Source organism: Kordiimonas aquimaris, assembly GCF_025574485.1.
Lineage (GTDB): Bacteria > Pseudomonadota > Alphaproteobacteria > Sphingomonadales > Kordiimonadaceae > Kordiimonas > Kordiimonas aquimaris.
On record NZ_JAOBPO010000005.1, the window covers coordinates 1 to 57,505 of the forward strand.

Annotated in this window: 53 protein-coding genes and 1 pseudogene (1 of these 54 cut by a window edge); 29 read left to right on the top strand and 25 right to left on the bottom strand. The window is 50.8% G+C overall.

The features are described from left to right. Window positions 1–18: 18 nt before the first annotated feature. The 7 genes from OEU88_RS14755 to OEU88_RS14785 all read right to left on the bottom strand — a co-directional run bounded on the left by OEU88_RS14755 (window position 19) and on the right by OEU88_RS14785 (window position 5,392). A protein-coding gene (locus OEU88_RS14755) for an IS3 family transposase (protein WP_262694959.1) occupies window positions 19–1,172 on the bottom strand; the annotation gives its coding sequence in 2 pieces (ribosomal slippage) (window positions 19–932 and window positions 932–1,172; 1,155 coding nt in all). Window positions 1,173–1,223: 51 nt separating this feature from the next. Then, window positions 1,224–2,009, bottom strand: coding sequence for a nucleoside triphosphate pyrophosphohydrolase family protein (locus OEU88_RS14760; RefSeq protein WP_262695976.1), 786 nt, complete (start codon window positions 2,007–2,009; stop codon window positions 1,224–1,226). Then, window positions 1,999–3,036, bottom strand: a complete 1,038-nt coding sequence (locus OEU88_RS14765; protein ID WP_262695977.1) for a nucleotide kinase domain-containing protein — start codon at window positions 3,034–3,036, stop codon at window positions 1,999–2,001. Before OEU88_RS14765 ends, OEU88_RS14760 begins: the two co-directional genes overlap by 11 nt. After that, window positions 3,026–3,835, bottom strand: a complete 810-nt coding sequence (locus OEU88_RS14770) for a thymidylate synthase family protein (protein ID WP_262695978.1) — start codon at window positions 3,833–3,835, stop codon at window positions 3,026–3,028. Before OEU88_RS14770 ends, OEU88_RS14765 begins: the two co-directional genes overlap by 11 nt. Then, window positions 3,825–4,733, bottom strand: coding sequence for an ImmA/IrrE family metallo-endopeptidase (locus OEU88_RS14775; RefSeq protein WP_262695979.1), 909 nt, complete (start codon window positions 4,731–4,733; stop codon window positions 3,825–3,827). Before OEU88_RS14775 ends, OEU88_RS14770 begins: the two co-directional genes overlap by 11 nt. Window positions 4,734–4,745: 12 nt before the next feature. After that, window positions 4,746–5,081, bottom strand: a complete 336-nt coding sequence (locus tag OEU88_RS14780; RefSeq protein ID WP_262695980.1) for a helix-turn-helix domain-containing protein — start codon at window positions 5,079–5,081, stop codon at window positions 4,746–4,748. Next, window positions 5,078–5,392 (bottom strand): hypothetical protein, encoded by a 315-nt coding sequence (locus OEU88_RS14785; protein ID WP_262695981.1) that lies wholly within the window; start codon window positions 5,390–5,392, stop codon window positions 5,078–5,080. Before OEU88_RS14785 ends, OEU88_RS14780 begins: the two co-directional genes overlap by 4 nt. A 423-nt stretch (window positions 5,393–5,815) precedes the next feature. Here OEU88_RS14785 and OEU88_RS14790 point away from each other — a divergent pair, with 423 nt between their 5' ends. Continuing rightward, on the top strand, window positions 5,816–6,181 hold the full coding sequence (locus OEU88_RS14790; RefSeq protein ID WP_262695982.1) for a hypothetical protein: 366 nt from the start codon (window positions 5,816–5,818) through the stop codon (window positions 6,179–6,181). On the opposite strand, the gene OEU88_RS14795 is transcribed toward OEU88_RS14790, so the two are convergent. Further along, window positions 6,162–6,419 (bottom strand): helix-turn-helix domain-containing protein, encoded by a 258-nt coding sequence (locus OEU88_RS14795; protein WP_262695983.1) that lies wholly within the window; start codon window positions 6,417–6,419, stop codon window positions 6,162–6,164. The two genes, OEU88_RS14790 and OEU88_RS14795, sit on opposite strands and share 20 nt — an antisense overlap. Before the next feature lie 601 nt (window positions 6,420–7,020). Between OEU88_RS14795 and OEU88_RS14800 the strand changes: the two genes are divergently transcribed. From OEU88_RS14800 to OEU88_RS14850, 11 genes are read left to right on the top strand one after another with little or no spacing between them, the layout of a single operon-like run. Beyond that, window positions 7,021–7,845 carry a DsbC family protein gene (locus tag OEU88_RS14800; protein ID WP_262695984.1) on the top strand — a complete coding sequence of 275 codons (825 nt, stop codon included), beginning with the start codon at window positions 7,021–7,023 and terminating at the stop codon, window positions 7,843–7,845. Further along, window positions 7,842–8,204 carry a hypothetical protein gene (locus OEU88_RS14805; protein ID WP_262695985.1) on the top strand — a complete coding sequence of 121 codons (363 nt, stop codon included), beginning with the start codon at window positions 7,842–7,844 and terminating at the stop codon, window positions 8,202–8,204. Before OEU88_RS14800 ends, OEU88_RS14805 begins: the two co-directional genes overlap by 4 nt. A gap of 26 nt (window positions 8,205–8,230) precedes the next feature. Then, the gene (gene traL, locus OEU88_RS14810; protein ID WP_262695986.1) at window positions 8,231–8,494 is read left to right on the top strand and encodes a type IV conjugative transfer system protein TraL; all 264 of its coding nucleotides are present in this window, start codon (window positions 8,231–8,233) and stop codon (window positions 8,492–8,494) included. Next, on the top strand, window positions 8,466–9,146 hold the full coding sequence (locus OEU88_RS14815) for a type IV conjugative transfer system protein TraE (RefSeq protein ID WP_262695987.1): 681 nt from the start codon (window positions 8,466–8,468) through the stop codon (window positions 9,144–9,146). The genes traL and OEU88_RS14815 overlap by 29 nt, the downstream gene beginning before the upstream one ends. Beyond that, window positions 9,127–9,927: a type-F conjugative transfer system secretin TraK gene (locus OEU88_RS14820; RefSeq protein ID WP_262695988.1), complete on the top strand. Its 801-nt coding sequence runs from the start codon at window positions 9,127–9,129 to the stop codon at window positions 9,925–9,927. Before OEU88_RS14815 ends, OEU88_RS14820 begins: the two co-directional genes overlap by 20 nt. Next, entirely contained in the window at window positions 9,924–11,123 is a 1,200-nt protein-coding gene (locus tag OEU88_RS14825) for a TraB/VirB10 family protein (protein WP_262695989.1), read from the top strand. The genes OEU88_RS14820 and OEU88_RS14825 overlap by 4 nt, the downstream gene beginning before the upstream one ends. Further along, entirely contained in the window at window positions 11,107–11,667 is a 561-nt protein-coding gene (locus OEU88_RS14830) for a TraV family lipoprotein (protein ID WP_262695990.1), read from the top strand. Before OEU88_RS14825 ends, OEU88_RS14830 begins: the two co-directional genes overlap by 17 nt. Before the next feature lie 4 nt (window positions 11,668–11,671). Continuing rightward, the gene (locus OEU88_RS14835; RefSeq protein ID WP_262695991.1) at window positions 11,672–14,230 is read left to right on the top strand and encodes a TraC family protein; all 2,559 of its coding nucleotides are present in this window, start codon (window positions 11,672–11,674) and stop codon (window positions 14,228–14,230) included. Continuing rightward, the gene (locus tag OEU88_RS14840; RefSeq protein WP_262695992.1) at window positions 14,227–14,892 is read left to right on the top strand and encodes a hypothetical protein; all 666 of its coding nucleotides are present in this window, start codon (window positions 14,227–14,229) and stop codon (window positions 14,890–14,892) included. Before OEU88_RS14835 ends, OEU88_RS14840 begins: the two co-directional genes overlap by 4 nt. Continuing rightward, window positions 14,885–15,862, top strand: a complete 978-nt coding sequence (locus OEU88_RS14845; protein ID WP_262695993.1) for a TraU family protein — start codon at window positions 14,885–14,887, stop codon at window positions 15,860–15,862. Before OEU88_RS14840 ends, OEU88_RS14845 begins: the two co-directional genes overlap by 8 nt. After that, complete coding sequence (locus OEU88_RS14850) at window positions 15,849–17,861, top strand: hypothetical protein (protein ID WP_262695994.1); 2,013 nt, start codon at window positions 15,849–15,851, stop codon at window positions 17,859–17,861. The genes OEU88_RS14845 and OEU88_RS14850 overlap by 14 nt, the downstream gene beginning before the upstream one ends. An 8-nt stretch (window positions 17,862–17,869) precedes the next feature. Here the strand turns inward: OEU88_RS14850 and OEU88_RS17735 are convergent, their stop codons facing one another. Beyond that, window positions 17,870–18,760 carry a hypothetical protein gene (locus tag OEU88_RS17735; protein ID WP_262695995.1) on the bottom strand — a complete coding sequence of 297 codons (891 nt, stop codon included), beginning with the start codon at window positions 18,758–18,760 and terminating at the stop codon, window positions 17,870–17,872. 420 nt (window positions 18,761–19,180) lie between these two features. Here OEU88_RS17735 and traN point away from each other — a divergent pair, with 420 nt between their 5' ends. From traN to OEU88_RS14885, 6 genes are read left to right on the top strand one after another with little or no spacing between them, the layout of a single operon-like run. Beyond that, window positions 19,181–19,915 carry a conjugal transfer protein TraN gene (traN, locus tag OEU88_RS14860; protein ID WP_394805280.1) on the top strand — a complete coding sequence of 245 codons (735 nt, stop codon included), beginning with the start codon at window positions 19,181–19,183 and terminating at the stop codon, window positions 19,913–19,915. Next, window positions 19,912–20,685: a type-F conjugative transfer system pilin assembly protein TrbC gene (locus tag OEU88_RS14865; RefSeq protein WP_262695996.1), complete on the top strand. Its 774-nt coding sequence runs from the start codon at window positions 19,912–19,914 to the stop codon at window positions 20,683–20,685. Before traN ends, OEU88_RS14865 begins: the two co-directional genes overlap by 4 nt. Further along, window positions 20,682–21,185, top strand: coding sequence for a S26 family signal peptidase (locus OEU88_RS14870; RefSeq protein WP_262695997.1), 504 nt, complete (start codon window positions 20,682–20,684; stop codon window positions 21,183–21,185). The genes OEU88_RS14865 and OEU88_RS14870 overlap by 4 nt, the downstream gene beginning before the upstream one ends. Beyond that, window positions 21,182–22,039 (top strand): conjugal transfer protein TraF, encoded by an 858-nt coding sequence (traF, locus tag OEU88_RS14875; protein WP_262695998.1) that lies wholly within the window; start codon window positions 21,182–21,184, stop codon window positions 22,037–22,039. Before OEU88_RS14870 ends, traF begins: the two co-directional genes overlap by 4 nt. 14 nt (window positions 22,040–22,053) lie before the next feature. Beyond that, window positions 22,054–23,466, top strand: coding sequence for a conjugal transfer protein TraH (locus OEU88_RS14880; protein WP_262695999.1), 1,413 nt, complete (start codon window positions 22,054–22,056; stop codon window positions 23,464–23,466). Continuing rightward, window positions 23,459–26,803, top strand: coding sequence for a conjugal transfer protein TraG N-terminal domain-containing protein (locus OEU88_RS14885; RefSeq protein ID WP_262696000.1), 3,345 nt, complete (start codon window positions 23,459–23,461; stop codon window positions 26,801–26,803). Before OEU88_RS14880 ends, OEU88_RS14885 begins: the two co-directional genes overlap by 8 nt. A 3-nt stretch (window positions 26,804–26,806) precedes the next feature. Here the strand turns inward: OEU88_RS14885 and OEU88_RS14890 are convergent, their stop codons facing one another. Beyond that, a complete protein-coding gene (locus tag OEU88_RS14890; protein ID WP_262696001.1) occupies window positions 26,807–27,106 on the bottom strand; it encodes a hypothetical protein in 300 nt (99 codons plus the stop codon). A gap of 558 nt (window positions 27,107–27,664) precedes the next feature. Between OEU88_RS14890 and OEU88_RS14895 the strand changes: the two genes are divergently transcribed. The 5 genes from OEU88_RS14895 to tnpC all read left to right on the top strand — a co-directional run bounded on the left by OEU88_RS14895 (window position 27,665) and on the right by tnpC (window position 32,753). Next, window positions 27,665–28,552: a DNA/RNA non-specific endonuclease gene (locus tag OEU88_RS14895; protein ID WP_262696002.1), complete on the top strand. Its 888-nt coding sequence runs from the start codon at window positions 27,665–27,667 to the stop codon at window positions 28,550–28,552. A gap of 24 nt (window positions 28,553–28,576) precedes the next feature. Next, a complete protein-coding gene (locus OEU88_RS14900; protein ID WP_262696003.1) occupies window positions 28,577–29,746 on the top strand; it encodes a DUF2235 domain-containing protein in 1,170 nt (389 codons plus the stop codon). A gap of 655 nt (window positions 29,747–30,401) precedes the next feature. After that, window positions 30,402–30,785 carry a transposase gene (locus OEU88_RS14905; protein WP_262696004.1) on the top strand — a complete coding sequence of 128 codons (384 nt, stop codon included), beginning with the start codon at window positions 30,402–30,404 and terminating at the stop codon, window positions 30,783–30,785. Then, window positions 30,782–31,129 carry an IS66 family insertion sequence element accessory protein TnpB gene (gene tnpB, locus OEU88_RS14910; RefSeq protein ID WP_262696005.1) on the top strand — a complete coding sequence of 116 codons (348 nt, stop codon included), beginning with the start codon at window positions 30,782–30,784 and terminating at the stop codon, window positions 31,127–31,129. The genes OEU88_RS14905 and tnpB overlap by 4 nt, the downstream gene beginning before the upstream one ends. 79 nt (window positions 31,130–31,208) lie before the next feature. Next, complete coding sequence (gene tnpC / locus OEU88_RS14915; protein WP_262696006.1) at window positions 31,209–32,753, top strand: IS66 family transposase; 1,545 nt, start codon at window positions 31,209–31,211, stop codon at window positions 32,751–32,753. A gap of 70 nt (window positions 32,754–32,823) precedes the next feature. Here the strand turns inward: tnpC and OEU88_RS14920 are convergent, their stop codons facing one another. Continuing rightward, entirely contained in the window at window positions 32,824–35,925 is a 3,102-nt protein-coding gene (locus OEU88_RS14920; protein ID WP_262696007.1) for an efflux RND transporter permease subunit, read from the bottom strand. Beyond that, complete coding sequence (locus OEU88_RS14925) at window positions 35,925–36,785, bottom strand: efflux RND transporter periplasmic adaptor subunit (RefSeq protein WP_262696008.1); 861 nt, start codon at window positions 36,783–36,785, stop codon at window positions 35,925–35,927. Before OEU88_RS14925 ends, OEU88_RS14920 begins: the two co-directional genes overlap by 1 nt. 89 nt (window positions 36,786–36,874) lie before the next feature. On the opposite strand from OEU88_RS14925, the gene OEU88_RS14930 reads away from it, so the two are divergent. Continuing rightward, a complete protein-coding gene (locus OEU88_RS14930) occupies window positions 36,875–37,315 on the top strand; it encodes a MarR family winged helix-turn-helix transcriptional regulator (protein WP_262696009.1) in 441 nt (146 codons plus the stop codon). An 18-nt stretch (window positions 37,316–37,333) separates the two neighbouring features. Here the strand turns inward: OEU88_RS14930 and OEU88_RS14935 are convergent, their stop codons facing one another. Then, window positions 37,334–38,221 (bottom strand): PaaI family thioesterase, encoded by an 888-nt coding sequence (locus OEU88_RS14935; protein ID WP_262696010.1) that lies wholly within the window; start codon window positions 38,219–38,221, stop codon window positions 37,334–37,336. Window positions 38,222–38,631: 410 nt separating this feature from the next. Between OEU88_RS14935 and OEU88_RS14940 the strand changes: the two are divergent. Then, window positions 38,632–38,820, top strand: a pseudogene (locus tag OEU88_RS14940) (transposase domain-containing protein); the annotation flags it as partial. On the opposite strand, the gene OEU88_RS14945 reads toward OEU88_RS14940, so the two are convergent. After that, window positions 38,756–41,866 (bottom strand): DEAD/DEAH box helicase, encoded by a 3,111-nt coding sequence (locus OEU88_RS14945; protein ID WP_262696011.1) that lies wholly within the window; start codon window positions 41,864–41,866, stop codon window positions 38,756–38,758. The pseudogene OEU88_RS14940 and the gene OEU88_RS14945 sit on opposite strands and share 65 nt — an antisense overlap. 281 nt (window positions 41,867–42,147) lie before the next feature. Here OEU88_RS14945 and OEU88_RS14950 point away from each other — a divergent pair, with 281 nt between their 5' ends. Beyond that, window positions 42,148–45,540 carry a TM0106 family RecB-like putative nuclease gene (locus OEU88_RS14950; RefSeq protein ID WP_262696012.1) on the top strand — a complete coding sequence of 1,131 codons (3,393 nt, stop codon included), beginning with the start codon at window positions 42,148–42,150 and terminating at the stop codon, window positions 45,538–45,540. Between the two features lie 251 nt (window positions 45,541–45,791). On the opposite strand, the gene OEU88_RS14955 is transcribed toward OEU88_RS14950, so the two are convergent. Beyond that, window positions 45,792–46,220, bottom strand: coding sequence for a helix-turn-helix domain-containing protein (locus OEU88_RS14955; protein WP_262696013.1), 429 nt, complete (start codon window positions 46,218–46,220; stop codon window positions 45,792–45,794). A 130-nt stretch (window positions 46,221–46,350) separates the two neighbouring features. On the opposite strand from OEU88_RS14955, the gene OEU88_RS14960 reads away from it, so the two are divergent. Beyond that, window positions 46,351–46,683, top strand: coding sequence for a helix-turn-helix domain-containing protein (locus OEU88_RS14960; protein ID WP_262696014.1), 333 nt, complete (start codon window positions 46,351–46,353; stop codon window positions 46,681–46,683). 8 nt (window positions 46,684–46,691) lie between these two features. Here OEU88_RS14960 and OEU88_RS14965 read toward each other — a convergent pair whose 3' ends face one another. From OEU88_RS14965 to OEU88_RS14990, 7 genes are read right to left on the bottom strand one after another with little or no spacing between them, the layout of a single operon-like run. Continuing rightward, on the bottom strand, window positions 46,692–47,393 hold the full coding sequence (locus OEU88_RS14965) for a SprT family zinc-dependent metalloprotease (protein WP_262696015.1): 702 nt from the start codon (window positions 47,391–47,393) through the stop codon (window positions 46,692–46,694). After that, a complete protein-coding gene (locus OEU88_RS14970; protein WP_262696016.1) occupies window positions 47,386–48,288 on the bottom strand; it encodes a hypothetical protein in 903 nt (300 codons plus the stop codon). Before OEU88_RS14970 ends, OEU88_RS14965 begins: the two co-directional genes overlap by 8 nt. A gap of 10 nt (window positions 48,289–48,298) precedes the next feature. After that, window positions 48,299–48,865 carry a CRISPR-associated protein Cas4 gene (locus tag OEU88_RS14975; protein ID WP_262696017.1) on the bottom strand — a complete coding sequence of 189 codons (567 nt, stop codon included), beginning with the start codon at window positions 48,863–48,865 and terminating at the stop codon, window positions 48,299–48,301. Further along, entirely contained in the window at window positions 48,855–49,292 is a 438-nt protein-coding gene (locus OEU88_RS17705) for a CFI-box-CTERM domain-containing protein (RefSeq protein WP_394805278.1), read from the bottom strand. Before OEU88_RS17705 ends, OEU88_RS14975 begins: the two co-directional genes overlap by 11 nt. Beyond that, window positions 49,289–52,186, bottom strand: a complete 2,898-nt coding sequence (mobF, locus tag OEU88_RS14980; RefSeq protein ID WP_262696018.1) for a MobF family relaxase — start codon at window positions 52,184–52,186, stop codon at window positions 49,289–49,291. Before mobF ends, OEU88_RS17705 begins: the two co-directional genes overlap by 4 nt. A gap of 12 nt (window positions 52,187–52,198) precedes the next feature. Next, a complete protein-coding gene (locus OEU88_RS14985; RefSeq protein ID WP_262696019.1) occupies window positions 52,199–54,316 on the bottom strand; it encodes a type IV secretion system DNA-binding domain-containing protein in 2,118 nt (705 codons plus the stop codon). Further along, window positions 54,316–54,636 carry a hypothetical protein gene (locus OEU88_RS14990; protein WP_262696020.1) on the bottom strand — a complete coding sequence of 107 codons (321 nt, stop codon included), beginning with the start codon at window positions 54,634–54,636 and terminating at the stop codon, window positions 54,316–54,318. Before OEU88_RS14990 ends, OEU88_RS14985 begins: the two co-directional genes overlap by 1 nt. 366 nt (window positions 54,637–55,002) lie before the next feature. Between OEU88_RS14990 and OEU88_RS14995 the strand changes: the two genes are divergently transcribed. Both OEU88_RS14995 and OEU88_RS15000 read left to right on the top strand, forming a co-directional pair. Beyond that, window positions 55,003–55,221: a hypothetical protein gene (locus OEU88_RS14995; RefSeq protein WP_262696021.1), complete on the top strand. Its 219-nt coding sequence runs from the start codon at window positions 55,003–55,005 to the stop codon at window positions 55,219–55,221. A gap of 7 nt (window positions 55,222–55,228) precedes the next feature. Beyond that, window positions 55,229–55,867, top strand: coding sequence for a GntR family transcriptional regulator (locus OEU88_RS15000; protein ID WP_262696022.1), 639 nt, complete (start codon window positions 55,229–55,231; stop codon window positions 55,865–55,867). Window positions 55,868–55,869: 2 nt separating this feature from the next. Here OEU88_RS15000 and OEU88_RS15005 read toward each other — a convergent pair whose 3' ends face one another. The 3 genes from OEU88_RS15005 to OEU88_RS15015 all read right to left on the bottom strand — a co-directional run. Beyond that, the gene (locus tag OEU88_RS15005) at window positions 55,870–56,271 is read right to left on the bottom strand and encodes a hypothetical protein (RefSeq protein WP_262696023.1); all 402 of its coding nucleotides are present in this window, start codon (window positions 56,269–56,271) and stop codon (window positions 55,870–55,872) included. 102 nt (window positions 56,272–56,373) lie between these two features. Then, a complete protein-coding gene (locus OEU88_RS15010; RefSeq protein WP_262696024.1) occupies window positions 56,374–56,694 on the bottom strand; it encodes a DUF736 domain-containing protein in 321 nt (106 codons plus the stop codon). 570 nt (window positions 56,695–57,264) lie between these two features. Further along, window positions 57,265–57,505: the 3' portion of a helix-turn-helix domain-containing protein gene (locus OEU88_RS15015; protein WP_262696025.1), read on the bottom strand. 26 nt of this gene lie beyond the right edge of the window; the window shows 241 of its 267 coding nt (coding positions 27–267); its start codon lies beyond the right edge, outside the window; its stop codon occupies window positions 57,265–57,267.

Consider the following 57,505-nt stretch of genomic DNA (forward strand, 5'->3'; position numbering starts at 1 on the left):
TGAGATGCCCCTAGTTTGTTAGACACCTTGCGATTTCATTTTAGTTTGTTGTTCAAAATCGACGGGAGACAACAACCCGTTGTTACCATGCTTTCTTTTTGGATTGTAAAACATTTCGATGTAATCGAAGACGTCTTGGCGAGCATCCTTGCGGGTTGCGTAGGTTTTGCGCCTGACGCGTTCGCGCTTTAACAGGTGGAAAAAGCTCTCAGCAACAGCATTATCATGGCAGTTGCCGCGCCTGCTCATGCTGGCTTCCAAATTGTGAGCGCCGAGGAACTTCTGCCACTCATGGCCTGTAAACTGGCTGCCCTGATCAGAATGAATGATCACCTTTTGCTTTGGTTTGCGACGCCAGACAGCCATCAGCAAGGCACTCAACACCAAATCCATCTGCATACGGGGTTGCATAGACCAACCCACCACGCGGCGGGAATAAAGATCAATGACAACGGCCAGATATAGCCACCCCTGATGCGTGCGAATATACGTAATGTCCGTGACCCAGGCATGATCTGGCAGGGCCACTTTGAAGTCTTGCTGTAATCTGTTGGCTGCAACAATCGCAGGTTTGCCACCGTAAAAACCAGCTTTGCGCCGGTAGCCTATTTGTGCTTTGACGCCCGCAATGCTTGCCAGTCGTGCCACACGGTTCGGGCAGCAGGTCTCACCGAGCGACCGCAGGTCGTCATGAAGTTTGCGGTATCCATAAACACAACCACTCTCAAGCCAGGCTTGTTTGATGAGCCCGATAAGCCGGTTGTCATCTCTGGCCCGCTTACTGAGAGGCTTCTTGACCCAGCCATAGAAACCACTGTGATGAACCTTCAGGACGCGGCACATCACCCGCACACGAAACACAGTTTGGTGCGCCTGAATGAAGGCGTACTTCACTACGCATCCCTTGCGAAGTACGCCGTTGCCTTTTTTAGGATATCTCTTTCTTCGGTGACTCGAAGCAACTCAGCTTTTAACCGCCTGATCTCAGCGCTGTCAGCAGCTTCCTGCTTGCGTTCCTTGCTTGGCTTTGAAAAAAGCTTCTTCCAATCATAAAGGGACTTTGTACAAACACCAAGCCGTTCAGCCACCTCTTTGACGCTGTACCCTCGGTCTGTGATCTGAGCGACCGCATCGCGCTTGAATTCTTCTGTATAACGAACACCTATCGGCATAATCTATAAACTCCTTGCTTCCATTTTATAATGAACAAGGTGTCTACAAATCTAGGGGCATCTCATTTCTTTAATCATTCTTAACAACGAATAGTCGATTGTATCAATTCCAACGAGGAAGTTACGCTGCGATGCGTAGGTGAAAATTAGAGCTACTAGGCCTTCATCGATTACCTTTGCGCGGCCGCCATCTTCTACTTCATCGATACGAGCTTCGCGAGCAGACTTGATTACCTTTGCTTCTTTGAGCAGTTTTCTCATTACCGGAGACCACCCTAGGACCGCTACAAATGCCAGATGCATTGCATCATGAAACTTGTAACCATCATCACTGTATGCATTGTCAGTGAGTGCAGCTCCAACATTTGTCTCTGGAGGTAACTCGTTTCCATTGATACGCATCTGAATTTTTTTATGGCCGTCAAGTTCGATTTCGCGAAATTCTATTTCAAAAGATTGAGGAAAGCGCCGGTCTTCGATTAGGTCGACGTCAAGTGCATCGATTGAGCAGGTATCGTTAAACCTTTCAAACGTCTTGTGAAGATTGTAATGGATAATTTCGCTTAATTTTAGATCAAACCTATCTGCGAAATTTGACACATACCAAATAATATCTCCAAGTTCTTCCTTAACTCGATCTCTGAACACCACGTATGCATCACCGTCTCTTAACCTTTTCTTGTATTCCGTAAGAAGGTCGCCCGCTTCACCAGCAAGGCCAAGTAGCGGAATAATGTCTTCCGTTAGCCCCTCAGCACTTTCTTTGCTGTAGGGAATTCTATTCGTGTCCCGGGCTTTTTGTTGATATTCATCGAACTCTAGTGTTTTACGATCCATGGTGAGCTCCCGTTGCTCTGACGTTTTCGTTGATTCCCCATTTTGGTGGAAACCAAAACGAGACCAAGCTTTCATGCGGTGCAAACTTTTGTTTGATGCGCGTTCTATTAGATTTTCCCACAATGTGCGGGTGCGATACGCGCGAGTATTTACTTATTTCACAAAACAGATTTTGGCAGTCGATGTATTGTAATTTACGACCCCAAAGGTTTTTAAAGTCTATTCCAAGCCTCGCAAATTCATCGTCTTGAATATCACACATGAACTTGATTAATTCTGCCTCATTTAGACCGCCGAGATCATAGAAACACTTGCTAATGCCGTCTAAAGCGCCAGGACCAGGGACAACAAATTCGGTTTCAGAAAAATCAACCACTTCACTGTAGTTAATGTCAGTAATATACTGATACGCTAAGAAATCCCCAATTAATGGATACCCAAACAGAACATCAAAGCCTTCCTGCATCGAATTACACGACTTCAGTTTTTGAACGATGCCGCTGGAGAACATTTTCTCCATAAGCATCAAGTGATTTTGGTGTTTTCGCTTGTTGCCAAACACATTACTGCCCGGATGCATAATGTAGGCTGCAGAATATATTTTCTGGCCCGCATCCATTGCGTGAGAAAGAACTTTATCATAGGCAGAGAAAGAGAAATTCGAGAGCGTAAGTTTTCCAAGTTGGTGTTCTAGATATTCCCATGTTTCAATTTTATTAAACAGTTTGAACAACAATATTCTAAAAACAATTTCATCATCCTCACTTGGTAAGTCTTCGCGGTAAATAACATTGCTGATTAGAAATTGACTTGCTCTATCTGCGGCTCGGTATGTGTTAGTAAACTTATACTCTTGGAGAATTGGATCATCAGTCCAGCGGTAATTGGAGCGCTGTAGACGACGGAAAAGTATGTTCTGCCGTTCGGCAGCAAAATACCAATATGTGTCCAAAAGAGGGGTGGCTATAAGTGGTTTTAAATGTTCAAGCTTTTCGCTTGAATCGTGCAGTTTGAAGTTAAGTTCCATTAGGGACTTTCGATTTGATTAAATTTACAATGTCTCTGAGAGAGGACTTCGGAAACCGAGAATCTCCAATTTTTTCCACACCAACCATAATATTCAATTGCGCGAGCTGAAGACCCATCTCATCGGCCATAAATTTAGCCAGATGAGCAAGCCCAAGAAAGTTTCCATAAGCTTTTCTTACAACCTGTTGTGTCGCGTAATTGGCATTTACGACTAAGCCTTTATCAGTTGGACAAAAACTGATTTGTTGCATACATGGAAAACTGGGAACTTGATCGTGAGTATGATCAATTCTTGGATTATGAATAGATGCCATCAGGTGAATTCGTGGTGGCCCTGCTTTGCCTCCGTTGGCTTTCTTATCGTTGTATCTATTTATGATGTATTCTAGCTGATTGGGAGAATTTTTATCATCGGCATCAAACATGACAAGGCGCTGAAAATATAGACCTTTTCGGTTCAATCTATTTTTTCGAAAACTCACGAAGGAATATTTATACAGGTCATAAAATAGCTGCCGATCGCCCTGTGCTATTTTCCAAATACGTTGAGGGAAAATTGTAAAAGCGACAATGCCAATAGAAGTTTGTTCTTTTGCTTCTAGAAGTGCATCTATAGCTGATCGTATTTCTGGGTCTTCTTCAACACAATTATTGTCGTCAAAGCCGTCAATGCAAACTGTCACAGGACCTCTTTCTCCCCCTGAGGCAGCATACATTGCGCATAGCAAGTCGCCCCAAGCGTAAGAGAGGTTTTGACGATGTATTGACGGTAAGGGTTCAGTGAGTTTAGCCATCATTTACCTCGCTAAGATGCCTGTATTTTGCGAGCCCTACATAGCCATTACGCCTTGATTTTCTTGATATTCTCGCAAAAAATGCCTGACCAAGCGTGCCTCCTTCAACGCGCGCTATGCCTTGATTGAGCGCCTGATACGCAAAGCCGCCCGGAACTTTTAACTCATCTGAAAACAGCGAGTCTGAAAAAATTAGGTTGTCCCGACTTACAATCCAGTCCCCGGTTTCCAAATCCAGTGTCTTGGCACAGCTATTTTGATCAACAAAAATGGCTGGGTCGGTTGAAGTAAATCCAAGCGCAATGTTTCTCAGCAATTGAGGTGTGGATTTTTTTAGGCTCTCGAACTGATTCTTCGAAATGACGGATAAACCAAAAAAGAGGTGATACAATACCGTCGTGTATCCGACCTTAAAATCACTTGAGATCGCCCAAATATCCTGCGGAGTTAATGCGGGACTATTTTGCGTTCTAATGTTGAGAGCTTTCCGCATCCCCAGCGTTGGCATCAACAAATGCGATGCAAAACGATCGGCAAGAAACTCTTTTGGGTCATGAGAGCTTTTGATCTCAGAAGTTGACTCGATCTCATGAATTGTCGAACCGTGTTCAAAAACATGATGCCCCAATTCATGCGCACAGGTCATATTTCTGCGCACCAACGGCCTGAGGTTTGAGATTAAAATTTTTGGCTTTGCCGCCCGGTTGTACATCCCATCCATATTAATATCTACGAATCTAACGCTCACGCCATGTTTATCACAAGCATCATAGATACAAAGTGGTTCGATTTGGTCATAGCCAAGGTCAACGCGAGCTTTACTAGCTGCCCGCAAAGCAATATTGGCTAAAAGCCGAGTATCAAACGGTGGTTTCTGATATTTTTTCATCAATGCCGTCATTCATACAATTTCCTATGTATCCCTCATAGAGGATATGAGGCGCAACAACTTTTCCAAATCATCTGGTTTAATTTTGGCAAGCTCCCTTGCAGCAAGTTGTATACGTGGGTCATTTGTTTCGAGTGTTTCGTTAATCTCACCCAGAAGCCATGCGCCACTTACCTCGTAGGCCTCTGCAAATGAATTGATCTCGTCAGCAGAAACTCGTCGTCTGCCAGATTCAATCTCACTAACGGTAGGCCGGTGTAGGCCAAGGATTTTGGCCACTTGACCTTGTGAAAGACCAGCAAGTTTTCGGGCTTCCTTTAGTCTAGCCGAGATATCCGATTTCTGGTCTTTCAGTGTCATGTCGTAAGGCCGTTAGTTTTAGAGTCATTATCATTTTCAACAACTACAGCCATAATTCTTTGAACGCACTCGTCCAGTGTGAGCTCTTCGTGTGTTTTCTCGTTATAAAATATATTCTCTTCGGCAGGAATCTGTTTACCTATGTATGCACTTATCATCGCCGAAGCTGTGGGCCATATCTCACTAGTGAAATTCTGAATATCCTTACCCGGCTTTGTATCGCCTTTGATTTCTGGGCAGTCGTATCCACTTATCGCCTGAATTTCTGCGATTACATTCTTTACTGCAACGCTTAGGGCCTGTGGTTTCATAGCAAATCCTTCCTCTTACATTACGTAAGATATTCTTACATTTGTAATTTGTCAAGAGATGCATTTTTGTTCTGTAAAGGGGAGAGGAATGTCTGCTTTTGGCCGAAGGTTGCCCTCTCTATCCGGTCGGGCTGAATGACCGCAATGGGTCAGGAGAAGACGGTTCGACGGAACATCTGAAGGTCTGCTTTGCTGTGGGAAAGCTGTCCTTCACCTTTGGTGGTACTGCGGTGATTCAACTTGCATTGATAACAGAGACAGTATGATACTTTATTGTATTGATTAGAGCGAAAGCAGGTTAGCTGCGCTCTAATAGTATGACACTTTAACTGCCAACAATAATAACCAGCTTAGCACTACTGCGATTTACAGTCCGGCTTAGTATGAAACTTTATTGTGTGACTACAATTAGACGGAGGGGCTATGGGTAATTCCAAGCACCATACTGAAACCGGCAATGCGGACGCACCGCGCCGGCAAAGAATGGCGGATAACCATTATTTGAGGCTTCAGTGCGCCCAAAAAGGATGGGTACTCAAAGGTGCAATTAAATCTCTTGGTCTACGCGTATCGGACATTGCGAAAGAGATTGATGTGTCGCAGGGTCATCTTTCAAAAATTCTCGATACCTACTGTGAGCTGGATATAACAACTTGTGAAATGTATTTGAAGAAAGTAGAAAGCGCCCTGGCGCTTCGCGGTGTGCGCATGACCGATAGTGACGACCAGATTATCGTCGTTTATGAACGATCAGATTGGTCAATAGATTTCAAGATACCAACCGATTAGACTTGGAAGTGCTTCCTGTGTTTTCGCGCATCAATTCGCCCCAAAATATTGCCATTGACGGCGGATCGGTGCCCATGGCACGGGCAATTTCGGCAAGCTCGCCATCTGTTGGCGGCTTGCCGTTTTCGATTTGGTTGTAGCGCACGGGCCCAAGACCAGAGGTCCAGCCCACGTATTTTTGTAGCAAGCCTTTACGCTCACGCATGGTTTTGATAGCGATACAAAAAGAAGGTTCCATGTCCCGTCCCCCACCTTAGTCGTGCGAAAGACCTATTGCATTGCCTCGCTTCGACACTGGCAGAATTAGTTCCTATTAGTCAGGTGAAAAACCGACAAGCATCTTTTGTCTATCTTTACCCGAGCCCCCTTAAGTTTCGTTTATTATACCCTGAGTTGTATTAAATTCAACCATATTTTACATAGGAATGAATGGCGTAATTATGAAGTTTTGTTACGGCACTCAACATATCTCAAAAATCAGCTGATTCATGTGACCAGTTTTATGCGAGTTAAAAAAATATACATAATTGATGCATAAACAGAAATAATTTTGCCATGAATCCAATGTGAAGCAGCCGTAGAAAAATAGTGTCAATTCAATATTATAGGATTGGCGATACAAAAAATTAAGAGGGTGGCATGCCACCCTCGTAATCGTTTTTCCTTTGAAATTTCGACATTCGGCGGAACCCTAATGGTGCGACCTGACGGGGGAAGCGGTCATGTGGTTTTGTCCTCGCTTCAAAAGCCACCGGCTTAAAAGTTTTTCTCCCAAACGGTGTTCATTGCCGCCGTGCGGCGTTTGATCGTTGTGTGCGATCGCCATTGGAGAATGACCTATGATTATCCACCGAATAGTAAAATCGGGCACCGTAGCAACCGCGTTGATGCTGAGCGCTTACGGCCTCCCATTGTGGGCTGAAGACGAAAACACTGCCCAAAGTACCGCCCAGAAGACCGAGCAGAAGATCAATCCTGGCATGGACCATATACAAGCCCAGGCCGAGCAGTTGCTCAAGTCGAGCTTCTCAAACTTTCAGTTCTATTCGATCAAACCGTCAGCTGTTGCCGGCCTCTATGAAATCGATACTGGCGGCAACATCGTCTATTATTCGCCGGACGCCAGCGTTTTGATCTTCGGCGAAATGTATAATGATCGCGGCGAGAATCTGTCACAAGTCGCCGTCGCTGCCGCAGCCGCTGAACGGCTCAAGGATTTGGATTTGAGCGTCGCGCTCGAGTTCGGCCCAAAGGGCGCACCGCTGCTCACCGAATATTCCAATCCTCTCTGTGGTTGGTGCCAGCGCTTGCACGGCTGGTTCGACAATGAAGGGCGCGAGCTTGCTGTGCGCCGCCAGATCATTTTTGCCGTGGGGCATTCGCGCCAATCACAGGATCTGGCCGAGCATATTTTATGCTCCGACGATCCTGAGCGAGCATTTGCGGATGTGTATAACCGCAAAATCCCGGGGCGACTGCTGCGCTGCGAAGACGGCAATGCCCGTGTGCAACAGCATATCCAGATTACGCAAGCGGCGGGCGTTTCTTCCACGCCAACCTTGTTCGCAGGCGGCGAACGCATCCAAGGCTTCGATGAGGTGAAAATCCGTGAGTATCTCCTCGCTGCAAGCTCTCAAGAAACCCCAACAGGAGAAGACCAATGAGTATTTGGAGCAATCCGTTTCACACCGCGGTGTCAGAGCCGGCCAGCATCCGCGCAGGTGGCACCATTCTCAAAACCCTGGACCGTACCGCACTGATAATACTTTTGGTGGTCGCATCGGCGCCGGTGCTCGCTTTCACTGCGCCTACATCTGGTGATCTCGCGTTCGAGATTTACGACGTTATCGTCAACGACGGCATTGAAGGCCCCATCGGTGCGATGATCGCGGTCGCAAGCGTGGTCTTCGGCATCTTCGGCATTGCCAACCGTAACTGGTGGGCCATGGGCGGCGGTTTCGCTGGCACAACGGCGATGGTTGCAGGCGAAGACATCGTCACCACCGTTGGTTTTTTAATCTAACACCCCCTGCACCTTGGAGAGGACATATGGAACGGATGCCGCAGTTTCTTCACAAACCAACGAAGTTCATTGGCCTTGAGGATCAAGAATTCGCTGTAGTTTTCCTGGCCTACGTCCTCTCACTTTTTTTCAAGGGATATTCATTTTTCTATTTTCTCGGCGCAGCGGCGCTCTTCGTTCCGTTCAAACGGTCCAAGCCACGCGGCTATATCGGGCATCTTTTTTACCGTGCTGGCTTCGGCAAACTGTGCGGATACCCGGTTGCTGTCGCGGAGAAATTCCGTGAATGAGCAAACGCCATACAAAGCTTATGATCCAGTTGGGCAATCCAATGAAGTGCCGTATCCGCCTTTGGTTAAACGGTTTACCGACGCAACATCCAACATCTGGGCAGAAAACCGTGTTCTTCGCTTCCTGTCGGTCTGTGTGCTCGCCGCCTCGATTGTCCTCGGTTATCTGGTTTTAGCGGTAATGGATCAGCAAAAGACAATCGTTGTGCCGTTCGGGCAGGGTGTTGAGCATCTCTATCTTGTTGGTGACAAACCCTCTGAAGCCTATCTGGTTGCGATTTCGCGTAATGTTATCCAGCTCGTTGGCACATACACCACGAGCGGTATTGAGTTCCAACTGGATGAAGTGTTGAAACTTGTCCACCCCAAAATACATGCGGAAAAACGGCAGGCATTTCGCCGCGAGGTGAGCCGCCTCAAGGACTTCCGCGAAATCTCCTTCGCGACTTATATCCGCTACGACGAAGAGTTTGGGTTCGGAGACGGCGTAATCCAGATCCCGGTTCGCCGGGAACGGTTTGTCGGCAAAAGCAGGACAACAGACAGCGGCTTCTACCGTCTGGACTATCTGGTTGAAGAAGGTCGGTTCTGGCTCACAGACATCAAATTCCAGCGCAAAGGGGAGGTCTCCAATGAGCAAGTTGTTAGTTAGGCATGCCCTCAAGTTGGCACTAGCATTCGGGCTATCAGCTGGCCCCGCAGCTGCAAGTTCGGCGCAAAGCCCACAGCAGGCCGATGCGCCGCAAACCAGTGCACCGCACCAAACGGTTCTTCCGGGTAACCCGACTGCAGTGGTTTTGTCGAACCGTGATACAAACCGCATAGTTTGTGTCGCTGGCCAAATTGGCGGTTACCGTTTCTCGGAGGAGAAAGGGGCTATTGTTGATGGTAGCGGCAATGAGGCTTTCATCAAGTTTCAGATTGAGCGCTTCGGTGAAGATCAAAAATACGTCAATATTCGCTCTGAGTTTTATTTCCAGTGTGCAGGTGTCACCTACACGCTGCTTTCCGCCCCCGGCGACATCGCGGCGCAAACGGTCTATTTGGTGCCAGGCTCCGGGCAGGACGAGAAAGCCAATCGCATGACATTTAAAGCGCTTTCAGAAGAAGAGCGGGCGGTGACAATGACGCTCAGCATCTTGAAAGATGATATTCCCGTCTCCTTCACAACAAAACCATCAGCTGAGCCCTACAATCAGCATGTTCTGAAGCGCGTTGATGTGCGGCTGGTTAAGGAAGTCGCGGCTGTAGGCACCGGCTATAGCGCGCGCGAATATTTGCTGCGAGCAAGAAGCGACGTTGCTCTGGCTGAGCGCGATTTCCTCAAGCCTTTCTTCGGCGCTTCAATTTATGCAGTTACCTTAGACCGGCTCAATCTGAAAGCGGGCGAGGTAGGCCGGGTAGTATTTGTCTACCGGGGGGAGCCGTCATGACGCTTGCCGACAATCTGAAAGAGAAATACGGCGTTCTGCCATCGAAGAAAAAACAGTGGCTGATTATGGGATCAATCATGGTTTTTGCCTTCCTCGTTTTTTGGTTTTCTGTCAACTCCGGCGACAAGCAAGATGCCTCCCAGGAACGCAGCGCCAAGACATCCGAATCGCTGACGATCACGTCCGACCTGATGGAGGACACGCTGCGCGAGAGTGTGCGCGGCGAAACCGATGCCATCAACGCACGCATGGGTGATCTGGAGCGACTGGTTGGTGATTTGATCAAACGCCTGGACGAAACACACCAGCCGCCAGCCGCGAAAATGCCTGAAAAGAAAATACTGATAACTGAGAAGGATATTAAGCCAGCCAATGAGCTTGAAGACCTGGCACGCCCCGAGGCACCCCGCTATCCACCTGCTATCGCCCCTTCGGGTAGCGGGGCTGCTACCAGCAACCCTGACCTGCAAGTCAACGTTATTCAGGTCATAGGCGGGATAGGCGGCCTAAAGCCTGTGCCAGCTGTTGAAAAAGTGGCCCCAAAGGCCAATCAAGTCTATTTGCCTGTCGGTTTGATGGAAGCTGTGGTGCTGACCGGGCTCGACGCGCTGGTAGGCAACCAGGCGCAATCAAACCCGGAGCCCATTCTTGCTCGCGTGCAGACGCCGGCCGTGCTGCCAAACGATGTGCGGGCCAATCTGAAGGGCTGTTTTGTCGTCGGCAACGGTATTGGCATTCTGGCGAAAGAGCGCGTGGATGTGCGAGCCGTCTCGCTGAGCTGTGTCGACGAGCGCAACCGGACCGTTATCGACCAGCCGATCAAGGGCTATTTTGTCGATACAGATGGCAAAAAGGGATTGTCAGGCAATGTTGTGACCCGCGACGGCGCGATCGTCGGTCAGGCGTTCGCTGCAGGACTACTTGAAGGGTTCGGCGGTGTCGCGGAAGCGTCTGCGGGAACCCAGACCATCTCGCCGCTCGGATCGACCCGCATTTTCGATACGCAGGAAGCCGTCGTTGCCGGTCTTGGCAAAGGCATTGGCAGTTCGGCAAATAGCCTCAAGGAATTTTACCTCGATCTGGCAAAAACCATCACACCAGTGATCGAAGTGGGTACTGGCAAACGCGCCGTGCTCGTTATCCAAGAGGGTGTTTATCTGGAAATCAAGGAGGTTGATCATGTTGCGGGTAGCTAAGGTATGTTTCAAACGGTGTTTGATAGGCGCGAGCGCTCTGCCGCTATGCGCGTGCGCCTCGTTATTCTCGGCCTATGACAGTGATTTTAGCTGCAAAAACAGCGACCACGGCGGCTGCGCGCACCCACTGGAGGCTTACGCGCAAGCACGCACGGAGGAAGCGCCTACATTCGCCGCTGCGCCGGGTTTGGCCGCAAGCGGCGGCGCAGACAAGCATCTGGAGCACGACAGCCATGATCTTGGCCGGGTGGCACAATCAAACGACTACCAATCATACCAGGATGCCAGCTACAGGGAGCTGGGTGGGCTTATCGCTGCGCCGCAAACGCCTGTCCTTGCGTCAGCGAAGACCGTGCGCACGCTAATCCTCCCCTACACTGACCCCAATTCGAGCGGACGCCTTTATATGCCGCGCTACGTCTATTCGGTTCTTGAGAATGCGCGTTTCGTCCTCGGCAATTATCTGCTGCAGCCCGGTAGCGGGCTTACACTGGAAGCCTTGTTTGGCTCTAAAGCAGCCAGCGACGCTGAAGCCCAGGAGTGATCTGATGTTTGAATTTCTATATGGCAGGCAAGGCGGCGATACTCAGAAGGGTTGGCGAGGCATGCTGGAGCGTGAGCCGCTCTCTGATTTTCTGCCATACCGAAGTTACAGCGAAACAGAACAGCTTTACAATCTGACCGACGGCTCGGTTGGACACCTTTGGGAAATTCTGCCAGTAGCCTATGCAGGAGAACAAATTCTAGCCGCGGTTAAACGGCTTTTGAATATGGATATGCCAGCGGATGCGCAGCTTCAGTTTATTCTCTATGGGGACCCCTATATCGATGATTATCTCGACAGCTACCAAAGCCTGAAGACGCGCAACCGCAAAGTCGTCCAGGATAATGTTGCAAGTTATGTCAAATTCTGGCGCGAGAACAGTGGAGGTGCGCGCCAGCTCCGCGGCATTCCACTAAGGAATTTCCGGGTGTTTATTGCACTTAAGTCCGGCAGGGCGCTCGACCAGGATGTTGTTGCGTCGATCCGGGAATCGCTTGCTAAATTCGGCGTTCGATCAGTGCCAGCCGAGGGACCGGACGGCCTTCTCGCAATTCTGCGAAGGCTTTTTAGCGATATGCGCGTGCGCAAAAACGGGACCTGCGAAGATGGCAAGCCGCTGAGAAAACAGATGTTGGGCGCGGGCGAGCCCTATATGTTCAAGGGTGCCTGTCCGAAGATTGGTGCGCAGTACGCCCGTTGCTTCACCCCGCAAGCGATACCAAAACAGGTATCTGCCGAAAAGATAAACCGGCTCTTTGGCGGCATTATGGGGATCATGGACGATACCCGGCAGATCACTGCGCCGTTTCTCTATTCGATGACCGTATTCTTCAAACCCACCAAAACCGATATTTTGACCAAAGCACATGTGACCGGCTTGCAGAAAGGCGGTGCCAAATTCTCAACTGATCTGGAACGGCGCACCGAGGAGTTTCAGTGGATCAGTGATGTTATCGAGAGCGGCGAGAAGGTTCTCAGGTTTGTCCCGATTATGTGGGTGTTTGGTTGGGACCAGGATCAGGTTCGTGAGGCGGTAAGCCGCGCCAAGGGCATGTGGAATGATCTAGGCTTTGCTGTTCAGGATGAAAGTTATCTAAACAAGCCGCTTTTTATCATGAGCCTGCCGTTCGGGTTTTACGACGAAGGCAACAACCTGCGAACCCTTGACCGGGACTTTATGGCGCCAGTATCGACGCTCGCGCATCTCATCCCGGTGCAGGGAGACTACCGCGGAGCAGGCAAGCCATCGATGATGCTGGTTGGCCGCAAGGGTCAGCTTGTCACCGTTGATCTGTTCGATCCCGGCAACAATAACCAGAATTTTCTGGTGTCTGCGGAATCAGGCGCGGGTAAATCCTTCTTTCTGAATTATCTGACCAACCAATATTACGCGCAGAACTCGAAAATTCGTATCATTGATATTGGCTACTCCTACCAGAAAATGTGCTCGCTGATGGGTGGTCGATTTCTCGATATCGGCGCGGATGCCAAGCTTTGTATCAATCCTTTTGATTTCAAAGCCGGGGACAAAGAAGAACTGGACCTTGGTATTCAAACTGCGTCGGCCGCGCTTGGTCTTATGTGTTCCAGCGCGTCGGGACGCGATCTGGATGAGGAATCGCTCAATCTCCTTCGCTTAGCCAGCCGCTGGGTGATCGAGACCGGGCGCGGTGCCACCGGCGTTGATGCAGCGCGCGAATTTCTGGCCACCTTCCCGGATCAGATTGAAGCCTTCGACGAGGCAAAGGTCGCGTTTTTGATCGACCGGGCGCGGGCACTTGCGTTCAATCTCCAGCCCTTTTGCAGCGAAGGAGAGTATGGCAGCTACTTTAACGGTAAAAGTACCTTTGACATCTCCAAGGATGATTTTGTCGTTGTTGAATTGGAACGCTTGCGCCAATTTCCCCAATTGTTCGGGGTGATTGTGCTGCAGGTGATGAATGCGGTAACACAAGACCTGTATCTGGGCGACAGGTCCGTGCCGAATTTCATTCTATTTGAAGAAGCGGCTGCCTTCCTGAAGGAAAATCTGGCCGGTGGCCGCGCCAAAAACTTTAAATCGGTGATCGAAGCCGGATACAGGCGGGCGCGCAAATATAACGGGGCCATTGGCACGGTCATCCAATCGGTGATGGATCTTAAATCGTTCGGCGACGTCGGCGAGGTCATTTGGGATAACGCCGCCACCAAGTTTCTGCTTCAGGGCGAAACATACGGTCGCGCCGCCGCTGCAAAAGTTATCGACCATGAAGGGTTTGCCCTTGAGCTCTTGAAGTCGGTTACCAACAATAAACCTAACTATTCTGAGGTTTTTATAGATAGCCCGCATGGTATTGGTATCGGGCGGCTTGTGGTCGACCCCCATACCTACTGGATGAACACATCTGCGGCAGATGAGGTGGCGCGCTACTCCAAGCTTGTCGCGGTTGGTCTCACGCCCGCTCAAGCCATTGAGGCCCTGGTGAACGGTACCGATCAAGCTCTATTGGCAAAACGATTAACACCCCCTGGAGCAACAAGGTCAGGGATAAAGAAATCAGAGGAAGTGAGGGCAGCCGAATGATGGCCGTGCTCTTGATATCAGCCAGTATCTTCCCGGCGGCAGTTGATAGGCCCTGGTCCATGTCGCTGACGGATGGTCGCCAAGTCGACCGGACTGTGATCGGGCAGACATATCCGATTGTCGAACCTGACGCTCTGGCAGAGATTGAGGCACGCATCGCAAAGACCAAATTTGACCCCAAGATTTTCGGCAAGGAACATGAATGGTCAGCGCTTCAGTCTGCAATTTTGCCCGACACTGACACATATGAACGCCGGGTGGTCGTACCTTTCTTCGCGCTTAGTTTTGATATTCCCGACCAAGACGGCGGCGTGCTTTATCCAGCCGGTTATACTTTTAACCCGCTCGAGTATCTAAAGCTGCCATCGCGTCTGATTATTGTCGCCGAAGATCAGATCCAGTGGGCGCTCACAACAGCTGAAACCGCTGACATGATTATTTTGTCAGGCGGCAATGCACTTGAAGCCACAAGGGAGTATGGACGGCCTATTTTCAAGCTCGAGGACCGGGTGCGCGAGCGCCTTGACCTGCGCTTTGTTCCGTCAATTGTCGAGCAGGAGAAAACATACTTCATTGTTGAGGAAATACCGTTTCCCTCCCGTGCCAGTGAAATGAAAGGCGAAGAGACCCCAGCCGGGCCTTCGGAAGGAAGTGATGATTAGAAAGCTTGTTATCATTGGATTTCTGACTTTTGTGGGAACGGTATCAGCAGTAGAACCGGCAACAGCGTCGCCGTGCGATCAGGGTTTTATCAATCCACTCACCAGCGTGCACTGGCCGTGTATTTTTCCGGTTCAAATCGCGGGTATCAGCATTGGGTCCAAATCGCCGCTGGACGCTGATAATCCGCGCTCGCCCATCTGCTTTTGCCCCAGTTCGTTTGGTATTCCGCTGCCCGGCATTCGGGTTAATTTTTGGGCTCCCAATCGTTGGATCGATACAGTGGAAAACCCCGGGTGTATGATGCCGCTCGGCGTTGATATTTTGGCAGAAAACGGCCGGTTACACGGCAGCACACGAAACACACACCGGCAGGGAACCACCTTCGCGCAGACCCATGTTTATATCGCGCCCGTATGGGCGATGCTGGGACTGTTTCAGGATATTCCCTGCTTGGAGACACGCGGCTTCGATGTGGCGCTAATTTCCGAAGTGTTACCCACTTACCAAAACGAAGTGCTTGGCTCAATCATCAACCCGGAAGCGGTTCTGTTTGGCAATCCTGCCGCGTTGTTGGCCTGTGTTGCAGATGCCGGAGTTAGCCACACAGGCGGTACTATTGATGCTCTCTTTTGGTGCATGGGCGGGTGGGGCCTGACCTACCCGCTCGGCGGACGGTCTTCGAGCGCTGATCATGTGGAAGCAAACGCCGCCATAGCCGCCAAACAGATATTTACCGCAGGAAGGCTCGGGCTTGCCCGCGAAAGCATGAGGAATGGGTGCGGCGAGCGCTTAGCGCCGATCTGGACCAAGTCGCTCTATAAAATGCAGGAGATGCGCCCGGTCAAACAATCAAGCTGCGTGAACATTGGGCGTACGGGTCTCTTGTGGAGCAGTCTCAAACATCCCGTTACCCAAGATAATTACGCTTGGCAGGTTTTTGAAAAGGTATTTTGCTGTGTCACCCCGTAACATACTTGCAGTAACGCCGGCTTTTGCATTGGCCTTTGGATTGATCTTTGTTAGTGCCTGTATTTTGTCTGCCCATACTTTATCTGCCCATACTTCATCTGCACAGGACAGCGATGCTCAAAAGGATGCAGCCCAGCAAAGCTATGATGCAATCAAAGCACTGTTCGGCGACAAGCAAGCTTTTGAGCGGAACTTTACCGCCCCGCTGACCAGTGGCAGTCGCTTTACTACGCTCGACGGCAAAACCAGTTTCAATCAACGGCTGTCCTGTCCGGCGTCAAACAGTTATCTTGAGCTATTTTACGGTATTGGCAGCGGCGGTGATTTATCACCGATCAGCGTCCAGCAGGATACCAACTTTGACGGTCGCTATGATTGGAGTGTGGCCTTTAGCAACCCGGTCGCAGGCGTATGCGCAAACGGCATCATCACCTGCAATGCGGGCACATTTGATAATTGTGCCTCCTATCGCTGGTCTGCGGATGTAAGCACGCGGCTTGGTCTCACTGAGGTTGGTCTTGCCGAGTTGGCCGGATGTTACTGCGTCAATGATAGCTGCGGCGGCAATCTGGCTTTCTCCAACCGGTCAACCATCCTTGATGATCTGGCTGGTGGTATGGCGGGAGCCTTGATGGAGCGTGATCCGCGCTATGCGGTCAGCACGGTGAGCCGAGAGGATTTTCTCATCAAGCTTGCAGGCCAGGATGCGAGCGCCTGCGCGCCGGAACCGGATGCAGCGCAGCACGAGTATTTCGACACGCCCACGCGCCTTTCAAGTGATGCGTTCGCTGCAAGTTCCAGCGATACTATCTTTGGGCTCGTCTCAAACATACCTTCGGGTGAGGGTGTCCTACTAACCCGGAATGACTGTCAAATTGAACGGCAAGTGACGCTTGAGGAGGTTTTGCCAGCAGACATTATCAACCGTGTGACCGCGTCAACCGAATACGGTGAAGGCACCTGCGCCGGCGATCCCGATTGTTTCGAGTTTGCACTCGGTGATGACACCGACAACCATCTGGTCAAAAAAGGCTGCAACATATTCACCCGCGAGATTATCTGGAGCGTCGGCGAAGTAGAGCGAATTAGCGAAGCTGTGCTTACCTCGGCAACCTATGAAGACCAAATCCATATCAGCCTGAACGGTACGACGATTTTTTCAACGGGTGGCTTTAACGGCGTGTCGGACCCGAGCCAATGTCAGATTGATGATCAGGAAACAACCCAGGTCAATCGAAGCTTCCGCCATGCGCTCAGGGACGGCACCAACCGAATGCTACTCAAAATAGCCGTTCAAAAGCGCGGTAGCGGCCAAGTCCGTGGCCGCATACGCTACCGCCCCGGCTGTGAATTGGTGGAAACGCTCGACAATACATGTGCCTCTCATGCTTCCAACCAAGATTGCAGGTTGGTGGATGAAACTGTCGACGGTGTGCGTACCTGGTTAAAGGGAGGCCGTACCGGCGTGACCCCGATCGCGCAAACCCGCACACTTTACGGTGCTAAATGCACACAAACCTTCAGCCGCGACTGGTATCAGCGTGACCGGACTTATGAGTGTGAGGCATCCGGTGCTGGCGCGCGCGGTTTTGATTTTGCTCGTTCGGCCCATATTTATTCAAATTCTGCCATAGACCAGTTTTCAGATCTGCGGCCAGGTGGTGATGGAATGCTGCAGAATTATACCGGCAACTATAGTTTTGATGCTGAATACGGTATCGAAGCTTGCGAGAAAATATGCAAAGTCAGCATCGATGAAACTGACACTGAAGTGTCATCGAGCGGCGTCGCAGGCGCGCTCCTGAAAAATCCAATTACAAAAAAATATACCTATCATTCTTGTGCAGGGAATGTCTGCCCGGTTGGTCCGGGCGAAACCATCGTGAACGATTGTGGTTGTCTCAATGAATTCAACGACGCGGTCACGGTCATGCAAACCTTTCGGTTAGCGGGACAGGACCTGACATGTACCAGCGGCACACGACAAGCCTTACAGTAGCCATATTCCTATTTGGTGCTGTTGCTGTATTTAGCCCGAGCAATGGCCAAGATCTGACCGCATTGCAGGGGCGCACCTTTTGCGGCATCGACCGCAACGGCGACGGGGACTATGACGGCGAGGGAGAAATCGCAGACTGCGATAACGGCGTGTGTCCGCTGAGCGCCGCTGAATGTGTTACAAACCGTGTGCGCCAGGTCTGCGACGCGGATAAGACGCAGACCAGCTGCGCACCTGACGAGGTCATCAATGAATGTGAACCCGATACGGTTGTTCGCCGCTGCGACCCAGATACAGAGCGCCGTATCTGTGAGCCTGATACATCGCGCCGGGAGTGTACGCCGGGCCAGCCGTACGAAGAGTGCGACCCTGATAGGTCCCGCCGTGAGTGTGAGCCCGATACAACAACGCGTGTTTGCCAGCCTGCGGAAACTCACCGAGTGTGTGATCCTGATCGGACCAGGAGGGTTTGCGATCCAAATACCACAAGACGGGTTTGCGATCCCGCGACGACAAGGCGCCAGTGCGCCCCAGATACAACGCGCCGCGAGTGCGATCCCGCAACAACAGCGCGTATCTGCGACCCCGCCACAACGACCAGAGTTTGCGATCCGGCGACCAACCGCCGGGTATGCGATGCAGACACAATCCGGCGGGTCTGTACCACTGTGCGTAAGCCGGGTTGCACCGGCAGAAATACGCGCGCATGCACCGAATGTACAACAGAGACTGTCCCGGGTGCTTGTCGCACTATCAGTGTGCCGGGGGCATGCCGCAATGTCACAGTGCCCGGTACCTGCAGGAATGTTACCACCCCGGGGAGTTGCCGCGACGTTCGGGTTCCAGGGGCCTGTCAAAATGTGACCGTTCCCGGTGCGTGCCGCACTGTGACGGTGCAAGGTGAGTGTCGCCAAGTCACAGAGCGGGGCCAGTGCCGAAACGTTGAGGTGCCTGGGGTATGTGAAGATATCGTGACGGCGGGCGCATGCCGCACGGTCACCGTGCCCGGCGACTGTAGAACAATTAATCCGCCGCCAGTGTGCAGGGACGTCACCGTTCCTGGTGCTTGCCGCAGCGAAGTGGTTCCCGGCGACTGCCGCGATGAGCGGGTGCTGGGCGAATGCTCGCAGCGTGTGGTACCGGGAGAGTGCGTGCAAATCACTGTGCCGGGCCAGTGCCGCGATGAACCACTAGCGGACTCTTGCCCATTGGAAGGCGTTGATGAATGCTTCCTGGGGGGTGACGGTGTTAGTAGGTGTTCTGATACACTATGTGTCAACACAGCTGACGCGCCTATCGAAGAGTTGCAGCGGGAGCGTGTGGCTTACGTCAACGACGGTACAATTGATGCGAGCGGCGAATGCCTCAACGATGTGCAGGTTTTCACCGGACGGGGCATGGACTGCCAGCGGCCCGGGTTGCTCACGCTGTTTAAGAACTGCTGCAAAAATCGCGGCGAAATACTTACCGATAGCTCCGGCGGACTGGGCGCTGCAGCCACGGTATCGACAGTTACTGCGGTGTTTTCCGGGGCCAGTGCGGCTGTGAGCGCTCTTGCCAGCGGCGCAACAGCGGCAAGTGCGGCGAGCGCAGGGACGGCGGCACTAGCGGCGGCTGGCGGTCCCGCCATCATTGGAGCCGGTGTGTATCTGCTGTTTACCGAATTGCTTGGCTTCGGCTGTGATCAGCAGGACTTTGAGGCAGCACTCCTGGATGGTTCCGGCATGTGTCATTTTGTCGGCACATACTGTGTCGCCCGCATCCCCTTCATTGGGTGCATTCAAAAGGCCCGCTCCTTTTGCTGTTTCAACTCCAAGCTTGGGCGGATCATTCACCAGCAGGGCCGCGAACAGCTTAAAAACTTCGATGGATTCGGTGAGCCAAAAATGCCCGAGTGTCGCGGTTTTACTCCAGCTGAATTCCAGGCGCTCAACTTCTCCGATATGGACCTCAGCGAATATTACGACGAATTGGCCGCGCGCTCGGAGGCCCAGCTCAAAGACACTTTTGAACAAGGTCTGGATGCCTTCATTCAAGCGGGGAAAGACCAATGAGGAGAGCTGGAAATATAAGGTTTCGGCTGGCTAGCCGGTTTGTTGTTGGCTTGTTCATTCTCTGGTGGGGAGCGGGCAGCACGCTTTACGGCCAAAGCGAGAGCGAAGACACGCCTCCAACTAAAATTCAGGAAACATCTGAGGAGATTGAAAAGCGCGCCAAGGCAGTTGCCGACGCGCTCCGCGACAAAGGCATGGTGGACCTAACCAAACAAATGGGCTCTCGAGTTCGGGGAGCCCTCGGTATTACCGGCAGCGAGGCGGGAAGGGAAAAAGAAACTAACTTTTCTAATGAAAGGTCCGAAGGTTCTTTTCGAGCAATCCTCTTCGCCTCGCAGTCGGTACCCCTTGGGGTGCTTCGAGCATACGCGGCCCAGCTTGAGAAATCAAACGGCGTTATGGTGTTCAGAGGCATACCGGGGGGTATTGCCAAAATTCAGCCGATTGTTGAACTGACCCATAAAATCATTGTCAAAGACCCTGGATGTAACGGTCAGGACTGCGACGTATACGGTATCGGCGTCATCATCGACCCGCTGATGTTCAGGGCAAACGGTGTCGAGCGCGTTCCGGCTGTAACCACCGTTGACAGCGATCCCTTTGCCGCTTACTGCGAGCGACCGGACGAGGAAGCGGCAGCAGCGCTCGGCAGCTTCGTTACATACGGCGACGCACATCTTTCAGGCCATTTTCAAGCCCTCGTCGCGCTCGGTGATCGCCGGGCGCTCTCACTGTTGAAAACCCTTCAAAACACAGGAGAGGTCCGATGATCAGCTTTATCTGGTTCAATAGTATCAAGCTCGCACGTGATTGGCGGCGATCACTTCTTGTCCTGGCACTTGCACTTCTCTGGTTCGACGTTGTCGGTGAAGTCGCCGGGCGCTACGCGTTTAATATGACCGCCTCGGTTGACGGTAAAATCTTTAAAATGCGGCCTGATCTTGCGGTTGAGAAACAAGCAACGGTGATGTTCAAGCGAGATGATCCCCTGCTGCCGGCTGGCGTCAATCATATGACCAAGCATGTGCTTTGTTTTTCAGGGGACATTCTAAAACGTGACGGCCTCGACTTCTACTGTAACGGTGAGAAGATCACGCGCGCCAAAAGGGCGACCAAAACGGGCGACCCCCTGCGTGTTTTTGACTGGTCTGAAGGTCAGGTTCCTGAAGGCGTCTTTTTCGCGGGCACGCGCCATCCAGATGGCTATGACAGTCGTTACTATGGCTTCGTTCCCCTTGGCAGCGCGGTCATAGTGGAAAAAGTGTTATGAGCGCGCGTTCATGGGTAAAACGGACCGTCAACCTGATGGTCGTTACTTTCACGCTCTTTTGGTGCGTGGTCTCTGGCGCATTTGGGCAGCAATCAAGTGAGAAACGCGGGTGGAATTGGTACCAGGACCCACCAAAGGAAGCTGAGGAGATTAACCCCGATTTTGCTTATGAGCCCGAGCTGCCAACATTTGAGACGCTCACTCGAATGACCCCAAAAGCGGTCGGTGAGTTGATGGAAGCGCAGCTTTCCTTTGCCATTGTCAGCGAAGAGGTCGGCGAAGTCGCACAGTATTTCACCCTCCTTGATTTTGTCCGCCGCCGATCACGCACATTCACCGCGCTCACGGGTGTTGCCCTGCTCAAGAACCCGGTCCTGAATGCCCGCACCAGCTACCCAATCACAAACGCGGGCAGGACAGTACGAAGCCGCGAACGCAAGGCGGAAAAAGATACCCGTCTTCAGGCGGAGCGCGGCGAGTTTGCTCTGGTGATGTTCTCGTCTGATGGGTGCGGATTTTGCAGTGTTCAGTGGGGCGTATTGCAGGCCTTTCAGGACCGCACCGGCTGGAACGTTACCAAAGTGGATGTTGCAGATTACCCCGAACGTGCAGCCCGGTTCAATGTGACCGGTACGCCGATGACCATTTTGATCCGCAAAAACAGCCGAGAGTGGTTTCCGGTATCGGCAGGTGCGGTCAGTTTGCCCGAAGTGAGCGATAACGCCTACCGCGCGATCCGCGTCCTGAAGGGCGAAATCAGTGTCCAGCAATTCCTGAACAGTGAGAGCGATGACGGCGGTTTTTTCGATACCCGCAGCGCCGCTTTCGAAAACCACCTCGATCTGAACAAGTAATGAAGGAGCGACCGATGAAACAATCTTTTTTGAAGATACCTGCGTACCTCTGTATTTTGGTCTATTTGGGTTCTTTCAGTCTGTCCGCCACTGCCCAGGATTGGACCAAGGATTGGTTCGATTCCATGACCCACAGCGGACCTTCGTCCTTTTCGGGTCAGCGCCGCGGCTATATCCAGGGTGGTCAGTTCAATGGCCGGTTCAGGCTCGCGACAGACAATCCCTTTTCTGTCTCTCCGCCGCGCGTGCGGGCAGGCTGCGGCGGTATTGATTTGTTTGCGGGCGGACTTAGTTTTTTAGACCCCGAGTATCTTGTGGAAAAGTTTGAAAATATTTTGCAAGCCGCACCGGCGCTTGCCTTTTCAATGGCGCTTAAAGCGCACTGCGAAACATGCGAAGATGTGATGAGTAAGCTGGAGGCAACGTCATCATTTCTGAATTCGATTCAGGTCAATGATTGCAGGATGGCCAATCAGGTAGCAAAGCTCGTAACGGGCGATAATCCCGATTTTGTCTCGAACGTGCTTGAGGAGGCAACGGGGTCTCGGAGCCTGGAAGAAGCGGTCGAAAAACACTACCACGGCGCACAGCAATCGATCCGCGATAATGATAACCAGGTGCCTGTTGATCTGCACGATGAGGTGGCGGCTTGTCCTGCTGCCGTCAGGGAATTGTTTGCTGACGGGTCAGTGATTGATCACGCTGCTGAGCGTGTTGGCATGCTGGATATGGCGCCGATCGTCCGGGCATATATCGGTGATATTCTCATCAGTTGGCCTTCAAGCGAGAACGCCCCCACCATCCGCAGCATTGATCGTTGTCCGCGCGTTGATCGTTTCTCATCCTATGATTTTCTGACAGGTGAAGTTGAGGGCAGGCCAGCAAACGGCGGCCCCTGTAGCCGGGCAACAGCTGTGTCGGTTATTTCCATGGTGCGCCAGAACATGCTCGATATTGGCGCAGGGGTCAAAAGCAAACGCGCTTTCACCGCCGATGAGGTTAATTTTATCAACCAGTCGGCGCAGCCTGTTTGGGAAATTGTCAGAAACGGTGTTCTCAATGGCTCCCTTGATCAGGCCGTGGGCGCTTACGAGTTTCCGATCGCATCCTCGCTTGCCTACCGGGTCTTTGATGATCTGCTGACCAACATTGATTTCCTGATTTCCAAGGCAGCATCTGATGCAGCGACACCAGGTATCAGACCGGCAACTGGCGGTGAGACCATCTGCAATTTGGCGATCTACGGGGCTGCGCGCGCCAAGCTTGGCAGACTGCGCGAAGATCTGGTTGTTGCGCGGCGCGGCGCTTTTGAAGCCTACCAAGTTACCGTTCAGCAACAACATGCAATCTCTGCGCAAGCGGCACTTTTTAAGGCTGACCGGGCCACCACTGCAAAAGACTTTGTTAAGGCGCAGAGTGATGGTTGAGCAAGCTGGGCCGCGGAGCTTTGAATGCCTGTCAAAGGAGAGAAAAGCACCTCAAAAGGAAGTGGTTTTTTCACTTATTGGCGGGCTAAACCGCGAACGACGCAAGGGCGAGAGGGCGGTCCTTGAGGCAGCGCGCGCGTTGAAACACCTGACATTTGCGGGTGGGTTGGCTTTCGGTGCACCCAGTGCCGCCAATGCTCTGGAAATGGAATATATCACTTTCAATGGCTTCACGCAGGTCGTCACGGCGTTCCGGTATATTGGATTTTTCTTCTCCAATAGCGATTATGGCGCGCTGGTCTATATTGCTGCTGTCGTCGGATTTGCGGCTGCTGCGGTAATGGCATCGGTGAGAGGCTACCGCGAAGAAGGCACTTTCAAAAACTGGCTCTTTATGTTCGGGATTGGTGTCGGAATTTACACAGCTTTTATCACACCGAAAGGCACGATACACGTTTATGACAGGACATTGAACGCCTACGAACCGGTCACGGGTGTACCTGACGGCATTGTACTTCTTGCTGGCCTCACCAATCTGGCTGAACAGGTTGCGGTTGATATTGCCAATGCATCCAGTCCCATGCCATACGAAAACACAGCGGGCGGTATCGTGTTTCAACTGGTGCGCAATACATACCGGGCCGATCAGCCGCTCGACGATGAATATCTCTGGGAAAACATCAAAAACTATTATCTTGAGTGCGGGCAGGTAGCAGCAGCATTGCCTGGATCAGGTTTCAATCTAAACGCGGTCAATCGTACTTCAATCGACCTTCTGGCGACCTTCGCGAACGCAAAATCCAACGCTGTTGAGTTTCCTTACCGCAGCGAAGCCGACCCGCAAGGGACACTGACCACATGTACTGACGCCTATGCAAATATTCAAACGGCACTTACTGATCCCGCCACCTATAGTTCTCTCGTCGCCTCGCTTTGTGGCAGCGTTGGTTTTGACACAAGTAATGCGGCGCAGGCTGCCCAGTGCAATATGGTCCTTGACCAGATTATCCCCACTGTTTTTGGGCAGGCGGGTGACAGGTTGGTCTATCTTCGCTCTGCGGCGCTGGCGCTCGCTATGCAAGACGCAGCAGCCGATGAAAACCCCGAACGGGCGATAGCACAGGAAGCGAACCGGGCTGCCGTCACGCAAGGCTTAGGTCTGTTGGGGTTCGCCCAGGAATACGGCCAGTCAATCAGAGCCGGCTTTTTGGCGGCTTCAATGGCGACCTTGCCGATTACAATATTGTTTCTTGTGACCCCGCTGCGTTGGCGGGCACTCTCGCTCTCGGTTGGTTTTTTTGTCTTTGTTTCCATATGGGGAATTACGGACATTGGCCTTCAGGTGATGATTGAAAGCGTTGCCCGTGATGCTTTTGAAGAAGTGCGCCGAAACAACCTCGCCTTCAATGCCTTCATTCTTGCGCCGCCAGCGTCGGTTAAGGCACTGACGGTGTTTGGCTCAAGTCGTTTGATCTCTATCAGTCTTGCCAGCATTGCTGTTGTTGCTATCTTCCGCTTTTCCGGTGCCAGTTTCGCACAGCTTACCAGTTCGTTTGCGCGGCAAGGTGAAGCCATTGGCTCTGAGGCAGCCGAGAGCCGTCTCAATCCGACGCGGCTGGCAGGTGATACCCAGTCGAGAGCCCAGGCTGCGGGTGCTTTGAGCGGCCTTGGTGCAACGGGCCCAAGCGGGTTTTCCGGGATCGCCCAGCAATCAACAGGACAGTGGCTTCAGAATCTTTCCCGACACCGGGCATTTTCTGGAGCTGGTGCAGATGCGGGCGTTAGCGGCGCGGATATATACCGGTTTGCCGGAGCAACAGCAGGCGGTGAAGCGGCGGGGCGCGTGAGCGGTCTCGGGGAGCGAACTGGTTTTTCCGAAGCAGGATTGGCGACCGGTGCGCATGATGCCGCTGCAACAGGGGCAGAACGCGGTTTTTTGGATGCACAAACCTTTGAGACAAGCGCCCAATCGTTAGCTAAAGACCTCGACGTTGATGCGGGTACTGCGAAGGAATTGATCGCAGGATACGGTAATCAGCTTGCAGCTGGACGTGCCGCTGGCACGGGTGGTGATTTGAGCAGGACCTTCGGTGCCGCCCGGCAAGAGGAAAGTCAGCGCCTCGGCGGAGCAGAGGGTATCCGCGATGCAGCGACAAGGGCAGGGCTGTCGCCCGAGCAGATATCCCGGGCGGGCTCGTTTCTGGATACGCTCTATAGTTCGGGCGATACGCGGTTTGCCGGGAATGCCAGCGAAGGGGATTTTGATAATCTCACGCTTGGCGGGGAGCTTAGGCGCGAGCGGGCGTCCGGTGAGGCAGCAGGTGTTCGGGACGCAAGTGCCTATACCGGTAAGAGCCCTCAGGACCTGTCGTTGCAAGCAGCTCGCATCGACGCTGGAGGCAGGCTTATTGAGAATGAACGGCTTGCAGACTTTGCTGATGCCCACGGCATTAGTGTTTCAGATATTCAGAACGCGCGCGGCGCTAATTTGGAAACAGCCGTCAATGACCGGACGCTTGAGGCGTTTGGACAGTATTTGTCGCCGGACCAAACAGATATCGCACGGCCAGGCTCATCGCTTGCTTTTACTTATGATCCGCTCACCAATGAAGTGGGCAGAGTGGATGTGCGATCAGGCCGTAGCGGCTCGCAGGATGACAGTGTGCATGTATCAGATGGCCTCCGGGTGGATGCGCGGCAAGGCACCGAAGGCGGTCAAACGATCTTCCGTTATGCTGACCTTGCACAAGCGGGCAATAATAGCGGAACCGCGAGCTTTGGACGATTGCTTGAGAAGCATCAACAAGAGGGCTCGACGGAAACCTTCCTTGATAGCGTAGCGCAGCAATCGTCGAACTATCTGTCTGGAATTTCCGGTAAGCAGGTGAGCTACTATTCTTCAGATTCAGAGACTGGAACCAATGAGCTCTATGCTGGAGTGAAAGCTGGCGGCGGATTCAAGTTTTTTGGCCTTGTGGATGTCAGTGGCGAGGCTGGTGCTAGGAGTTCTCTTTCGGAATCTGATGTGGATACAAGTCAAAGTGTAAATAGCTATGATTATTGGAATGATGAAGTCCGGGATGTCTGGGATGAAACAATTGGTAATAAAGATTTTGAAGGTGATCGTGTCGATCAAGTCGGCGCTTTCCTGTCTGGCGTGTCCGATCTGCGCGGTCAGGCGCACGAAATCAAGGATTGGGTCAAGGAGCAGGGTGCCGACGATCATCAAGTCAGAGGACAGAAGGCTGCAGAACAGGTGGAAGAAAAACCTTCAGGCGCGAATGCAATGCCTAAGGGGTATTATGATAGTCGTTGGAGCGGATACCGACGCCACTGAGGGCTATTCGTCGCGGGTTCGCTCGCGCAAATCGGTAAGCTTTCTGTGAATGCGGTTTGCCCACCAGCTACCGATTGTAAAACCGATAGCGAGTAAAGCGAATACCATAATGGCTCCGAAGGAGGTTTTGCCTTGCCATTTAAATGGCATTTGTACATCAGTAAATGTATAGGCGATAAAGACTACCCAGAGAGCGACGGCAATCACGCCAAGAATATAGCGTTGAATGCCGTAAGCCAGTTGACCTTCTTCGGTTGTGATCTGTGCCAAGCCTTCGACATAGCTTTGATTTTGACGTGCCATTACTCTTCTCCGATTTCAGTTGATAGTAGCATAATCTATCGGAAATTAATAGGTTGGGGTTGATGCCAACTTCGACTCTTACTTCAGTACAAGTGGCTTTCCAAAGGTCTTCAGTGCAAGTTTTAGACCGAATGGTTTTAATAATATTGGCTTACTGTTCTGCCCGAATGGGCGAAGAGTTAAGCTATACCCGCCAACAGTTTTCGACCGTTGGTAGCGTATGAAACAATAAGCGACCGAATGGCGAAACAACATGAATGTCAGCCAACTCAAGGAGCCAGTGGGCTTCGACCGCAACTGAAATGTATTAAAAACTATACTACACAGTTGCTGTTGGTCGCCTGGTCGCCGTATGCATATTTCATAGTGCTCATATGTTTTCTTTTTGAGTGTCCCTCCGATTGGAAGTGCAACCCTGGCGGCACATAATAGGATGATCTTTGCAAGTTTGGGTTGATATGGTAATGGTTGAGCATCTAATCTTAAAAGCACGTTCTGCTGAACATCACATGAACAAATGTATTGAGTTTCCCCTTACCTAAAAGAGAGGTAGCCATCATGTCTTTTAATGAATCTATAATTTATTTAGCCTTTATTTGCGTCTTTTTGACTGCGCCGTCTTCTGCTCAGGATATCAGTGACACCAAAAAAGCTGTGATAATTCAAGAGCACACGCTCGATGGCATGCCAGACTGTAATGTAGATAACCTCTATTACCGCACGGCTTATATCTTATGCTTTAATCCTGAGCGAAAAGTGCCAAATTGGACAGCCTACAAAGTAGTTGCCGATTTTCGAAATACTCCGAAAAGAGAGGGGCGACTGTCACGCTTTAGAAATGACCCTGACATTGACGGTGAAGCGAAAGACGCGGACTATAAAGGATATTTCAACTCTAGGGGATATGCGCGCGGCCACTACACACCATATGGAGTGCTAGGCGGCGATAGAGATCATGATGGAGAGTTGCCAAACTTGGAAGCATCGTTGTCTGATCCTGATGATGAAAAAACAGTATTTGAGGGTAACTACATGAGTAATATTGCCCCACAGCATCATAATGGCTTCAATGGGTCCCCTGGTATGTGGTGGAAATTGGAAAGATGGTTACAGGATAAGATCATAACCGCTGACAATGAAACGGCTCATGTAATAGCGGGTGCCATATTTGGGCCGGGGGATGTTGAGAAAATTGGACCTAATAAAGACATCCATGTACCACCAATGTTCTACAAAATTATTGTTATTAATAAGAAGGCAAACAAGCCCCAAAGAACACTAGCATTTTTATTTCCACACCATCGGAAGGCTCATCAGGGCATACACAATTATCTAACGTCTATTGATGTTGTTGAGGCGATGACTGGTATAGATTTCTTTAAAGACACTGTCGTTGATGAAGATATAGACACTCTTGAGACTTGGCAGGAGCATTTTCAAGATTGATATTCAAATTTGGGAGCGGCTTGTATGTCAAAAAATATAGTAATCTGCTGTGACGGTACGGGAAACGAAATTGAGATAAATCTATCGAATGTGCTTAAACTTTATAGGTGTCTAAAAAAGACTGATGAACAAGTAGTTTATTATGACACAGGCATCGGTACCGTTAGTCAAAGCGATGATTGGGGGCAGCGCTGGAATAAAATCAAATCAGTTTTTGGACTGATGACGGGTAGAGGCATGAACCAAAACGTATTAGACGCCTATACGTTTTTGGTCAAAAACTACAAAAAAGGTGATCATATTTATTTATTTGGGTTCAGCCGTGGCGCTCATACAGTAAGAGTACTAGCTGGGTTTTTAAGAGTTGTCGGATTGCTAAGTTCTAATCAAGAAAATTTATTTGAATATGCGTTAACGAGCTACAAAAAAGTCCTTGGTAGCAATGATGAAGCTATCGGCTGGCGAGTGAATAAAATTGCTGAAGGCAATTATGTGCCGATTAAATTTATCGGCGTTTGGGATACGGTTAGTTCGGTTTTAGTCCCCCGAGAAGATCAAATATTACCAACCATGCAGAAGCTTGCCCATACTGGCAGTAATGAGCTTGTAGAGGTATTCAGGCACGCCATTTCTATTGATGAGCGAAGAAGGATGTTTAGAGTTGATAGATGGAAAGAAGGCCAACTATACAAAAGCAATCCTTTTATGAATGACGACCACGTAAATACTGTTTCACAAAATTCAAAACAAGTATGGTTTGCGGGTGTTCATTCAGATATAGGAGGTGGGTACCCGGAAGATGAGAGCGGAATAGCGAAATTCTCATTAAAGTGGATGATGGATGAAGCTAAAGATCACGGATTGCTCATTAAAACTCAAATGTACAATCACTTGGCTCACGGTAAACTCCGCAAGGGCGGAAACCAAAACTATGTGTCACCAGATCATAAGGCCGACATTCACAATTCTCTAACGTTTGGTTGGTGGCCATTGGAGTTAATGCCGAAGCTTGATGTTTTGAAAGAATGGCCGAAGCGTTGGGCAATTGTGTTATGGGCGTTTTATTTTCCTCGGGCAGAACCCCGTTTGATTAAGAATGGGGAGCTTATTCATCAATCTGTAATTGACCGAATAAAAGATGTAGATGATTACAATCCTGAGAATATACCTAAAAGCTATAATATAGAACCATAAAAGTGGGGCACTTTTCTATTCCATAGGAGTCTTATGCTTTTCAAATGTATGTACCACCGATGTTTGTTGATATCGGAATATTCGGTGATGGTTCCGAGGACTTCCGTGTTTTTTCAGTCATGAATAGTCGCGGGCCTAAGGGCGTTGATAAGATGAGATGACGTATTCAAAATCTGAACTAAAGATTTTTGATAAATGAAATTCCGCCTCATTAGTTTTTTACTCATACAGTTTTGCCTGTTATCGCTTCCGCCTCTGTAACTTCTTACGCTCTATGGTGAGACTATGACTCTAAATTTAGCTTGTGTGGTTTTAACAAGGAACAGCTCGGTGGTTCCTAGTAGTTTCAATATATTATCACTTACTGTCTGAGCTGACCCACCCGGTTGGACTATCAATACTTCAAATTCTAACTTTGACTTACGAGCCTTTTCTTTGAAAAAGGACAGTAATTTCATATCCCCTTTAAGGAATCGAGAAGCGCCTTCTCTAGCCCATGTCTCATGTCTTCGTTTCAAATCAAAATACAGAGTGTGCATGCCCCCATGCTTTGTTAGCGCCCGGTGATACCCACATACCCAAGCCCTTCCTCTTCACGTAAAGATATCTCAGCAAAGCCGGCACGGTGTCTGCTTGGATATGGGGTATATGATTTATGGCAGGCAAGAAGCGTCGTGGTAAATGGAGTGAGGCATTCAGGCGTCGTATAGTTGCTGAGGCTGAAGCGTCTGATGAACCCATGTCGGATATAGCGCGGCGTCACGGTTTGAACCCGAAGCGTTTATATAGCTGGCGGCAAAAGTTTCTCAAGGATCAAGAGACGGCAAAAACTGGCAAGGAAGTCTGCCTGTTACCGGTTGAGGTTAAAGCAGCTCTGGATGAAACACCCGTCAATACCAGCGATCCCGCATCAGTAGGTATCCTTGAGATAGATTTTCCATGCGTATCAAAGCTGCGGTGCGGCGGCACTATTAATCCAGCCTTCCTCACTGTTGCACTCGCTGAACTGAAGCCCGCTACATCGAGCAGCAATATATGATCCCGGTTCCCTCAAATACAAAGATATGGCTGGCTGCGGGTGTTACGGATATGCGCAAAGGATTTGGCGGCCTGAGCATGCTGGTGCAACAGGCTTTGGAGGAAGACCCTTTCTCTGGCCACTTGTTTATCTTCCGTGGCATGCGCGGTGATTTGTGTAAAATCATCTGGTGGGACAATCAGGGAGCGTGCCTGTTCTCCAAACGGCTTGAGCGTGGCCGGTTTGTCTGGCCCCGCGCAGAAGACGGCAAGATTACGCTGCGTGCTTCCCAGCTTTCGATGCTGCTTGAAGGTATTGATTGGCGGATTCAGAAGAAAACCTGGAAGCCGCTGAAAGCCGGCTGAATGAGCAGCTAAACTTTGTTGGTTTCATGTCATATTTTCTGCCCGTTCTTTGACATTGTACATAGCTTTCAGGCAGTTGATGAGCTATAAAATGGCCATGATTGAAGCGCCCTTTTCCATGCCCAAAACCCTTGCAGCATCAAACACCTTGGTGCTTGAGCAGCACTATGTAATCGAGAAGTTGCGGCTGCAGATTGCGGGCTTGCGCAGGGCGAAGTTTGGCTCTTCGTCTGAGGCAATCGACAGTATCGTCGACCAGATGGAGCTAACGCTGGAAGACCTGATCACTGAGCAAGCGGCCATCCTGCAAAATGATCCTGATGTTGATAAAAGCATCAATGACACTGAAGCAAAGCAGAAGCCGGTTCGCAAGCCTTTGCCTGAACACCTGCCACGAGATGTCACAGAGCACCTGCCAAACGGCGGCATGTGTGACTGCTGCGGGAAAGCACTCCATAAGATTGGTGAAGATATCACCGAGGTGCTGGATTATGTACCTGCAAGCTTCCGGGTGAAACACCATGTACGGCCAAAAATGGCGTGTAGAGCCTGTGATACCATTAAGCAGGCACCAGCCATTAGCTTACCAATTGAGAAAGGCAAACCCGGCCCCGGTCTTTTAGCTAACGTGCTTGTATCAAAATACGCGGATCATTTGCCACTGTATCGGCAATCCGGTATTTATGCCCGCGAAGGTGTTGACCTGAGCCGCAACACAATGGCTGACTGGGTTGGCCGCAGCATGGAGCTTGTACGCCCGCTTGTGGACGCCATTGGCAAGCATGTAATGGCAGGCCCTACCATTCACACCGACGATACCCCGGTGCCCGTGCAAGCACCGGGAACAGGCAAAACCAAAACCGGCAGAATATGGACTTATCTGCGCGACGAGCGCGATTGGCAAGGTGTTGCTGCTCCTGCGGCATATTACCGTTATTCTCCCGATAGAAAAGGCGCGCGGCCGCAGGATCACCTCAAGGATTATGAAGGCTTTCTGCATGCGGACGGTTATGCAGGGTACGAGAAGCTATACGGCAGCGGCAAAATTACAGAAGTTGCTTGCCTCGCGCATGTCAGACGCAAATTCTTCGACCTGCACAAAGCAAACGGATCACTGATTGCCAAGGAAGCACTGGAACGCATTGCTGCCCTGTATGGTATTGAGAAACAGATCAGGCAACAACCGCCCGACCTCAAACGACAGGTCCGACACAGAAAGGCCAAAGCTCTGTTTGAAGACCTGCAAGCTTGGTTACCCCAGCAGCTCAACAAGATACCCGCCAAATCCGCTCTGGCCGGGGCCATTCGCTATGCCATCACCAGACTGAAGCGGCTGGAGGTCTATCTCACGGACGGTCGTCTTGCGATAGACAATAATCCGGCGGAACGGTGCATGCGATCTATAGCTCTGGGCCGGAAGAATTTCCTGTTCTACGGCTCTGACAAAGGCGGTGAGCGGGCCGCCGCTGCTTATACACTGCTGGAAACTGCAAAGCTCAACGGTATCAACCCGCAGGCCTATTTGACTTGGGTGTTCGACACCATTGCAGAGCACCCGGTCAATCGTATTGATGAACTGTTGCCCTGGAACTTCACTGAAGCCGAGCTGGAAGAAGCCGCTTAAACAGACTCCGTCTGGCGCTTACGCTTAACCTCGGAATGAATGGCGAAAGTTCATGAAGGAGACAGTTCAGTCACCTACGCCAATTTTTTTTGCCAGCGAAATACATACGTACTTTGTCCACGGCCTTGTCGGCATCGGTGATGATTCCGTAAGCGGCAGGGATCACAAACAGGGTGAGGATTGTCGAGGAAGACAACCCACCCATAATAATGAAGCCCATACTGTTGCGCCATTCAGCACCGTCCGAGGTGGCGAACGCAATTGGCATCATGCCAAACACCGCAGACAGGGCCGTCATCAATACGGGCCTTAGCCGCTCCGGTCCAGCAAGTTTGATGGCTTCAAGCCGTGTCAAGCCGTCTGCACGTAATTGGTTTGCCCGGTCAACCAGAAGAATACCGTTTTTCATCACAATCCCCATCAGGGCGATTAGGCCAATCTGGGAAAAAAGTGATATTTCCAAATCCGCGAGATAAAGACCGGCGAAAGCACCTGAAAAACACAGTGGCGCCGTCAACATAACGATAACGGGTTGACCAAAGCTGTCGAACTGAACGGCAAGAACCATGTATAGCGCGATGATTGCTAAAATGAACGCAAAGCTGATTGCCTCGACGGTTTCCGCAAGGCGGCGGGCTTCTCCCTCAACAATAAGTGTCATGCCATCTGGTAAAGGTGTTTCCAGCATCACCTGTGCAAAGGCATCGGATGCTGTGCCCAGTGAAACGCCGCCAGCCGGGTTTGCGAAAAGGGAAATTTTACGCCCGCGGTCAACGCGGTCAATTTGAGACGGGCCGGTCCCCGTTTCAAAGGTAAGCAAAACACCAGCATCCAGCAGGTCACCCGCAGCCCCGCGAAACTGCATCAATTGTAGGTCACCAGGCTCGTCGCGGTGATCCGCGCGCAGTCTGGCCCGCACGTCATACCTGCGCCCTCCTGCTTCGAACGTGCCCACGTCCGCACCACCAATCATCAATTGACTATCCTGTGCGATAGCGCGCGCACTGATACCCAGTTCTCCAGACATGCGCCGGTTGAGCCGCAGTTTCAACTCCGGTTTTCCAGCTTCATAGCTGGTGCGCACATCAGCGAACAAAGGGGAGACTTTCATTTTCTCAACCAGCGTATTCGCATAGGTATTTGTCTGCTCAAGCACTGGCCCTTGAATAACATATTCCATCTTACTGCTCGATACCCCGCCACCTGAAACCCACGGCACCTCGGACACCGACGTTTTCAGGGCAGATGGCATAGCGCTCGCAATCGCCTTTCGTGCATCGGACATCAGGGTAAGTTGGGTGAGTTCGCGGCTTTGTTTGGAGGTCAGCGCGACATAGAAATCAAGCAGGTTGATTTTTTGCTGCGCGCCCCCGCCAGCGGTAATCAGCACATACGTTACCTCATCGACGGCATGAAGAGCCTCATTGAGCGTGTTTGCGGCTCGCTTCACTTCTTCAATGCCAATACCAAGCGGCAGTTCGACCTGCCCGAGGAATTCGGAACGGTCGGCTAGAGGAGAAAACCCGGTTGGTATTTGTTGGGCGATCAATATACCGCCAGCAAACGATAAAAACGCAATAACCATGACAATATAGCGGAAGCGAATAGCTTTTTTGAGAGCGGATGCGTAAGCCCGGACAAGCCATTCATGAAACCGCTCGATAGGATGCAGCAGACCGCCGCCAACCGAGGCTTTCGCCATAAACCGGGAAGCGAGCATGGGTGTGAGGGTAAGCGCCACCAAAAGTGAAACCGAAACGGAAAACACAATCGCGAGCCCATATTGCATGAAAAACCGCCCCACGATCCCGGACATGAAGGCGATAGGCAGAAAAACAGCGAGCGTCGCTGCAGTGCCCGCCATAACCGCAAGCCAAACCTTCCTGGTGCCCCCGGAGGCGGCCTCGTGCGGCTCCAATCCCTTGTCCAGTTCTTTCTGAATAGATTCAACCACAACAATTGCGTCATCTACCAAGAGACCAATCGCAACCGTCAATGCCAGCAATGTCAGAGTATTCAACGTGAAATCTGAGACATACAGCGCAAAGAATGTTGCGATAAGCGATGTTGGAATGGCGAGGGCCACGATCAGCGTTGCTTTTAGATTGAGCACAAAGAAGAATGTAACCGCCACCACTAGCAGGATGGCGATAACCAGGTCTTTCTGCACGTCTTCGATTGAGGACTCGATAAAACGGGATACGTCCCTTGAAACTTCGATTGACATGCCGTCGGGGAGCCGCTCAGTGCTCTGAGTGATATAGTCTTTGACAAGATTGGCGACAGAAACGGTGTTTTTACCGGATTGGCGGCGTAGTTCAACGGCAATACTCGGACGGCCATTCAGAAACGCGACACTTCTCTCATCTTCCAGCCCGTCCTCAATTGTTGCTATATCCCCCAACTTCACTGGTCTTGTGCCGGTACGGAAGGAGACAACTAAATCAGCAAATTCTTTGGTCGTGCTGGCCTCTGCGTCAGTTTTTACGATATATTCGCGCTCGCCTCCCCCTACCTCCAGCCTGCCGCCGGGCAGTTCTACATGCTCTTGGGTCAGCGCATTTCTGATGTCGGAAGAGGTAACGCCAAAGGCGCGCATGCGGTAAAGATCAAGCCAGATTCGCATTTCCCGCAAGCGGCCTCCGAGGATTTTGGCGGAACCAACACCAGGCAGCCGTTCCAGATCGGCAACAATTTTCTCGTCAACGTAGGTTGTTAAAGCGCCGACATCGGCGTCGCCAGAGATAATCAGTGTCATGATAGGGGCGGCATCGGGATCAACTTTTTCAACAATCGGTGCGTTTGCATCCGACGGTAAGTCAGAAACGGCGCGCGCGATTTTATCCCTTACGTCTTCCGACTTTTCGCTTATATCTTCATCAAGCTCAAACTCAAGTACGACCTGCGAAACGCCTTCCGTGCTGGTCGAGCGCACCTGGCGCAGCCCTGAAATTGTACTAACATATTCCTCGATGACATCGGTAACTTCGCTCTCAATCGTGTCTGGTGATGCCCCTTCAAGGGTTGTGGTTACAGAAATGTAGGGAAACTCCACATCCGGAAACAGATCAACGCCGAGCCGGGGCAAGGAAAGCCAGCCCAAAACAACAAGCGCACCGATCAGCATAACGGCGAGCACAGGCCTTTTAATTGAAACATCGGAAAGGCTCATTACTGGCTCACCTGTTCCGCCGCATAAATACGAGCAACTACCGTTTGGCCGTCTTTGATGGCGAGGCCGTCATTGATGACAGCTACCCGAACCTCAAGCATATTGGAGCTCACGTGGGCCTGATGGTTGATAACGGCAATCTCACCTGTAAATCTCTGATCTAGGCCGTCGATGGAAAGCAATGTTTTCTGGCCCAGTTCAATGCGCGCGGTCTGGCTGACGGGTACAAATAAAATAGCTACCATAATCCCGGCTTCCTGAAGCTCTACAACGCCGCCGTTGCCAGAGAAGGCCTGTACCGTCTTGAAAACGCCTTCGTCCGCCACTTTTTTTGTAATCACGCCGTCGTAAGGAGCTCGAATGATGGTGTCGGACAATATTTGCTCTGCATTATCCAGATCAGTCTGGGCAAGCGCTTGCTCGGCCAACGCGACATCAAGGCTGGCTCTAGCTTCTTCGAGCGCACTTTCACTCACGTTTTTGTCTTTAAAAAGCTCTGATACGCGGTCAAAACGTTTGTTTTGCAGCACGACACGAGCTCGCGCCAGGTCCAGTGCGGCTTTTGCCTTTCGAACCGCAATATCATAGTCGACCGGCCTGATCCTGAACAGGGCTTGGCCCTTTGTAACAATGTCGCCGACCTTCACAAAGGTTTGCTCCAACACACCGGGCACAACCGGGCCAAGCATACTTGTACGCCTGGATTTCATGACGCCGGTCGCGACGATTACTTCTTCGCTCTGCACAGAGTTAAAGGCGTCATGAGCTTGGCTCGCTACGGCAGTTGTGCGACCATAAGGCAATATAATAAAGGCCCCGGAGATCAGCAAAGCAAGCGCTAGTCGGGAAAAGGGGTGCATTGGCTGTCGTTCCTGATATGTGTTTATTTAGTTAAAAGACTATAATACTGTTTCCATGGATACAACATGTTTAATGATATAGATTGATTATGGAAAATTATGACAGAAATTTGGGCTTCCTTATCCAGGATGTCGCCCGTTTGATGAAATGTGCTTTTGACCGCCGTATCAAAGATGCTGGGTTGACACCCGCACAATGGTTTGCGCTGGCGAGCCTGCGCCGGTGTGATGGATTGACCCAGCAGCAGCTGGCTGATCAGATGGACATGGCACGTGCGCCGCTTTCAAAAATGCTGTCGCGGCTTGAAAAAGGTAATTGGGTGCAACGCTTGCCTGACGCCACCGACAAGCGGGCGAACCGAATTTATCTGACAGACAAAATTCAGCATATCCTGCCGACATTACAGAACGAAGCAGAGGATTTATTCGCCTATATTTGGGGTGACTTGGCGGAAGAAAAAAGAGAAGGGATCATTGATTTTCTGGCAGACGCCAAAAAGCGGCTATTGAGCGAAGTTGAGCAGGGTTAAACAGGGCCGAATCGGGTCTCAATTGCTCGCCTTGAACAAAAATGTAGCTCTGGCCGACGGTTTGTCGGGACTTTCCTGCCATGCGTGCGCATCAACTATAATAATATTTTTCCCGTCGCGTATGATCGAGGCAGATGCATAAGTGTCCCGCGCTCCGGTCGGACGCATGAACTGCACTTTTAGCGACAGAGGATCAGCAAGTTCCTTGGCGTTTTTATTAATCGCAAGAGTGCCTACCGCAGCTGTTTCCATCAGGCTTGTCAAGATGCCACCATGGACGGTACGAGCGTAAGGGTCGCCGATATGGCTGTCGTTGAATTCAAGGGCGAAAACAGCATTACCGTTGAAAGTGTATCGCTCAGGGTTGAGCCAGCGGGCAAAAGGAACATTGGACTTCAGCTTTTCGAAGCCAGGGCACAGCTCTGCCTGCGGCAATTCCCATGGCTGCGGTATATACTGCGACGAACCTCGCTCTCCTTGCGGTCTTAGAGGGTTTTTAATGATGAACTTGGCGGCGACTTTGGTGATTTGATAACCATCTCGTGCATCGCTGATACAGCCGCTGACAAAGGCAATATTGTCTTTGATGTCGTGGCAATTTGCCTCGCAGATTAAATCTGCCCCTTTGCCGGCAGGCTCCAGATAATCTACAGCAAGATCGATGGTTGCAATCGGTCTGGTTTCTTGCAACCGGCCATAGACGGCCATGCCAAGAAGTGTATCCAGCGTGATGACCGACCATCCTTTGGCCAGTCCCTTGTCCGCTCCGTCAGTGAAGCTCTCTTGATAGGGAAGGCATGCACGCACTTGTGCACCGCCTGCGTTAACATCACGAAGTTTTAGCAGAGAAAACAAGGGATGGGAGTTATCTTTAAAGGATCGTTCAACCTGACCTGACTTCGTCATTTATACCTCGATATTGGAAAATAAGCCTCATGAGTTGACCTTATCAATTATATGTTTCCATGGAAACAATTATTTGTTATGCTACCCAGCTAGTGATCGGGCGACGAGAAAATCCCGTTTTCTCTTCTGTATGCAGGTTAACTTTACATCAGCCGCATTCGCTTCAACGTAAGCGCCCGGTGATCTCCACCTTCCGTAGCTTATCCTGCCATATTATATGAATGACTGGTAGCGGGCTTAGTGTCCGCTTAAATTAAGTGGACACTTATTATGGCTAAAGGCAAGGTACCGCGTCGACGGTATGCGGACGATTTCAAACGCCGGATTGTGGTTGAAGCGTAAACGCCCGGCGAACCCCACCTATCTCGATTGATTTGAGCTGGTTATAAGTGTGTCTAGGTGTTCGCATCGGTTCAGACAAAGGCGGTGAGCGGGCCGCTGCTGCATACACGCTTCTGGAAACAGCCAAACTGAACGGTATTAATCCTCAAGCTTACCTAACTTGGGTGTTAGACACCATTGCGGACCACCCCATCAACCGTATCCATGAGCTGCTGCCTTGGAACTTCTATAAAACCGAGCTGGAAGAAGCTGCATAAGGGGATTGGGCGGACGGTTACCATGCTTTACTGATATACTCTTCTGAGCCTGACCACAGACAGTATAGAAGTTACCAATATCGTTTGAGACCCGCCCTCCGCTTGCCCCTTTGCAGTGCACCAAACACAGCCTGATTGTCTCGTTGTCAATATTTTTAAGAGCGACTAAATCAGCCGCTTCACCACAACCATCATCGTTAAACACAAAATCATACTCATCTTGAATATGTTCAAATGTTTTGTACTGAATAGTGTTGGTATCATTGGCTTTATGCATAGACTCATGATTAAGCGGAATAGTACCCCAATCCCAAGTTTCCAACCGATCTTTTGAAAACATACCGGCATCCAATCGAGTTGGAATATGAAAGCAATTATATGAGAGCGTGCCATCGACATATCTGATGATGAAAGGATCGCTCAATAGGTGTTCTTCTATTCTCACTAGTGGGCCATTCGACTTCTTAAAACAAATTTCTGGACCTGAAATTTTTGAGTATTGATACCCTCCAGCGAACTTATCAGATATCTGAAATAGATATTCTGACGAATAATCATCGCTGGAAATTTGAATTGTGAGCGAACCATCTTCCGCTACATCGGATATTCCAAGGTCTATCAAAAAAAGCGGCACTTCGTTATCGTCAAAATGAATGAATTGCTTGTCATTATATTGTATTTGAGCCTGCTCACCCCATTGAACGGAGATTGGAATTGATGTGTGAGGTTTTGTAAGTTTTTCTGGCCTGAGAAAATCGCGAGTTATGTTAGCGTCGATCTCCTCTTCATTTGATACTTTTAACCATGTTTTGGAACACCAAATCAGCCATTCCGCAATTGAGCCAGATGTCTGTTGCCAGACTTTACCTTTTCTTTGAGTGCCTCCCCAAAGAACACGTTCACCATCTTCGTAACCCAGACATGCTATATTGTTTAATGCAGATTCAGCCTTTTCGATGCTCGCTAGACCGTCAGTGACGTTTGGGCCGAAATAAGAAGTAAAACTGATAGCACCTACCGTTGATGAACCCAGATTTTTGACCAGTGGTAGTTCAACGTTATTTAAGATATTGAATATAGCTGGCCCACTCAATAATTCCGTATTTTCATTTGTGATTTCCTGAGCCATTTTTTCAATTCGCAGCCCGTTATAATCACTGGAGTACATAAAGAGTGCATTTTGATCCTTGTCCCAATGTGCCAATATTAGATCATAGGCTGTGTCAAAAAGGTTTTGGTAATTACCCCATCGAACAGTGCTTGATCTATGGACAACAGCAACAAGCATATTGTCTTCTTCACTTATTGAATACCACTTTTCAACACCTTTAGGTAACACCCTCTCGTAATTTAAAGGCGACCAACTTTCACATGAAGTCTTATATATTTGTGTTGAAAGTGCAGGGCGTAAGTTCCACAACGAAAGTTGAGAGTGAAGGGTACCGTTTTCTTTGAGGCCCGTAACAACGTCTTGCAAATGTAATTCGCCATCAATTCTATCTTCACTGAGCCGCTTAATGATTACGTCCCAATCAGCACCTTCTGCATATAGGTTTGCCAGTTTTCGCTCTGTTTCTTGATCTGCTATATTTGCAACAACAGTGGCTTCTCCCACCTCCCCAACTGCGCCTTTTCGAGTAAATCTGCCTATAAATTGCAAAGTTATAGCAAGTGATTTGTGGGTGTCGTGAAGGGCAGCTATCTTTAGGTTTGCTAGATCAAATCCTTCCCCCAGCATATCAACACAAACAATAATACGTGCGCCATCATCACCACGATCTAGCAACTGATTAAGTGAGGCCCTATTCAGCATATTTCGGCCTGACCCTGAATAAACAACTTGAGGCTTAAGATCGGGCGCAAGTTCTCTGTATATAGCAACAATCTTTTCTGCGCGTTCTGTGGTCTTCGTGCGGGCCATGAGAAGATGATCAAGCCCAAGCGCTTCCCTATCTCTTCGTAGGGCAGCGATAGCCTCAATGGCTATTTTCCGATCTCTCTCATCCTCGCCCCCAAACTCTTCAACTGTTCTGAGGTTTATCGGCCGATAGTAACCAGCCTTTTGAGCATCACTGAGTTTAAAATTAAAAATAATCTTCCCGTCTACTCGCTTGTTGTCCCTTCTGAATGGTGTAGCCGTGAATTGAGTGATGCGTTTAAAGTTAAATTGCTCGCGGATAGCAGACCACTGGGGAGCAGATACATGATGGGCCTCATCAACAACTAAATCAGTGCAATGTGATAGCAGATATTCCACGGCTGCATCATTAGATACTCGTAAGGTATTGGGCAATGTAACAATTACATTAGAGCCTTCTAAAATTTCTCGGGCTTCGGCAACTGTATGAATGCCCTTTGTTAGGCGTGTTACATACGGCCGTGCAATTTCTGTTGGAACTACTCCTGCATTTGGTAATACACCAAGCGTCGCGAACTTTTGTGCTATTTGAGCTCTTAAGGCATCAGTTGGTACAATTACTAAGCTCTTTGGTAGCTGCCGATATATCAGCATAGCCAACATAGTCTCTGTTTTTCCAGTTCCAGTGGGTAATACAACAGTAGCTGGCTCGAATTTTTCTCCAACTGAGAAATGTGCCGATATTGCATGTAAAGCACCGATCTGCGGGGTACGTAAACCTGGTAAACCACTACCTTCATCTTCGAGATTAAATGAAAATTTGTTTTGCCAAGAATTGAGAACTTTTTCCGGAGTTGACGCATACTCTTCGAGGACGCCTAAATTATCCCATGAAAACTTTGTTGTATCAGCAATATCATCCGGGCAGTCAATTGTCGGGCCATTTAAAACTGGGAGAGACGCAATAAGTCGCCGAGCTCTTTTTTTTCGGAGTAAAAGGTCATTAAATGGAGCCCCCATTGTAGTTTTAATAAGATAATAGCCTGTAAGTTGAGAGTCAAAAATCAGAACAGACTGCCTAGTGGCTAAGAACGCTTTTTGAACTATTGTGTTTTCGCCGACCCGGCGCCGTTTTTCGGGAAGAGAAGGGATAATGATCTCTCCACGCCATATGGGGAACATGCTCATTGAATTATTCCCTCCTGCCACCATAAATGCGGATTAATTATTCAGTTCTGATACAAAAAGAACATATCATCTATTCATGGTTGTACAAGAAACAACTAGTCTTCTTAAAATGACAGTCCAGTGTTCTCCATGCACTGACGTAGGCACACCTAACATCGCGGATGACACTTGTTCCCGATTTAGCCGATATCTTAATTTTCTAATAGGTTGCGTACTGAAGGGGCAAAATGGATACAAGTTATTTTAGTTTCTTTGAAAACTTTGGGATGTTATTTTGAGATATGATTAAAGTTGGCGAGAATTTTCATCTTAGCGCGACAGACCTTGTTGCTAATTTGAATTGTCGACGGTTGACTGATCTTAGTATTGAGGTAGCCGAGGGCAATCGTGAGCAACCTAGGATTTGGGATCCCATGTTGGATTCACTTTGGGAACGTGGGACAAGACATGAAGAGAGTTACATTAAACATCTTGAAAGCCAAGGCTTAGACGTAGTCCCAATAGAAGGCGTTGATGTAACCTCGGACGCAATCGCTGCCACTGTTGCGGCAATGGAGGCGGGGAAAGATGTAATTGTCCAAGCTGCTTTGGAAAACGAGGTATGGCGTGGCCGTATTGATGTTCTCCGCAAAGTTGATGCCGTTAGTAACCTTGGCTACTGGTCTTATGAAGTAATTGACACGAAGCTAGCGCGAACGACCAAGGGCGGAACGGTTCTTCAACTTTCACTATATTCTGAACTCATCGAAGCTGTTCAGGGCGTTGCGCCTGAATATATGCATGTCGTAACACCGTGGAGTGACTTTGAGCCAGAAGCCTATCGTCTTTCTGATTACGCAGCTTTTTATCGCCGCTCAAAAGCCGCTCTATTAGAAAAGATAGCAGAAACAGATGCAGAGCTTAATTATCCCGATCCGGTGGATCATTGTTCGATCTGCAAATGGCGAAATGCTTGTGATACGAAGCGCCGTGCAGATGATCATTTGAGTCTTGTTGCCAATATCTCAAAATTACAAATTGAGGAGCTCAAAAGACAGGGTGTGACGACGGCGACAGGCCTTTCAGAAATGCCTCTTCCCATGCAATGGAGGCCGGAGCGTGGGTCAGCTTCGACCTATGAACGTATTAGGGAACAGGCTCGCATTCAAATAGAAGCTCGAAACAGCGGCGAACGTAAATTTGAGGTACTGCCTCACGAAGCAGGTTTCGGGTTGGCAAGACTTCCAGAACCATCGGACGGGGACATATTTTTGGACTTGGAGGGGGATTCTTTCGTTGGTGAACACGGATTGGAATATCTATTTGGCTACATTTTTAAAAAGGAAGTTGGGAATTATGAATATGCCGGGGAATGGGCTTTAAACCGCACGGAAGAAAAACAGAAGTACGATGATTTCATCGATTTTGTAATGGAACGATGGGTGCAATATCCCGACCTCCACATTTATCACTACGGGGGTTATGAGCCGGGGGCAATGAAACGCCTCATGGGGCGTTACGCCTCCCGAGAAGACGAACTTGATAGACTGCTGAGAGGCCTAGTCTTCGTAGATCTCTATGGTGTTGTTAGACAAAGCATAAGAGCGAGTGTCGAAAGTTATTCAATTAAAAAACTCGAACCGTTCTACGGCTTTGAGCGTGACGCTGACTTAGTAGACGCAAATCTAGCACTTACTCGACTACAAACATCTCTTGAATTGAATGAACTAGATGAAATTTTTGAATCAGATCGGGTCGTTGTAGAGAAATACAATCAGGATGATTGCAATTCAACAATTTACCTGAGGGACTGGCTAGAAGATATAAGAACACATTTGATTTCAGACGGGGCGAATGTTGAGCGACCAGAGCCCGGAGACGGAACGCCCACTGAATCCGTCGCTGAATGGCTTGAACGCATTCAACCTCTTATGGATGCTTTGGTGGAGGGGCTTAGTCCTGATATTGAAGAACGAAATGATGCAGAAAACGCAAGATGGCTTCTCGCAAATTTATTGGAATGGCACCGCCGCGAAGAAAAGGGTGCTGCGTGGGAATATTTCCGTTTAAAGGATTTGTCTGACGAAGAACTTTTCGACGAAAAAGCTGGGCTGTCGGGATTAGTGTTTCAGGACACAGTCGGGGGTACTGCAAAATGTCCTATTCATCGTTATAATTTCCCAACACAAGATGCCGACCTACGACCAGGCAAAAGCCTGTTCAACGTCGGCGGAGACAAGCTTGGAACTATCGATGATATATCATGTGAGCAGCTATGTATTGACATAAAGAAACGGGGCGATAGGGCTGAATTTCACCCAAAAGCCATTTATACTCATGACCGTGTCTCGTCTAAGCCTATGCAAGAATCTCTTATCCGATTGGCTGAGCATGTCATTGAGCAGGGGATCGAAGGGACAGGCCAATTTCAAGCAGCACGAGATGCCCTCCTCAATCTGACACCTAGAATTAACGACGGACTGCCAATTCAGGGTGAGATGGAGGAAGCATTTGAAGCAGCGAAACGCGTCGCGCCACTTATAAATTCTGGTATATTTCCAATTCAAGGTCCTCCCGGAACGGGTAAGACGTTCACGGGGAGTCACATGATTTGCGAATTAGTGGATCAAGGAAAGAAAGTGGGCGTCGTTGCTAATAGCCACACAGTTATCCGCAATCTACTCAATGGTGTCATCGAAGCTTCTGACGATACTGGCATTGAGATTCAATGTATTCAAAAACCAAAAACGAGGGAAGACAACTCGCATAAATTAAGAAAAACAACGACTCCTGCAGGCGTGTTTTCAGCTCTCAATTCCGATTGTGATGTAGCCGGTGGAACTGCGTGGCTGTGGTCTCTCCCCGACGCTTTTGAGTCTGTAGACGTATTATTTGTTGATGAAGCAGCGCAAATGTCACTTGCGAACGTTTTAGCAGTTTCTCAAGCAGCTCAAACAGTTGTTCTTCTTGGTGACCCGCAACAACTCGACCAACCCATGCAGGGTAGCCACCCCGATGGTACGGGCTGTTCAGCTTTGGAACATATACTTCGCAGCGAAGAAACCATTTCACCAAACCAAGGACTGTTCTTAGAAAAAACGTGGCGTCTGCCACCCTCAATTAGCGCCTACACTTCTGAACTCTTTTACGATAGCAAATTGACATCCATAGACGGATTGGAGATTCAAGTTGTCAATTCTGAAGGCGACATTTCAGGGTCTGGTTTGAGATATTTCCCCGTTGAACATGAAGGCAATCAAAGCTCATCACCTGAGGAAGCGACAAAAGTTGCTGAAATTGTCAACGCTATACTGTCCAATGATTCGACTTGGGTTTATCGTGATGGCGAAGAAAAAGAAATAAGGCTTGAGGATATTCTCATTATCGCGCCCTACAATGCTCAAGTCTTTGAAATTCAAAAACTGCTACCTGATGCCCGCGTCGGGACTGTCGATAAATTTCAGGGTCAGCAAGCACCCATAGCCATCTATTCTCTAACAACTTCTTCGCATGCCGACGCTCCAAGGGGCATGGAGTTTCTATATAGTCCAAACCGTTTAAATGTAGCTACGTCTCGCGCACAGTGCATTTCAATTATTGTAGGTAGTCCCAAAGTTTTTGAGGCTGACTGTAAAACACCGCGACATATGAAGCTTGCCAATGCATTTTGTCGTTATCTGGAATTGGCTGACTAATCAAATTTTTTAAGTCTTATGTTCAGTCCAGTGTCAGCTTTTGCCTCCCTTCCAGTCATAGCAATTTGGAAACGTGTTGGCCGTTTCTGGCGAAGAACAATCCGTATGATTTGGCCTTGGAACTTCCGCTTTGGGTCGACTGCATCAGTGGTGCCACGTACCTCGAACGCCTGCTTCAGGGAATATTTGCCACCGTCATTCAGATCAGATCTTGATCACTATACATTAGAGTTAATATCAGGCTGACGCGCTTAACTCGATCTAGGCTGGCCTAGCAGTTCAATAATCGTCATCATTTTTTTCCGAACAAAAGTACCCTGGATTCCATAATATACACTGACTAACTCTTGTGTTTCTTCCAGATCGTAGAGTGATGAGTCCGCCCCCATTGGTTCTTGCAGATGATTTGCAGCGCCTTCAAAAAAGTAAGAAACGGGAACGTCGAGCGCGTTTGCCACCCGCAACAACCTGCTTGAGCCTATCCTGTTTGTGCCGCGTTCATATTTTTGGATTTGCTGAAACGTAACACCAACTATGTCGCCAAGTGAAGACTGGGACATGCTGAGCATTTTGCGCCTTTCGCGGACCCGTAGCCCGACGTGAATATCGATAGGGTCGGGACTAGTTCTTGTTTCGCCCTGAATATTATTATTTTTCTGATGTCCTTTGGTGCCCGCCAACCTCAACTCCTCTATTGATTATACGGCAACCGGCGAAGTTATATGTGTAAATCGGCAATAAACCGAATAATATATTATAATCGGTATTAATCCTATGTAAAGAGATTGCGAATACCAGTACAAATCTCTCATGGATTTGAAATCTAAAATTGGTAGTCGGATCAAAGTATTGCGAACCGGGCGCAAGCTTACGCAAGAGCAACTGGCGCAGACTATGGACCGCTCGCATGATACTATTTCCGAACTTGAACGCGGTCTCACAGGCGCGGCGCTCGATATGCTGGAAGAGCTTTGTGCGAAGCTGGACTATCCTGTTTCCGAGCTTTTTGACGATGTGGACGGTGATGACCGATCACCCGAGGCCCATGCGCTTATCTTCGAAATCGTTACCATGTTGAAGAAGCTCCCGCCGCGCGAAGTCAAGCGGATGCGCGATCAAATCAAACTTGCGACCGAAGATTAGACATAATTTCAATGCCATTCAGATTGCTCTAAGGGCGTGGTGCCACTGTCTGGTTCGATAAGGCAGGGGCTGACCCTGATTTTGTGCTGATTTCCCCGATGGGTGATGCCAACCGTCACTGACTTCCTGTTTTTTTTGATCACTCGCCCGGCGAGAATATGACTGGCAGTTCGGGCAAGAATGCGCTCGCCGATCCTCCTCTGAATGAGGTTGCGTGTTGTGTCTTCAAAGGCGAGGGATAGGCCTGCAGTTTGACATTGTTTTTGGAATTCGTCTAAAAGCGCGCCTGCATGGCCGCCGCTGTGAATGCGGTCAAGAATGGCATAAAACACGTCGTCATGTTGCTGGCCGGGCGCGCGGCGCCCCAATACGGACTGAACAAAGTGCCCAAACTCATGACAAAGGGTGTGTACCATCAATTCTGCGGGGCGGGTACGATGGGTAAAATACCCTCTTTGCTTGATTTCATCGTAGCTGATCCAACTGCTCGCACTGCGCGCACTGTGCATAGCCTCAGCAACGCACTGGGTGCCAATCGTAATGCTATGGGCAACGCCGCGCACGCTGTGGCACGTCCGCCGCCCGCGCCCTACACGGAAGTATAGGTTTGCGCCGGGCACGAGTTGCTGGGCCCATTTTACCCGTGGTTGCCAAAGATAGGCGTCGCCGAGCTTGCACAGAATAAAAGCAGCACGCTCGGCTCTATCCATCTGACGGGCCTTGGCACGCCAGCTCAGGCATTGCATATACCACGTCAAGTGACCCCGACGAGGTGAGACTTGCAATGATGGTATCATCGCCCGGCCTGTCAATGCAGCCGGTAACGGTAAGACCGTCTTTCCACTCATTGCCACTTTCATCGTCGCCCCGGTCCGTGCGCAGCATATTATAGCGCTGCAAGCCAAGCTGAAGATAATGGTTGGCAACGCCGGTTGTTGGCTGGTCGCGGCCACTGCCGGCACTGAATACGGCAAAATGCGGCGAAACGGTCTCAAGAAAACAGTGGGAAAGCAAGGGTGTGCCACCTGAATTTGGCACAAGCATTAGGTCTGAATTCAGATCGTGCGCCGTATCTGCGTCGTAGACGTGCCCGGACTGCGCGCAGTCAGCATTGATGTCAGATGCGCCGTCACTGGCATTGTTGCTGGCGAACAAAAGGCTCAAATGAGCGAAGGAGAGTTTGCTGATAAAACCTGCACCTCGATCATGCAATTTAGCGAGCGGCAAGATGAGAAGCCGCGTGTTCCCGAATAGCATCAGTTCTTCTTCAACCTTCCTTTCAGTGACACTTTTCATATCGACCACACGGCTAAGACTAAAGGCTTTATCCCAGGCCTCACTATTGCCCGTGTGCCCGGACAGGTTCACCAGAAGAGGGTTGCTCAATTGGCCCTCAAGCGCCGTCAGGCTTTTGAAGCATAGCCCTTTGGGGTCAAGCGTATCGGTGAAGATAACGCTGACGCTCGGCGTCTCAGCCAGCGCGCAAATATCATTGCCAACGTCAAAAAAAGTTACTTGTGCGCCGTCTTCGGACGCGAGCGCCAGATTTGTAACGTTGCTCAGGCAAAGGGTGGCAACGAAGATGGTTTTGAGCATGGGTGACATGGACTATCTCCTATTGGGGGTTGATGAGAGAAACAGGGCAACGGTTCACATGGCCGCAGCCCCGACAAATGAGCGGCGACGTGGCAGGACGCGGGCGCGCGGTGCCGAGGGTCAGTGCACGGTGATGTTGTAGATGGTCGCGGTAGGCCCGTTCGCTCAAAAGCGGCACTTTGATATAGATGGCTTTCCGGCCTTGCGGGATGCGCAGGAAGCCGTATGAGGCGATACTGCGCGCTCTGGTTTCAGGGTGATTTTTTAGCAGAAACGCATAACCGGTAAGCTGGAGCCGGTCTGAGTAATAATAGCGAATAACCTCACGGGTTTTGGTGTCTGCGACAATGAGTTGACCGCCCTCGCGTGCCCATACCTGATCGACCCGACCAAAGAGTTCAAACGGGCGATCAATCACCAACAGCCGTTCGCTATAGAGGAGTGCTGCTCGTTCAAGCTGGCAAGGCAGTTCGTCCATTATGGTTTGCAGCCGCCCCAGGCGGATTTGATGGGTGGCAACGATAAGCACTGCTATAACTAGAACAGTCAGAAGATAGCCGCTGACGCTTGAAAGGTTACCGATCATCAGCGACCTCCCTTGGTCTGCGCTCGATCCACTTGACGGCAATATTCAGACCCGCCCGCAGCAGGGCTGCCAAACGCGGACAGCGGCTGAGCGCCGGGACCAGGATGGGGCTGACCCGGTAATAGAGGGTGCATAAGCAGCGCCCCGCTCGATAGGGGAGGAGATGTTGGTCTCTAAACCCGCGCAAACACCGGGTTTCATGGGTATTGGGCCCGTAAAGCGTGCTGGCAATGAAACAACGTGGATCGCTTATCCGCCGCACTTGTTGGTCAAATTGGCTGTGGGCTCTGATACCTCTCTTTGCTTTTGCCTGAAGACGCGCACTTCGCGCTTTACCATACCGCCGGTCAAGGATGACTTGTTGCTCGCAGATACCGAGCCCGGCCACTTCAGTGACAGAGATACATTTTTTACTCTTGCCGCTCACCGTGACGCCTCTCTTCCCATATCCTTGACAATATCTCGGGCAATATCTTTGGCGGTTTCAGCCGCGCTGGTTTGGCCTGCTTGTTTTTGAGATTCGCTTTGTGCGGCGTGTAGATGGGCCGCCGCCGCGATCCGTGGATCACGCTCGTAAGCCTCCTGGTCGCGTCGCCGGTCGTCGCGCCAATCAAGAATATTGAGCACTTTGGCGCGCAGGTTTTCAGGTAGGCGGTCAGCGAGCAACTCGATGGTTGACGGCGTGCGGTGTTTCTCAGCGTCCTGCAAGTTCGGGGTGACGCCGCGTCCTTCCAAAGCGGATGTTTTGCCGCCCGGGTTCATTTGTACCGCCCGCTGAAACTTCTCCCGGTCTTCAGTGAAAATCTTCACAGATCGCTGCGCGCGGGTGAGCGCAACATAGAGGGCTGTCTGGGTGATTTCACCCGCTTTTTTGGTATTGGCAATGACCCAGTTAACCGGTGTGGTTTTGCCTTGCTGCTTGTAGACGGTCAGGGCGTAGCCATGATCCCAATAAGGATGTTTTGCCAGATCCAGGTTACGCTTTACGCCGTGGTCGAAGGCGATGGTTGCCCGCTTGCCTTTAAGGCCCTCAACGGTGCCAGTGTGGCCATTTTTGATATCCTGTTCGCCTGTGAGATTTTGCCGCCATTGAATTTTGTCACCGATAGCAAGCCTGCGCTCCTGCACATCATAAAGGGTCAAGCCGTCTTTGCGGGTCCTCGCAGGGTTAAATGCCAGTTGCACCTTCGAGCCAGCGGCGCGCAGGAAGACCGACTGCTTGGTGGTTCTTTCCACATGCCACCGACTGTCTCGCTCAACGCCGAGCGCTTTGTTGCCCCTATGGAAAACCAGCGCATCGCCTTTTTTATAGTAGTCGGGATAGCGCAGTTGGTGCGGTGTCAGTGCTTTTGATGATAAAATATGGAAGTCGTTTTCCGCCTTGCCTATCACGCCCTCAGCTTGCAGGCGATGGCGTATCTCACTGTTGAGCGCAATCCGGCTTGCGTTATCGAGAGCGGCTATCTGTATAGTGTCTCGGTTTTTGTGACCTATCCAGCGGTCGGCGACTTTTGCAACCAACTCGTCGGCACCGTATGAAACAAGGCGCCTGCCAAGAATGGTAAAGGCAGCCCGCATGTTGCCGCTGCGAACGGCGTCTACAAGGTTGCGCATATTGGTGTTTTTTTGCCGGAAGCTTTTCATGATGAAAGGACCGCGCAGGCCCTGTTGGACCATCAGGGCGAACGGTTTGCCCTGATTAATCGCTTCTGCCTGCCGGGTGTCGCCGATCATAATCACACGGCTTTTCCTCTCTCGGGCAATGTCCATCAGGCGGCTTGCCTGGCGCGTGCTGGTCATGGACGATTCGTCGACAAACAGGAGCGAGTTTCGGGAGACGTGATGGCCGCCGGTTTGCAGAAAACCGGTCAGGGTTTGCGCTCTAATGTCTGCACTGCGCCCCAAGTCAATGGCGGCGGTTGATGTGGGCGCAAGTGCCAGATGGTCGCGGCTCGGCGTTGCGGCGACGATAGTTTTGACCAGATGGGATTTGCCAGCGCCTGCGACACCGACCACCGAGACAATTCGGTCGCGGGTCCTCAGCACATAACTGGCCGCTTTTGCCTGTTCGCCGGTGAGTGAATGGGATTTTAGAATATTTGCTATTTTATCTGGGCTGGCAAGGGGGCGAACCCGGGCTCTGTGTTCGAGCAATTGCTCTGCCAGGCGCAGTTCCCAGCCCACCGACCGGTCGATTGTCCGACCGTGATACAATCGTCTGCCGCCGGTTTGCAGCGCGGTCCTATGATAGGTTTCCGCGCCGGCTGTGGCCACCAATGCTTTTTCAATGTCATCCTTGGTCACCTCGCCGACGCTGACCTTGAGGGCTTCCAAGAGGAGGTGGCCGTGTTCAAAGACGGCTTCTCGGTTCGAGAGATGATAGAGACCGTGCCGCATGGCCTCAACGGCTTGCTTTGGATCCGGTTTGTGCGGTGATGCTTGCTCGCGCGCGTGGTCCATCAGCTGATAAAGATTTTGCATATGCGGACCGGCGCGTTCGCCCAAATCCTCAATGACCTGCTGGTGGTTAGTGATCTCTTTGTCCGGGCGGGTAAGAAGTGTCGCGAGGGCATAGTCGGCCGCAGACGCCCAGCCATTTTCTTTGGCATAGTCTTCGATTTGCTGCCGGCGCTGCGAGAAGATACTCAATAGCTCGTCAGGCAGCCCCTTGATATCAAAGAGGCCGGTGTCGGCGGCGGTCTTAATTTCATACCCCAGTCCTTTGACGCTTGCCGCAAGCGCACTCCGGTAAATCTGCCCCGCCGCCATCTTCATGCGAAACAGCGGGTAGCTGTCGAGCGCGTACCAGGCGTCGCGTTCCTTGTCGTAGGTCATGTTGGCAACTGGGCAGTGGGTGTGTAGATGTGGGTCGAGTGACCGGGAGAAAAATTCGGTGAACTCTGCCGCCACAAAGTTACCGGTGGCGCGGTGTTCAAGTGTCCCGTCTTCAGCCCGCACGCGCACATGCGCATAGCTTTCCATAAAACCGAGGGCGTCCCCGACTGCTTCCATATGGGCTGTGACAAGCCGACTGTCAGCACCGAGTGCTGCCAGAATGCTGACAGTTTTGGGGGCATTGAAGGTCAGGTCCCAACCGGGATGATGATTGGCGGTTGTCTCGCGCCATCCGGCCCGATGCCCGCTCGGCAGGTTGCCCTCAAGTATTACCTTAAAATCATTGGAGTCGACTTTGCCTTCAAGGCCGAGTGCGGCAGCACCTGAGCCTGCCCATACGCTGGGCTCGTCTCCGCCTTTGGTGTAATAATCGCCTTTGACATAATAGCGGGTAGCAACGGTCGGCGAGGCTTTGATGGGGCTCATGGATAGCATTGCTTAGGACCCTTCGCATTCTGGAAGCCCGCCTTTACCGGCTTTTGTGGGTTGGGCGCTGGAGGATTGGGGGGTGGTTGGTTTTGCCGTCGGATCAAAAATCTGTTCAAATTCGATTTTGTTGTTTCCGTTGGCAGACGACCGACTTAATCGGTCTGAGGCTGCATGGCTTTTTGAGCGGCCTTTTTTCTGGCCCTTTTGCTGGTTTTGGCGTCGGCGCAGATGTTGTTTTTGCGGTTTTTTACCGGAGCCCCCTTCAAGCGCTAACTCTCCGCTGGATACTGCCGGACCTTGTGGTTGTCGCGGGGCGGCTTGATGACTGCTTTGCTGGCCATTGGACACATCGGTAAGCGGCACAATAGTGTCAGTCGGGAAACGCTCAGCGGTCTGTTCGATGACCAGTTGCTGCGACACATGAGGGATATAGGCAGCCGCGATTTCGGGGCGGGGTTTATAGCTGAGCTGGATCGGGACTGTTGGCAAGCCTGAACCCATTGACAGGAAATATTGGAACTTCTCCAATGCACGGATTTCGCTCGCTAATACCAGCGGCCTGAGGGTGCGGTTGATGTTGGCGGTTCGTCCGTCGCGGAGCTGGGTCACACCGTAAGAGATGCCTTCATTGGTTTCCGCCACTTCGGTTTTACCCAGTGCCCGTTCAGCCCATTCTGCTGTCTCCACATCGTTGGCCCGGAAAATACAGTGGATAGCGCAGCCACCTGAGAGCGCTGCCGCTGTTCGGTCATCATAAATCTTCTCAAGGATAGGTTTCGACTGATAGCCGATCAGGCCGCAGCCACCGTATTTGGGCGCATGGGTGAGGGCTTTGGCGAGCGAGGGAACCGCCTGCATCGAGGTCAGTTCATCAACGGCGTACCATATGCGCCGATCGAGATTTTCGGGCAAGGACAAGATCGCCGAAACCGCAATGTCGACCCATAAGCTAATCAGGGGGCGCACTGTGTCAATGTGCGCCTCGTTGGTAGAAATAAACAGCCAGCTATCATCACTTTCACCGGCAACCCACTCGCGGATCGAGAAGGGCGTACCGCTGGTGCGCAAGTAATTGAAGGCTTTCAGGTAGGTTGCCAGATGGGACATGATCGAGGCTGCGGTTTTATCCTGGCCGAATGCACTGGTGGCCTCGGTGCCCGCGAGGAACTTCGCTACTTCATTGGCGTTTTGTTGCAGACCCCAGAAGAGAAGGTCGCTTAAATTGGGATTGTCGACCAGGGCGGCAATCTTGCGGGCGAGGGCGACATAAACTGTACGGGCTGCTTTCGGCCAAAAGTCTTCCATCGACTTATCGTCCGGGATCAAGCTTACCGCCTGTTGCTCAAAATGGGCGGGCTCGTACGCATCATACCAGGGGCGCCACTCTGCAGATCGTTCATCCATCGGGTTGAGGATGGTGTCGATCCCCTCGCGGTAAAAGTGCCGCGTGAACAGACCGCCGTAATCATAGACAATAGCGCGCTGACCTGCGGCCCGGACTTCCTCGAGGATGGCGCTGATCTGAACAGACTTGCCGGTACGCGGTGCCCCGATCATGGCGATATTGGTGGGTTCCATCTCGGCAGGAAGCCGGATACCGCCCAGCGAAACCGTGCCGCGCTTGCCGACTTTCTTAAGTGCTTTGGCAAGATCACCGGTGGTCCCGAGCTGAGCGCCGCGTACATGAAAGTCGCGGCCCTGACGGCGGCCATTCAGGTAAAAGAACAAGAGTACCAACAGAAGAATGAGCGAGCTCAAAGCTGAGCCGACCTTGACTCCAACCAGGCTCGCCTGGCCCGCCTTCAACCACACCTTCTTTGCCATGGTTGAACGTAGATATTTGCCAGTGTAAAGCTTGTAGGTCTTGCCGTTTTTGTCGACAAAGTCGATAGCGCTTTCGGGGCCAAAGAAAGCGGCTTTAGCGCCTGCGGTGACCCAGCGCTGCATCACATAGCGGTCATGCTCGGACGTTTTGTTGTAGACTTGCCAGCCAGCGAGCAGTGCGACAATGATCAGCCCGGCGATAACGGTTTGCTTCAGGCTTTGCAGCATCATTTGCCATTCGTGGATTGTGGTTTGCGCACCGCGTATGAAGGTGGACAGGGGGGTGTTGAAGAAGTTCGCCATCACACGCTCCCGTCAAATTGTCTGTCGGCAGACGGAATGCGGGAGGCCAGATAGGCATCGGTGCGCTCTAGGAGAATGTCGGTTGTGTCCTTATCGACGCCTTCAGCGAGGAAGCGGATCAGGACGAGGGCGCGGGTAACGTCTTCAAAATTGGCTTGAATGAGAGGCAGGAGATTGCTGTCAGCATCCTCAACACCGTCGAAGTAACGGTTGATAAGCGAGCGAGCAAGCGCTGATGGGTTTGTGTTCTGTGCCTCGGCAAGTGCGGTGAGCCTGTCGCGGGTTTCTGTGGACACTTTGACAGAAAGCGGCACTAACATGATTATCCTTCTTTCGAAGGTCCATGCCGTTCTTTTCGAGCAAGATCATTAAAACACAACCAATACATGAGTTCAAACTTTTTGTTCTCGGTATTCCACATACCGCTATTAGGGCATTGAAGACATTGGATTCTTTTTGATTTCGGTATTCCAAGAGTGCCCGGTATACTGAACATAGATTCTTAACGTCATATAACTCTATGAAACATATAGCTAAAAAAGAACGCAGTTTGTGCATCAGGTGTGTTCACTTTTTTCGCAGGCGGCTCGGCGCTTGCGCTACCTGCTCACAAAAGGGCGGTGTTCACACTATGTACATCTAATCTTCTATACCGTGTATTGCGCAAAACAGAGAAAGGAATAACCGTGCCGCGCAATCGCACCCAAAGTCTCATCATTCCCCTTGAAAAACACTGCAAACCAGTCGCCGACATTGTTTCCCGCAAAGAGGCGCAAACTAATTCGGTTGGTGCGCGGTTTGTTGCCAAACTCGGGGATAATTTGGCCCCGAAAGATGCGGTCACGGTCACTGATTTTATGGCCCTGCACAGGCCGGAAAAATCTATCTCGACGCTCTTCCGCTAGCGCACGAATGGGTAGCGGTCAAGACCAGAAAAAGCACCTTGTCGAGGCTATTATTGCCGATATTGATAAGGGCATCTTCAAGCCCGGAGAACAGCTGTCCCAGCGCCGCCTTCACGCCCTTTATGGCTGCGGTCGCTGGGTGGCGATGAAGGTTCTTGAAGAACTGGAAGCAAGCGGCTGGCTCGACTTGGCGGAAGACGGCACCCGCACGATTGCTGAGACGAGCGCAGGTACGTTGATGCAGGCTGTGGAACTGCGGGCACTGCTTGAAGTGTATGCGGTGAAGAAGCTGGTTCCGATGATTACAGCGCCTTTCCTCAAGCGTCTGCACACGCTCAATCATCAGATGTGGCAGGCCTGTCTCGACGGCGAATACGACCATGTGGCACGGCTCAACCGGGAGTTCCACCAATGTATGGTCGAGTCCGTCGACGAGGGGCCCTTGTCGCGGCAGTTGGGCCAGCTTTACCAGCTTAAAGGCTTCTATGATGTGGCCAACTTTAGCCATGAGGAACAGGTTTTCAAATCATACGGCGAGCATGCCGCCATCATCGATGCCTTGGAGACTGGTGACCTCACTCGCTTGTGCTATCTGGTCCGCCTTCATGTGATCGATAACGCAGAAGATTGGTTCGGTAAGGCGTAGGCTCAGTCGCGGGAAGTGGTGATGATCAGCACTGACATCGGCAGAAACACAAGTGCAGCAATCAGCGCGATAATACGGGACAGGTCAAGCGCCAGCCCCAAGCCCAGATAGCCGATAACCGACAGGGCGATATAGCCAAAACCATTGAGCAAAAGTGCGCCCAACAGGATAAGCACGGACTTGGTGCGGCTATATTGGCTCAAGCGCACCAACACGGCGTCAAAGCCCGCGCGGGCAAGTGAACGACCGTAAACGACCGCGCCGATGACGATAGCAACCACGCCGCCGATCACCGACCACTCAGCTGCTCGGATCGCCACCACAATCAAAACCCCAGCGATAAACAAAAGGCCGCCGCTTTTGATGCAGGTTTTAATCGATGTCAGGTAAAAGCGTTCCATCATGCCCTTATACTATATTATGCGCAGAGAGGCGATAGGGGGCCTTGTCTCTTGGGATTAATGCCCCGGCACCGGAGTGCCGAGGCTAGGGCTTTTATACCGGATTTAGTCTGCCGGATTCCAAATCACCGCGAAGACATCAGGATCATCTTGACCAGCGGCCTGACCCAAGTTTGCATAAAGCTTGCGCTGACCAAACTCGGGGGCGGCAAACGAGAGCGAAACACCCTCTTTGCCGGAGCGTTCACCTTTCCTGATCCAGCCTGCACCGATTTCAGCGCGGCCCGCAAACACGCGGTAATCAGGTTGAGTGTCGTGGCTTTTGTCGCTGTTTGGCACAACTTCAATATCGGCCTCAATTGACAGGGTTTTGAGTTGGCCTTTGTAGCCGTTTCCCTGACGTTTCACATATCCAATAGCAGTCATCGTTCATCTCCTTATTGTTGCCCGGAGGGCCAATCCCTCGGCGCAAGCCTGACCGATTACAGAGGGTTGCGGGCTGAACAGCGCCCTGAACGCCTTACGCGGAAAAAAGACACAAATGTTCAGGGCGCTGCTTGACCCCGAGGCGGGATTATTTTGATGCGCGAGGAACCTCTTTAGAGGTGGGGAAAATAACCACGGCGACGGGTTTTGGCCCGTGTTCGTCAGTGATAGGTCATCAAGGCGGGGCAGAGGGATTGGTACTGTGGGCTAAATATTAGATCGGATGAATTGACTGTGTTTGGACCTGTGCTACCCATCACAGCGGCTGCGACAAAGCCATGCCATAGCGTACCGTGTGCATGAAGGCCCACCAATTGAAAACAAAGCCAACGCCCGGAACAATCGACCTTGGTACCGGCCATATTGTTGGTGTGCTGATGATTGCAGGTTGTTGAACGGGCCATGTATGAAATAGGCAGAGGCGTGTTACGGAGGCCAAAACTGACCCCTAGTGACTAGTGGTCGATATAGTGGGGGCGGGCATTTCTTCGGCGCGGTATGTTCTTATCTTTAGCTGTATGGTCTGGATAAAGCTCTACGAACCATATCTGGTTCACGGGCTATCACTCTAAGATACGCTTTCGCGGCACCGTCCGGTTCTGCGCGATTTTGCTCCCAATCCCGCAACGTACCGATGGCTATATGAAACTGGGCTGCAAATTCATGTTGATTAAGCTTTAATGCTCTGCGGATTATTTTAGCCTGCGGCGTTCTTTTCATCCGTTGTAAATCATCATTACTTAATGGCATA

Coding starts and splice junctions, on each gene's coding strand:
- OEU88_RS14950 (WP_262696012.1), top strand. CDS start 42,148: ATGATTAAAGTTGGCGAGAATTTTCATCTTAGCGCGACAGACCTTGTT.
- OEU88_RS14775 (WP_262695979.1), bottom strand. CDS start 4,733: ATGACGGCATTGATGAAAAAATATCAGAAACCACCGTTTGATACTCGG.
- OEU88_RS14785 (WP_262695981.1), bottom strand. CDS start 5,392: ATGAAACCACAGGCCCTAAGCGTTGCAGTAAAGAATGTAATCGCAGAA.
- OEU88_RS14780 (WP_262695980.1), bottom strand. CDS start 5,081: ATGACACTGAAAGACCAGAAATCGGATATCTCGGCTAGACTAAAGGAA.
- OEU88_RS14960 (WP_262696014.1), top strand. CDS start 46,351: ATGGATTTGAAATCTAAAATTGGTAGTCGGATCAAAGTATTGCGAACC.
- OEU88_RS14800 (WP_262695984.1), top strand. CDS start 7,021: ATGATTATCCACCGAATAGTAAAATCGGGCACCGTAGCAACCGCGTTG.
- OEU88_RS14805 (WP_262695985.1), top strand. CDS start 7,842: ATGAGTATTTGGAGCAATCCGTTTCACACCGCGGTGTCAGAGCCGGCC.
- OEU88_RS14820 (WP_262695988.1), top strand. CDS start 9,127: ATGAGCAAGTTGTTAGTTAGGCATGCCCTCAAGTTGGCACTAGCATTC.
- OEU88_RS14905 (WP_262696004.1), top strand. CDS start 30,402: ATGGCAGGCAAGAAGCGTCGTGGTAAATGGAGTGAGGCATTCAGGCGT.
- OEU88_RS14975 (WP_262696017.1), bottom strand. CDS start 48,865: ATGATCGGTAACCTTTCAAGCGTCAGCGGCTATCTTCTGACTGTTCTA.
- OEU88_RS14930 (WP_262696009.1), top strand. CDS start 36,875: ATGGAAAATTATGACAGAAATTTGGGCTTCCTTATCCAGGATGTCGCC.
- OEU88_RS14825 (WP_262695989.1), top strand. CDS start 9,924: ATGACGCTTGCCGACAATCTGAAAGAGAAATACGGCGTTCTGCCATCG.
- OEU88_RS14890 (WP_262696001.1), bottom strand. CDS start 27,106: ATGGCACGTCAAAATCAAAGCTATGTCGAAGGCTTGGCACAGATCACA.
- OEU88_RS14985 (WP_262696019.1), bottom strand. CDS start 54,316: ATGGCGAACTTCTTCAACACCCCCCTGTCCACCTTCATACGCGGTGCG.
- OEU88_RS14925 (WP_262696008.1), bottom strand. CDS start 36,785: ATGCACCCCTTTTCCCGACTAGCGCTTGCTTTGCTGATCTCCGGGGCC.
- OEU88_RS15000 (WP_262696022.1), top strand. CDS start 55,229: ATGGGTAGCGGTCAAGACCAGAAAAAGCACCTTGTCGAGGCTATTATT.
- OEU88_RS14865 (WP_262695996.1), top strand. CDS start 19,912: ATGAGGAGAGCTGGAAATATAAGGTTTCGGCTGGCTAGCCGGTTTGTT.
- OEU88_RS14945 (WP_262696011.1), bottom strand. CDS start 41,866: ATGAGCATGTTCCCCATATGGCGTGGAGAGATCATTATCCCTTCTCTT.
- mobF (WP_262696018.1), bottom strand. CDS start 52,186: ATGAGCCCCATCAAAGCCTCGCCGACCGTTGCTACCCGCTATTATGTC.
- OEU88_RS14920 (WP_262696007.1), bottom strand. CDS start 35,925: ATGAGCCTTTCCGATGTTTCAATTAAAAGGCCTGTGCTCGCCGTTATG.
- OEU88_RS14770 (WP_262695978.1), bottom strand. CDS start 3,835: ATGATGGCTAAACTCACTGAACCCTTACCGTCAATACATCGTCAAAAC.
- OEU88_RS14895 (WP_262696002.1), top strand. CDS start 27,665: ATGTCTTTTAATGAATCTATAATTTATTTAGCCTTTATTTGCGTCTTT.
- OEU88_RS15005 (WP_262696023.1), bottom strand. CDS start 56,271: ATGATGGAACGCTTTTACCTGACATCGATTAAAACCTGCATCAAAAGC.
- OEU88_RS14795 (WP_262695983.1), bottom strand. CDS start 6,419: ATGGAACCTTCTTTTTGTATCGCTATCAAAACCATGCGTGAGCGTAAA.
- OEU88_RS14830 (WP_262695990.1), top strand. CDS start 11,107: ATGTTGCGGGTAGCTAAGGTATGTTTCAAACGGTGTTTGATAGGCGCG.
- OEU88_RS14880 (WP_262695999.1), top strand. CDS start 22,054: ATGAAACAATCTTTTTTGAAGATACCTGCGTACCTCTGTATTTTGGTC.
- OEU88_RS14935 (WP_262696010.1), bottom strand. CDS start 38,221: ATGACGAAGTCAGGTCAGGTTGAACGATCCTTTAAAGATAACTCCCAT.
- OEU88_RS14885 (WP_262696000.1), top strand. CDS start 23,459: ATGGTTGAGCAAGCTGGGCCGCGGAGCTTTGAATGCCTGTCAAAGGAG.
- tnpB (WP_262696005.1), top strand. CDS start 30,782: ATGATCCCGGTTCCCTCAAATACAAAGATATGGCTGGCTGCGGGTGTT.
- OEU88_RS14970 (WP_262696016.1), bottom strand. CDS start 48,288: ATGTCACCCATGCTCAAAACCATCTTCGTTGCCACCCTTTGCCTGAGC.
- OEU88_RS14835 (WP_262695991.1), top strand. CDS start 11,672: ATGTTTGAATTTCTATATGGCAGGCAAGGCGGCGATACTCAGAAGGGT.
- OEU88_RS14900 (WP_262696003.1), top strand. CDS start 28,577: ATGTCAAAAAATATAGTAATCTGCTGTGACGGTACGGGAAACGAAATT.
- OEU88_RS14990 (WP_262696020.1), bottom strand. CDS start 54,636: ATGTTAGTGCCGCTTTCTGTCAAAGTGTCCACAGAAACCCGCGACAGG.
- traF (WP_262695998.1), top strand. CDS start 21,182: ATGAGCGCGCGTTCATGGGTAAAACGGACCGTCAACCTGATGGTCGTT.
- OEU88_RS14765 (WP_262695977.1), bottom strand. CDS start 3,036: ATGGAACTTAACTTCAAACTGCACGATTCAAGCGAAAAGCTTGAACAT.
- OEU88_RS14870 (WP_262695997.1), top strand. CDS start 20,682: ATGATCAGCTTTATCTGGTTCAATAGTATCAAGCTCGCACGTGATTGG.
- OEU88_RS14845 (WP_262695993.1), top strand. CDS start 14,885: ATGATTAGAAAGCTTGTTATCATTGGATTTCTGACTTTTGTGGGAACG.
- OEU88_RS15010 (WP_262696024.1), bottom strand. CDS start 56,694: ATGACTGCTATTGGATATGTGAAACGTCAGGGAAACGGCTACAAAGGC.
- OEU88_RS14790 (WP_262695982.1), top strand. CDS start 5,816: ATGGGTAATTCCAAGCACCATACTGAAACCGGCAATGCGGACGCACCG.
- OEU88_RS14840 (WP_262695992.1), top strand. CDS start 14,227: ATGATGGCCGTGCTCTTGATATCAGCCAGTATCTTCCCGGCGGCAGTT.
- traL (WP_262695986.1), top strand. CDS start 8,231: ATGGAACGGATGCCGCAGTTTCTTCACAAACCAACGAAGTTCATTGGC.
- OEU88_RS14760 (WP_262695976.1), bottom strand. CDS start 2,009: ATGGATCGTAAAACACTAGAGTTCGATGAATATCAACAAAAAGCCCGG.
- tnpC (WP_262696006.1), top strand. CDS start 31,209: ATGAGCTATAAAATGGCCATGATTGAAGCGCCCTTTTCCATGCCCAAA.
- OEU88_RS14965 (WP_262696015.1), bottom strand. CDS start 47,393: ATGGATAGAGCCGAGCGTGCTGCTTTTATTCTGTGCAAGCTCGGCGAC.